This is a genomic window from Daejeonella sp. (assembly GCF_030695525.1).
Lineage (GTDB): Bacteria > Bacteroidota > Bacteroidia > Sphingobacteriales > Sphingobacteriaceae > Daejeonella.
Genome location: NZ_JAUYSS010000071.1, coordinates 1 through 57,671, shown reverse-complemented (window position 1 = coordinate 57,671; position 57,671 = coordinate 1). Strand labels below are relative to the sequence as shown.

At 38.9% G+C, this 57,671-nt stretch carries 52 protein-coding genes and 1 pseudogene (1 of these 53 running past the window's edge); 30 read left to right on the top strand and 23 right to left on the bottom strand.

From position 1 onward, the window contains the following. The 5 genes from Q8S11_RS17015 to Q8S11_RS16995 all read right to left on the bottom strand — a co-directional run. Positions 1–1,413: the 5' portion of a type IA DNA topoisomerase gene (locus tag Q8S11_RS17015; RefSeq protein ID WP_230154261.1), read on the bottom strand. It extends 684 nt beyond the left edge of the window; 1,413 of the gene's 2,097 nt are visible here — the first part of the coding sequence; its start codon is at positions 1,411–1,413; the stop codon falls past the left edge of the window. Between the two features lie 6 nt (positions 1,414–1,419). Then, on the bottom strand, positions 1,420–2,877 hold the full coding sequence (locus Q8S11_RS17010; protein WP_230154259.1) for a DUF3945 domain-containing protein: 1,458 nt from the start codon (positions 2,875–2,877) through the stop codon (positions 1,420–1,422). Between the two features lie 99 nt (positions 2,878–2,976). After that, complete coding sequence (locus Q8S11_RS17005) at positions 2,977–3,270, bottom strand: helix-turn-helix domain-containing protein (protein ID WP_092908341.1); 294 nt, start codon at positions 3,268–3,270, stop codon at positions 2,977–2,979. 26 nt (positions 3,271–3,296) lie between these two features. Further along, entirely contained in the window at positions 3,297–3,650 is a 354-nt protein-coding gene (locus Q8S11_RS17000; RefSeq protein ID WP_092908342.1) for a helix-turn-helix domain-containing protein, read from the bottom strand. A gap of 247 nt (positions 3,651–3,897) precedes the next feature. Beyond that, a complete protein-coding gene (locus Q8S11_RS16995; RefSeq protein WP_092908343.1) occupies positions 3,898–4,743 on the bottom strand; it encodes an RteC domain-containing protein in 846 nt (281 codons plus the stop codon). A gap of 442 nt (positions 4,744–5,185) precedes the next feature. Here Q8S11_RS16995 and Q8S11_RS16990 point away from each other — a divergent pair, with 442 nt between their 5' ends. The 3 genes from Q8S11_RS16990 (at position 5,186) to Q8S11_RS16980 (ending at position 11,990) form a co-directional block, all read left to right on the top strand. Continuing rightward, entirely contained in the window at positions 5,186–8,311 is a 3,126-nt protein-coding gene (locus Q8S11_RS16990; protein ID WP_305663319.1) for a SusC/RagA family TonB-linked outer membrane protein, read from the top strand. 11 nt (positions 8,312–8,322) lie between these two features. Next, positions 8,323–9,768, top strand: a complete 1,446-nt coding sequence (locus tag Q8S11_RS16985) for a SusD/RagB family nutrient-binding outer membrane lipoprotein (RefSeq protein WP_305663318.1) — start codon at positions 8,323–8,325, stop codon at positions 9,766–9,768. A 119-nt stretch (positions 9,769–9,887) separates the two neighbouring features. Further along, on the top strand, positions 9,888–11,990 hold the full coding sequence (locus tag Q8S11_RS16980; protein WP_305663317.1) for a prolyl oligopeptidase family serine peptidase: 2,103 nt from the start codon (positions 9,888–9,890) through the stop codon (positions 11,988–11,990). 48 nt (positions 11,991–12,038) lie between these two features. On the opposite strand, the gene ispE is transcribed toward Q8S11_RS16980, so the two are convergent. Beyond that, positions 12,039–12,869: a 4-(cytidine 5'-diphospho)-2-C-methyl-D-erythritol kinase gene (gene ispE / locus Q8S11_RS16975; RefSeq protein ID WP_305663316.1), complete on the bottom strand. Its 831-nt coding sequence runs from the start codon at positions 12,867–12,869 to the stop codon at positions 12,039–12,041. Between the two features lie 203 nt (positions 12,870–13,072). Between ispE and Q8S11_RS16970 the strand changes: the two genes are divergently transcribed. The 8 genes from Q8S11_RS16970 to Q8S11_RS16935 all read left to right on the top strand — a co-directional run bounded on the left by Q8S11_RS16970 (position 13,073) and on the right by Q8S11_RS16935 (position 21,622). Then, positions 13,073–13,867: a thymidylate synthase gene (locus Q8S11_RS16970; protein ID WP_305663315.1), complete on the top strand. Its 795-nt coding sequence runs from the start codon at positions 13,073–13,075 to the stop codon at positions 13,865–13,867. A gap of 9 nt (positions 13,868–13,876) precedes the next feature. Next, a complete protein-coding gene (locus Q8S11_RS16965) occupies positions 13,877–14,362 on the top strand; it encodes a dihydrofolate reductase (protein ID WP_305663314.1) in 486 nt (161 codons plus the stop codon). A gap of 115 nt (positions 14,363–14,477) precedes the next feature. Further along, complete coding sequence (secDF, locus tag Q8S11_RS16960; RefSeq protein ID WP_305663313.1) at positions 14,478–17,432, top strand: protein translocase subunit SecDF; 2,955 nt, start codon at positions 14,478–14,480, stop codon at positions 17,430–17,432. Between the two features lie 102 nt (positions 17,433–17,534). Next, on the top strand, positions 17,535–17,987 hold the full coding sequence (locus Q8S11_RS16955) for a MarR family winged helix-turn-helix transcriptional regulator (RefSeq protein WP_305663312.1): 453 nt from the start codon (positions 17,535–17,537) through the stop codon (positions 17,985–17,987). Between the two features lie 32 nt (positions 17,988–18,019). Continuing rightward, positions 18,020–19,024, top strand: coding sequence for an NAD(P)/FAD-dependent oxidoreductase (locus Q8S11_RS16950; RefSeq protein ID WP_305663311.1), 1,005 nt, complete (start codon positions 18,020–18,022; stop codon positions 19,022–19,024). Between the two features lies 1 nt (position 19,025). Further along, positions 19,026–19,346 (top strand): 2Fe-2S iron-sulfur cluster-binding protein, encoded by a 321-nt coding sequence (locus Q8S11_RS16945; RefSeq protein ID WP_305663310.1) that lies wholly within the window; start codon positions 19,026–19,028, stop codon positions 19,344–19,346. A gap of 36 nt (positions 19,347–19,382) precedes the next feature. Then, complete coding sequence (locus tag Q8S11_RS16940) at positions 19,383–20,690, top strand: NAD(P)/FAD-dependent oxidoreductase (protein WP_305663309.1); 1,308 nt, start codon at positions 19,383–19,385, stop codon at positions 20,688–20,690. Between the two features lie 83 nt (positions 20,691–20,773). Further along, complete coding sequence (locus Q8S11_RS16935) at positions 20,774–21,622, top strand: hydroxymethylglutaryl-CoA lyase (protein ID WP_305663308.1); 849 nt, start codon at positions 20,774–20,776, stop codon at positions 21,620–21,622. 110 nt (positions 21,623–21,732) lie between these two features. On the opposite strand, the gene Q8S11_RS16930 is transcribed toward Q8S11_RS16935, so the two are convergent. Then, positions 21,733–22,161 carry a GNAT family N-acetyltransferase gene (locus Q8S11_RS16930; RefSeq protein ID WP_371135200.1) on the bottom strand — a complete coding sequence of 143 codons (429 nt, stop codon included), beginning with the start codon at positions 22,159–22,161 and terminating at the stop codon, positions 21,733–21,735. Positions 22,162–22,225: 64 nt separating this feature from the next. Then, positions 22,226–23,305, bottom strand: coding sequence for a class II fructose-bisphosphate aldolase (gene fbaA, locus Q8S11_RS16925; protein ID WP_305663306.1), 1,080 nt, complete (start codon positions 23,303–23,305; stop codon positions 22,226–22,228). A 165-nt stretch (positions 23,306–23,470) separates the two neighbouring features. Here fbaA and accD point away from each other — a divergent pair, with 165 nt between their 5' ends. Beyond that, a complete protein-coding gene (gene accD / locus Q8S11_RS16920; protein WP_305663305.1) occupies positions 23,471–24,313 on the top strand; it encodes an acetyl-CoA carboxylase, carboxyltransferase subunit beta in 843 nt (280 codons plus the stop codon). 411 nt (positions 24,314–24,724) lie between these two features. Here the strand turns inward: accD and Q8S11_RS16915 are convergent, their stop codons facing one another. The 4 genes from Q8S11_RS16915 to glmM form a co-directional block, all read right to left on the bottom strand. After that, positions 24,725–25,621 (bottom strand): MBL fold metallo-hydrolase, encoded by an 897-nt coding sequence (locus tag Q8S11_RS16915; protein ID WP_305663304.1) that lies wholly within the window; start codon positions 25,619–25,621, stop codon positions 24,725–24,727. A 60-nt stretch (positions 25,622–25,681) separates the two neighbouring features. Continuing rightward, positions 25,682–25,864, bottom strand: coding sequence for a hypothetical protein (locus Q8S11_RS16910; RefSeq protein ID WP_305663303.1), 183 nt, complete (start codon positions 25,862–25,864; stop codon positions 25,682–25,684). Between the two features lie 91 nt (positions 25,865–25,955). Next, a complete protein-coding gene (locus Q8S11_RS16905; protein ID WP_305663302.1) occupies positions 25,956–27,092 on the bottom strand; it encodes a cysteine desulfurase family protein in 1,137 nt (378 codons plus the stop codon). Positions 27,093–27,205: 113 nt separating this feature from the next. Then, positions 27,206–28,597 (bottom strand): phosphoglucosamine mutase, encoded by a 1,392-nt coding sequence (glmM, locus tag Q8S11_RS16900; RefSeq protein WP_305663301.1) that lies wholly within the window; start codon positions 28,595–28,597, stop codon positions 27,206–27,208. Positions 28,598–28,657: 60 nt separating this feature from the next. Here glmM and Q8S11_RS16895 point away from each other — a divergent pair, with 60 nt between their 5' ends. Genes Q8S11_RS16895 through Q8S11_RS16885 form a run of 3 tightly spaced genes read left to right on the top strand, consistent with a single transcriptional unit; the run spans position 28,658 to position 30,700 of the window. After that, positions 28,658–29,431: a class I SAM-dependent methyltransferase gene (locus Q8S11_RS16895; RefSeq protein ID WP_371135198.1), complete on the top strand. Its 774-nt coding sequence runs from the start codon at positions 28,658–28,660 to the stop codon at positions 29,429–29,431. Continuing rightward, positions 29,424–30,005, top strand: coding sequence for a phosphatase PAP2 family protein (locus Q8S11_RS16890; RefSeq protein ID WP_305663300.1), 582 nt, complete (start codon positions 29,424–29,426; stop codon positions 30,003–30,005). The genes Q8S11_RS16895 and Q8S11_RS16890 overlap by 8 nt, the downstream gene beginning before the upstream one ends. Further along, complete coding sequence (locus tag Q8S11_RS16885) at positions 29,987–30,700, top strand: ZIP family metal transporter (RefSeq protein ID WP_305663299.1); 714 nt, start codon at positions 29,987–29,989, stop codon at positions 30,698–30,700. The genes Q8S11_RS16890 and Q8S11_RS16885 overlap by 19 nt, the downstream gene beginning before the upstream one ends. A 107-nt stretch (positions 30,701–30,807) precedes the next feature. Here Q8S11_RS16885 and Q8S11_RS16880 read toward each other — a convergent pair whose 3' ends face one another. The 9 genes from Q8S11_RS16880 to Q8S11_RS16840 form a co-directional block, all read right to left on the bottom strand. After that, complete coding sequence (locus Q8S11_RS16880) at positions 30,808–31,257, bottom strand: MarR family winged helix-turn-helix transcriptional regulator (RefSeq protein WP_305663298.1); 450 nt, start codon at positions 31,255–31,257, stop codon at positions 30,808–30,810. A gap of 72 nt (positions 31,258–31,329) precedes the next feature. Continuing rightward, entirely contained in the window at positions 31,330–31,488 is a 159-nt protein-coding gene (locus Q8S11_RS16875) for a DUF5522 domain-containing protein (protein WP_305663297.1), read from the bottom strand. Then, entirely contained in the window at positions 31,478–32,428 is a 951-nt protein-coding gene (locus Q8S11_RS16870; RefSeq protein ID WP_305663296.1) for an MBL fold metallo-hydrolase, read from the bottom strand. The genes Q8S11_RS16875 and Q8S11_RS16870 overlap by 11 nt, the downstream gene beginning before the upstream one ends. A gap of 1 nt (position 32,429) precedes the next feature. Then, the gene (coaE, locus tag Q8S11_RS16865; RefSeq protein WP_371135197.1) at positions 32,430–33,026 is read right to left on the bottom strand and encodes a dephospho-CoA kinase; all 597 of its coding nucleotides are present in this window, start codon (positions 33,024–33,026) and stop codon (positions 32,430–32,432) included. Then, a complete protein-coding gene (locus Q8S11_RS16860; RefSeq protein WP_305663295.1) occupies positions 33,023–33,970 on the bottom strand; it encodes a YbbR-like domain-containing protein in 948 nt (315 codons plus the stop codon). The genes coaE and Q8S11_RS16860 overlap by 4 nt, the downstream gene beginning before the upstream one ends. A gap of 78 nt (positions 33,971–34,048) precedes the next feature. After that, complete coding sequence (yajC, locus tag Q8S11_RS16855) at positions 34,049–34,339, bottom strand: preprotein translocase subunit YajC (protein ID WP_305663294.1); 291 nt, start codon at positions 34,337–34,339, stop codon at positions 34,049–34,051. Between the two features lie 24 nt (positions 34,340–34,363). Next, positions 34,364–34,813 carry a DUF1573 domain-containing protein gene (locus Q8S11_RS16850; protein ID WP_305663293.1) on the bottom strand — a complete coding sequence of 150 codons (450 nt, stop codon included), beginning with the start codon at positions 34,811–34,813 and terminating at the stop codon, positions 34,364–34,366. A 67-nt stretch (positions 34,814–34,880) separates the two neighbouring features. After that, the gene (nusB, locus tag Q8S11_RS16845; RefSeq protein WP_305663292.1) at positions 34,881–35,828 is read right to left on the bottom strand and encodes a transcription antitermination factor NusB; all 948 of its coding nucleotides are present in this window, start codon (positions 35,826–35,828) and stop codon (positions 34,881–34,883) included. Between the two features lie 36 nt (positions 35,829–35,864). Further along, the gene (locus tag Q8S11_RS16840; protein ID WP_305663291.1) at positions 35,865–36,953 is read right to left on the bottom strand and encodes a Glu/Leu/Phe/Val dehydrogenase dimerization domain-containing protein; all 1,089 of its coding nucleotides are present in this window, start codon (positions 36,951–36,953) and stop codon (positions 35,865–35,867) included. A 248-nt stretch (positions 36,954–37,201) separates the two neighbouring features. Between Q8S11_RS16840 and Q8S11_RS16835 the strand changes: the two genes are divergently transcribed. Together Q8S11_RS16835 and Q8S11_RS16830 are read left to right on the top strand one after the other, a co-directional pair. Continuing rightward, positions 37,202–38,992 (top strand): ABC transporter ATP-binding protein, encoded by a 1,791-nt coding sequence (locus tag Q8S11_RS16835; RefSeq protein ID WP_305663336.1) that lies wholly within the window; start codon positions 37,202–37,204, stop codon positions 38,990–38,992. A gap of 123 nt (positions 38,993–39,115) precedes the next feature. Beyond that, on the top strand, positions 39,116–39,445 hold the full coding sequence (locus Q8S11_RS16830) for a DUF3276 family protein (RefSeq protein ID WP_305663290.1): 330 nt from the start codon (positions 39,116–39,118) through the stop codon (positions 39,443–39,445). 96 nt (positions 39,446–39,541) lie between these two features. Here Q8S11_RS16830 and Q8S11_RS16825 read toward each other — a convergent pair whose 3' ends face one another. Beyond that, entirely contained in the window at positions 39,542–40,555 is a 1,014-nt protein-coding gene (locus Q8S11_RS16825; protein WP_305663289.1) for a DUF3500 domain-containing protein, read from the bottom strand. Positions 40,556–40,879: 324 nt separating this feature from the next. Here Q8S11_RS16825 and Q8S11_RS16820 point away from each other — a divergent pair, with 324 nt between their 5' ends. From Q8S11_RS16820 to dinD, 5 genes are all read left to right on the top strand, one after another. After that, positions 40,880–43,882, top strand: coding sequence for a PVC-type heme-binding CxxCH protein (locus tag Q8S11_RS16820; RefSeq protein ID WP_305663288.1), 3,003 nt, complete (start codon positions 40,880–40,882; stop codon positions 43,880–43,882). A gap of 35 nt (positions 43,883–43,917) precedes the next feature. Beyond that, the gene (locus tag Q8S11_RS16815) at positions 43,918–45,681 is read left to right on the top strand and encodes a neutral/alkaline non-lysosomal ceramidase N-terminal domain-containing protein (RefSeq protein ID WP_305663287.1); all 1,764 of its coding nucleotides are present in this window, start codon (positions 43,918–43,920) and stop codon (positions 45,679–45,681) included. 26 nt (positions 45,682–45,707) lie between these two features. Next, positions 45,708–46,562, top strand: a complete 855-nt coding sequence (locus tag Q8S11_RS16810; RefSeq protein WP_305663286.1) for a sugar phosphate isomerase/epimerase — start codon at positions 45,708–45,710, stop codon at positions 46,560–46,562. A gap of 22 nt (positions 46,563–46,584) precedes the next feature. Continuing rightward, positions 46,585–47,430, top strand: a complete 846-nt coding sequence (locus Q8S11_RS16805; protein WP_305663285.1) for a polysaccharide deacetylase family protein — start codon at positions 46,585–46,587, stop codon at positions 47,428–47,430. A gap of 249 nt (positions 47,431–47,679) precedes the next feature. Next, on the top strand, positions 47,680–48,531 hold the full coding sequence (gene dinD, locus Q8S11_RS16800; RefSeq protein WP_305663284.1) for a DNA damage-inducible protein D: 852 nt from the start codon (positions 47,680–47,682) through the stop codon (positions 48,529–48,531). Between the two features lie 123 nt (positions 48,532–48,654). Here dinD and Q8S11_RS16795 read toward each other — a convergent pair whose 3' ends face one another. Beyond that, entirely contained in the window at positions 48,655–49,311 is a 657-nt protein-coding gene (locus Q8S11_RS16795; RefSeq protein ID WP_305663283.1) for a DUF6266 family protein, read from the bottom strand. Positions 49,312–49,773: 462 nt separating this feature from the next. Between Q8S11_RS16795 and Q8S11_RS16790 the strand changes: the two genes are divergently transcribed. The 8 genes and pseudogenes from Q8S11_RS16790 (at position 49,774) to Q8S11_RS16760 (ending at position 57,590) form a co-directional block, all read left to right on the top strand. Continuing rightward, a complete protein-coding gene (locus Q8S11_RS16790; protein WP_305663282.1) occupies positions 49,774–52,119 on the top strand; it encodes an McrB family protein in 2,346 nt (781 codons plus the stop codon). Then, complete coding sequence (locus tag Q8S11_RS16785; protein WP_305663281.1) at positions 52,119–53,438, top strand: McrC family protein; 1,320 nt, start codon at positions 52,119–52,121, stop codon at positions 53,436–53,438. The genes Q8S11_RS16790 and Q8S11_RS16785 overlap by 1 nt, the downstream gene beginning before the upstream one ends. Next, positions 53,428–53,877 carry a hypothetical protein gene (locus Q8S11_RS16780; RefSeq protein WP_305663280.1) on the top strand — a complete coding sequence of 150 codons (450 nt, stop codon included), beginning with the start codon at positions 53,428–53,430 and terminating at the stop codon, positions 53,875–53,877. The genes Q8S11_RS16785 and Q8S11_RS16780 overlap by 11 nt, the downstream gene beginning before the upstream one ends. Further along, positions 53,871–54,128, top strand: a complete 258-nt coding sequence (locus Q8S11_RS16775; protein ID WP_305663279.1) for a hypothetical protein — start codon at positions 53,871–53,873, stop codon at positions 54,126–54,128. The genes Q8S11_RS16780 and Q8S11_RS16775 overlap by 7 nt, the downstream gene beginning before the upstream one ends. A 76-nt stretch (positions 54,129–54,204) precedes the next feature. Next, a complete protein-coding gene (locus Q8S11_RS16770; protein WP_305663278.1) occupies positions 54,205–55,023 on the top strand; it encodes a Bro-N domain-containing protein in 819 nt (272 codons plus the stop codon). A gap of 137 nt (positions 55,024–55,160) precedes the next feature. After that, positions 55,161–55,403, top strand: a pseudogene (locus tag Q8S11_RS17900) (four helix bundle protein); the annotation flags it as partial. After that, the gene (locus Q8S11_RS16765; RefSeq protein ID WP_305663277.1) at positions 55,403–56,986 is read left to right on the top strand and encodes a hypothetical protein; all 1,584 of its coding nucleotides are present in this window, start codon (positions 55,403–55,405) and stop codon (positions 56,984–56,986) included. The pseudogene Q8S11_RS17900 and the gene Q8S11_RS16765, both read left to right, overlap by 1 nt. A 259-nt stretch (positions 56,987–57,245) precedes the next feature. Then, positions 57,246–57,590, top strand: coding sequence for a hypothetical protein (locus Q8S11_RS16760; RefSeq protein WP_305663276.1), 345 nt, complete (start codon positions 57,246–57,248; stop codon positions 57,588–57,590). The last annotated feature ends 81 nt before the right edge of the window (positions 57,591–57,671 follow it).

The window sequence follows — 57,671 nt, the reverse complement described above, 5'->3', positions numbered from 1 at the left end:
TTGTTTTTCCAAAACCGAGGCTTCTTTTATTTTAAGTTCATCGCCCTTTTTCAGTTCGGGTAAATCCTGCAAAGGTTCGGTGTCATCATCTGCGAAACTTCCTTTTATCGAGCGCCAACCTGGTTCGGTTATCTTACAACCTTTTGCAGTAAAATCATAATGTATAGCTCGTAAAGCAACGTCGGTAATCTCTTTCGTACAAGCTTGAGAAATCGCTTCCAACAGTCGAAAAGCAATCATATCGTAAACTGCATTTTCTTTTGCATTTAATGCCGATGGAATTTTTTCGGTAATCAATAATGCGTGATGGTCGGTTACACGCAAATCGTTCACGATGCGTTTATTGAAACGTCCCCATTTTATTTTAGACAAGGCTTGTTTGCAGTTTTCACGGTCCTGTAATGCTCTTACAAGATTGGGGATTTCAGCCCACATATCTTCGGGAATATATTTGCTTCCGGTACGAGGATAAGTGATGAATTTCTTTTCGTAAAGGCTTTGGGCAATGTTCAGCGTTTCTTCGGCAGAAAGGTTTAGCTTTTTATTGGCTTCTTTTTGCAAACCTGTCAAGTCAAAAAGCAAAGGCGGTTGTTCCGTTACGCTTTTGATTTCTATGGACGTGACCGTTACCATATTATTGTTTCTTTCGATGGTTCGCAATGTATCGTCTGCCAGCTTTTTATCTTCCCATTTGGTTGTGGAAACACTTTTAAAACCAATCATTTCTTTGTGATGCAACAATTGTATCTGATAATATTTCTTTATTGAGAATTTCTTGTTGTCGAGATAACGTTTGCAAATCAAGGCAAGTGTTGGTGTTTGCACTCTTCCGAGCGAATAAATCCCATTTCCTGCAACAATGCTCAATGCCTGCGTAGCATTAATTCCTACAAGCCAATCGGCACGGCTTCTGCCTTGTGCAGATTGATACAATCCGTCAAATTCTTTTCCGTTTTTGAGGTTATCAAAACCTTGTTTAATGGCTTTTTCAGTTAATGAACTTATCCATAATCTTTGAAAAGGTTTGTTGCATTTGAGGTATTCGTAAATGTACCGAAAGATGAGTTCGCCTTCACGACCTGCATCAGTAGCTACAATAATACTATCGCACCGATTAAATACTTGCTCAATTATTTTCAATTGCTTTAATGCACCTGTATCAGCTACATAACTTTTGTCCTTTTTTACTTTACGAACGGTTAATAAAAATGGGTTAGGAAGTATCGGAAGCGAAGCTTTCTGAAAACCTGATATTCCGTAATCTTCGGGCATTCCTAATCCAATTAGGTGTCCAAACGCCCACGTAACACAATAGCCGTTGCCTGTCAGATAGCCATCCTTTTTTTCGGAAGCACCCAACAAGCCGGCTATTTCTCTTGCTACGCTTGGTTTTTCTGCAATTATTGCTTTCATAATTTACTACATTTTTCTGCCTTTAGATTTAGCAGGTGCTTGAGGTTTTTCCTGTTGCTCTTGCTGTTTTTTATCTTTTGGCGTTTGTTGTTTCGGTTGCAAAGGCTCTTTGATATTCTTTGTTGCTTCATTGGTTTTACCATCCGAATTAACCGCAGTTTGCGTTTTATGAGCTTCGGTAGGTTTCGCTTGTTCTTTGAGTTTATCGGGATTTTGAAAAGAAAAATTGGTTTTGTTGGTTTCCTTATTCAGCGTGATATAACCTTGATACGGCTTACCTTGCTTATCTGTCAAGCCATTGATGTAAATAGTCTGACCCGCTTTGAACTTATCATATTGCTCATTATCCAATTCCTTACCTCTAAAAGTTCTCGGAACTTCCTGCAAATTATTTTGCTGATTATTTTGTCCGTTGCTTTGCGTTTGCTGATTAATATTGCCTCTATCGAACAGAAATTCAACATAGCGTTTGTCTGCATTGAATTGAACCGTAGCTTCAAACTCAGTTCCCTTCTTAGAAATCATTCCCTCTAAATGAAGTGGTTTGCCGTCCATTAAAGTTTGTTTTTGCTCATCATTCAGTTTTATGCCTTTTATTTCATCGGGTATTTTTATGTATTCTATTTTCAGTGCAATCAATTCATTGGTTAACCTATCCACACTAATAATTGACGGAATGGTTTCGCCTGTTTTGGGGTTTTTCAAATCAACCACACGTCCCATATTTCCTGCATCCAGTAAGTTTTTCTTGTCTTCATCAGTAAACTTGTGTCCAAAGAACTCAAAGTTTAAGTTCGGTTCTTTACGGATACCGTGAATGGCGACCACTACCTTACCTTCGTCATTGTGTTGCAAGGAAAGACGGGCATCCATTCGGGTAACGGCAGTGCCGAGATTTAGGCTTACGGGTACCAATTCATTGGTTTTAAAACCTTTCAATAAAGGTTCAAGTAGGTTCATTTTTTCAAGGCGTTCTTTGCCTAATCCAAGGTTGTTCATTGTTTCCCAATCAATTTGTTCCGGCTTGTAACGGTATTCGTTATTTTCCGGTGCTTTTTGTGTTGTTTCCATATTATTTTGATTTTCTTGTTTATGTTCAGGCTCAACTTTTACTTCGTCTTTTTTCATTTGTTTTTCGCCTTTTGGAGTAGGATGATCTACCTGTTTTTGAAATTCTTTTGCTTTCTCTAAAGCTTTATCGGCTGGTACTTTGAAGAATGTAAATTTGGTAGGATCTTTTAGCTGTCTGTAAAAATTTGAGAAGAAATTAGAAATCAAATCACCCTGTTTGTCCACCCGCATAAATTCGCTTTGGTTCTTTTTTGTGGGATCAACGGTTTCCATTTTCCCGTTTTTGTCGATGCTTTTTACAGCTTGGATTTTCATTTTTTCTTTATCCAGCACCAACAATATGTCCGATAATTGTTCGGGCTCTTCTTGCTTATTTGTAGTTTCTTCGCTCATAATCTGAAAATTTTAAGATTTCAATGCCGAAAATAAAAGAAGCGTTTACTGCATTGCACTAAGTGGCATTCAAAGGCAGTATTTGTCGCTTAATGGCATCTATTTAGGTGTCGGAGGATTAAAACTCTCTCTTATAAATTGATGAACATCAGATAACTTATAATACAATTTTCCGCTTATCGTATAATAAGGTAGTTTCCCGTTGGAGCGGTAACGTTGCAATGAACGATTGCTGATTTTCAGCATTTGAAGTAAATCCTGATTGTCGAGTAATTCCTCACCATCAATATTATTTCGTTTCTTTTGAAAGTCCTCGATATTGTTGCCAAGCATATCAAGTCTGTCCATCAGGCGTTCCATCCACGCCAAAAATTCCATTCTGTCAATATTCATCGGATTATACTTTTAAGGGTTCGTACCTATTTTTTATCGGTCTTTAGTTTCCTGCCTTTTTCGATATAGCTTTTGCCTTTTGCTATAAGTTCCTGTACATACTCATCACTGCTTTGTACAGCATTGGCATTGAGCATATCTTTGATAGCACCAATAGTGTAGAAGTATTGTCCATAGATTTTTGAATAAGCAATCTCACCTTTGGTACGCATACGCCATAAGGTTTTCTCGCTTATGTGTAGGTATTGGCATACCTCGTGGTTGTTGAGCCACAGGTCTTCATAATTGGTCACTTCCAATCTTTTCAGATAGTCAGCGATAGCAGTGATACGATTGTTTAGCTGATCCCACGCTTCTTCTTCAATGGTTATTATTTTCATTGCATAACTTTTAAAGTTTACTATGCAAAGTTGAAAAGAGTGGCAGAATTTGTCTGCCAAGCCTTGCCAATTGGTTTGGCGGTTTTTTGAAAATTTTTATAATTAGGGAAAGCCTTATCAGTAAAGGTTTTTAGGGGATTTTGATAGTTTAATAATAGTGTTTTGCAAATCTTTACCAATTGGCTGATATGGGCAAAAAAAAACAGTACACGATGATGTACTGCTTTGAAATGATAGCTCAATTAAACTAAAGGTCTTTATCCATATATTCTTCAAGAGAAAACTTAAGCTGGTCTAAAAATGAAGTTCTGGAACCACTTCGGGTTTTCATTCTATGGAAAGCGTGGTGCAGGTCGCCGAGAGGAATACGGAAAAGCATTTGAAACATCAGGCTAATTTTTCGGATACCGATTTTTCCGTGAGAAATTACACCCGAAGCATAAAGGGCATATATCAATTCGATTATAGCATTTTTGCTGTCGGTCCAAAATATATCTTTGGAACTTTCCGGCTTTTGCAATATCACATCGGGATTTTCATCGGGATTAATTTTTGTTAGCAGATAGGTGTAGAGCAATTCATTGGAGATAATCCTTGCAGTTTTATAATCGAAGAAAGTCGAGAATTCCGGGTCTATTTCAAATACGATGCTGTTAAGCCCATCGTGGTAGTTAATGTTTCCACGTTTGAAGTAAGTATCATCACGGTCTGTCCGTCCTGAGCGGTAGTATCTGTAAAAATCCGAATTGCAGAGGTGTTCAGTGTATTCTCGCTTTAGATTTGCCAACTGTCCAGAAAAATAACAGTAATACATTTTACCGTTACTGACAGGGCAAGTGGTTTCAATGCGATATATCTTATTATAATAGATCAGCTTACCGAGTATTTGGGGTTTAATAGAACGAAAGAAATGGATTTCTTCCTCATCGTTTTTAAATCCTTCCTCAGCAAGGTATTTCTTAACTGAACCTAAAAGATCTTGAAGATACAGGGTCATTTCGTAAGCCTCATCAATCAACCTTTTGCTTTGTGATAAAATCTTCTCTTCTTTATTGTGTATCTCTAAAAGGATGTTGTCTAAAGAATATTTCATAGCTAATAAATTTTGTGATGCTTGCCAAATTTTAAATTTGGTTTACGCCTAATTAATTCACAAAATTTCAAACATTTAATGATAATAATTCCACAGTTTCACCCCACTGGGGAGAAATTTTTTCTAACGATGAAGACAAAAAAACCATCAAAATTCCTAAAAATTATAATAGTTAGGTCGTGAAAAGGAGTTTTAAATCACATAGATTTATTATATTTGCTACTGATTTACAAGGAAATTGAGTAAAAATGAATGCAATGAGCACCATTACTAAATCGTTACCTGCAACGATTTCCAACAGTGTAAACCCCTCTATTTAAGCTACTTTTTGCTACATTAATCTTTTTGCTAAAAAAAAATTACTTTACAAAAAAAATGTATCAAGAATGTTTCATTTACTGAATTATTTATAATTTCACATTTTATACTAAACCAGTTAATTATGAAAAAAATCTCTACACTATTATTTTTGCCCATTCTATTGTTTCTAACCATAAGTGTCAATGCACAGGTTAGGGAGATAACCGGGAAAGTTACCATCGCCGAAGACGGATCCAGTCTACCGGGAGTAAGCGTAAGGGTAAAAGGTACCAGTATTGGGACCACAACAGGCCCTGAAGGTAACTACCGTATTCAGGTTCCGGGGAACGAATCTACACTAGTATTCACATTCATGGGCTTTTCAGTGCAGGAGGTATCCGTTGGCACAAAGAGCACAATAAATATTGAAATGAATACTGATAGCAAACAACTTCAGGAGGTAATTGTAACCACCGGATTTGGCATTAGCCGGCAGCAAAAATCGCTGGGCTATGCTGCCCAGGGTGTTAATTCTGAAGAATTGAATATTAACCGTCAACCTAACGTTCTAAACGCATTGCAGGGTAAAGTTGCAGGTGCAACCATCAGCAGCGTAGGTGGAGGTCCGGGTCAGGGTGCGAATATCCGTATCAGGGGTATCAACTCAATCGATGCTTCCGCATCAAACGACCCTCTTTATGTTATTGATGGAGTACAGATTGACAACTCTACTTCTACACAAGGTGCCGGAGCAGGAGCAAATGTACGTTCGGTAGGAAACAGAGTATCTGATATTAACCCGGATGATATTGAAACAATCAATATTCTAAAGGGAGGTGCCGCAACGGCTATGTATGGTCTAAGAGGATCAAACGGCGTTGTCTTAATTACCACTAAAAAGGGAAAAGGAAATGAAGTCAGAACCAATTTTACAAGTACGTATGGTTTTGAAAATATTAATAAAACTCCTGCCGTTCAGAAGGAATATACCGCTGGTATTTTGGGTGTCTACACTCCAATCGGACTTGGTCCGGCCTGGGGACCGACCATTGCAGAAGCAAAAGCCATTGACCCAACCCATCCTGATTTTCTTTATGAGAATTACAAAAATGCATTTGATACCGGCAGCCAGCTTAGAAATACAGTATCGGTGACCGGCGGTTCAGATGCTGTAAAATTCTTTTCATCGGTCTCACAGTTTAATCATGATGGTATGCTCCCATTTACAGATTATCAGAATCTGTCGGCCAGATTAAATACTGATATTAAAATTAGTCCTAAGGTAGTTGCCGGAGTGAATATGAGCTATAACAATTCAGGAGGCTATCGTTTTGATGCTGATCGTTTTGGTGAAAGTTTAACCTATTATTCAGGTCGCTGGGATGTAAGAGACTATATAAATGAAAATGGAACCCAAAAATTCAGAGGAACCAACAACCCGATTTTCGGTGCAGCAACAAACAGGCTTAGAGACAATGTAAACCGTTTCATTGCGGGAGCTAATGTTGGTTATGCACCTACCTCCTGGTTGAATTTCAATTATCGTATGGGCGTTGATACCTATACTGATGCCCGAAAACGTACTGCTCCGGGAAGATTAGGCCTTCCGGGGGAAGCTGTTTATGACAATGCTGATGGTTTTGTAGGCGAATACCTTACTCAATATCGTGCAATCAACTCCACTTTCCTTGCAACGGCTACTAAACAACTCACTAAAGACATCAATGGAACACTGAGATTAGGCTATGAGCTTTATGACAGAAGTACAAAAGACCATGGTGTTCTGGGCAGTGTCTTAAGCATTTACAACGACTTCAGATTGATGAATGCAAAAACGCTGGCAGTAAGTCAAGGTTTAAATGAATATCGTTCTAACGGTTTTTTCGGAGAGGCAACTTTTGATTATAAAAATTACCTTTTCTTAACCTTAACAGGTCGGAATGACATCACTTCAACCCTTTCTGCAGATAACAGATCCTTCTTTTATCCTTCAGCCAGTTTGAGTTATGTATTTTCTGATAATGTCAAATTGCCTCAATTTATTGGCCAGAGTAAGTTGCGTTTATCCTATGCCAAAATTGGTAAGGACGCAGCCCCTTATTCTACCTCTTCGGGCTTTTCAAATTATACCGGATTACCAACAGGAAGCACCGGGCTTACCATGTCATCAAATCTGGGTGATATTAATTTAAGACCTGAGTTTACTGATACTTATGAAGCAGGTCTTGAAATGGCATTTCTTAAAAATCGCCTGAGTTTTGACTTTACCTACTATTACTCTTTAAGTAAGGATCAGATCACTCAGGCCCAGATATCCTCAACTACGGGTTATGTAACTGCATCAATTAATGCGGGTTCTATCCGTAATAAAGGTATCGAACTTGTTTTAGGGGGAACACCAATCCAAACAAAGAATTTCACATGGGATGCATCACTTAACTTTTCTGCAAACAGAAATAAAGTAATGAGCCTTAAGGAAGGTTTAACTGAGATTATTTATGGTGCTGCTACAGGTGGTTACATCAACTCACCAGTGCAGTTCAAATTGATTCCTGGAGAGCCTTATGGGAATATTTACGGTTCTTATTACCTTCGTTATTATGGTACTGATGTAGAAGATCCTAATCGTACAGATAAATCAAGACCTTTATTGATTGGCGCTAATGGCTTCCCTATTTCATCATTAACACGAAGAAAATTATTAGGAAATTCTCAGCCTGATTGGATTGGTGGATTATCAAACAACTTCACTTATAAGCGTGTAAGTTTGTCAACATTGATCGATGCGCGCTGGGGCTTTGAAAAATTCAACAGACTGGAAAACTTTAATTCAGCGTTTGGTATTGCTGATTATACTGCTAATCGCAGAAGCTTTTACACTTTCCCCGGAAATCTTGCCAACGGCACTCCCAATACCAAACAAGTTTGGTTAGGTCAGGCTGTGGGTCCTGATGGTGTGAATTATGGTGAAGGATATTACAGACTATACCACAGATCATTGTCTGAACCATTCGTACAGGATGCTTCCTGGATTCGTTTACGTTCGGCAAGTCTTTCGTATTCATTACCATCAAAATGGTTGCCTAAAAAAGCGATACGTAATGCATCTGTATCAGTAACAGGAAACAACCTGCTTTTGCGCACAGATTACTACGGTCTGGATCCTGAATCGATATCTGCGGATAGCGGAAGCAATGTGGATGGTTCTGCCGGAATGACCTACCCTGCTGCAAGAACCTTCCTATTTTCACTTAATGTTGGCTTTTAAAGAATATGAAAATGCATAAATTAAATAAATATACCCTGATCCTCTTAGCCACTTCCGTATTAGCCTTACATGGCTGCGGAAAGGAGTATTTTGATGAGCTTAGTAATAACCCTAATCAGGTGACTAATGCCACACTCCCGGCTCTTCTGGCTACCTCAACGAGCAAGGCCGGAATAAATTCATTTACGGTTGCCAGCAATACATCGGCCTATGTACAATATACCGCCAACCCTACTGCTGCTGCTGCAAGCGATATCTATGAAACCATTGATCATACCAGCATGTGGGATAACCTCTACTTCGCTATGGCTGATGTTAATCAGATGAAGAAACTTGCAGTTAGCCAGAGTTCAAGTGAATACCTTGGTGTTGCCAATGTTTTACTTGCTTACAACCTGATTCTGGTCAATGATCTATGGGGAGCGGCACCGTTCTCCGAAGCTTTTAATCCAAGCAATTTTACACCGAAATATGATACTGACCAGGCAGTTTACGCTGCAAGCATGTCACTTATCGACGAAGCGATTACTGAACTGGCTAAAACTACTGCGACCATTAAGTTAGCTGCTGCAAGTGACCTGATTCATGCCGGTGACCGGGCTAAATGGCTTAAAACAGCTCATGCACTCAAAGCCCGCCTTTTGATCAAAGCCAGCAAAACTACTACCTTCAATGCGGCATCTGTTCTATCGGCCGTTGGAAGTTCATACACTTCGAATGCCGATGATGCTGGTATGGCTACATTTGTTTTGCGAAATAACTGGGCAACTGTTTCCAGGAATAACGCTTTGTTAAGTCTGGGAGGGTGGCTATCAGAACAGTTTGTTGACCACCTGAACGGAAAAACCTATGGTTTGTTCGATCCGAGGATCAAGAAAATTACTGATGTAACGGTTGTTCCGGGAAACCCGACCTATCCTGCCTATATTGGTACAGTGAATGGCGCAGGAAACCGGATCAATCCACCGCATAACAATACGGTAAAAGATGAGAACTATATTTCCAATAGCTCTCCCTGGACCAGTGATACTGCCCCATTATTGATTGTAACTTTTGCCGAATTAAAGTTCATAGAAGCTGAAGCTGCATTTACATCCGACCGGACCAGAGCATATACTGCCTACCTGGCGGGGATCAGAGCTAATATGGATAAATTACAGGTACCTGCAGCAGAGCGTAATGAATATCTTGAAAGCCCAATTGTTGCAGTTGGCCCGGCTAATCTTACAAAAGAGCTGATCTTTAAAGAAAAATATGTCGCTACCTACCTGAATCCTGAGGCATTCAATGATGTACGCAGAAATGATTTTAAATATAAAGATTTCACTATGCCGCAGAATGCAGTGTTGACTACCTTTTTAAGAAGACTTGATTATCCTTTGGGAGAAAGAAGCAAAAATGGTGTTAATGTTCCGGCTGGTGTACCAAGAACTACTAAATTATGGTGGGATTTATAATATATCACAGATAAAATAAGAAAGCCCTAAATCGTTAGGGCTTTTTTTATGCTTTTTAAACTGTTCCCCCCTTAATTTTTGTTTCAAACAGTCCTATTTGTAACTAAAATCAATATTTTATGAAAAATCGTTCCGTTTTGTATATCCTTTTCTTCAGTTTAATTTTTCTTAGCCTTCGGCTTTCAGCCCAATCATTTTCTGTTGAAAGTATATTAAGCTATCCTTTTCCCTCTGAGCTTGTAAGCAGTTCGGGAGGGTCTAAAATTGCCTGGGCAATGAATGAGAAAGGCTTGAGGAATATCTATGTAGCTGATGGGCCGAATTTCAGCCCCAGGAAATTAACAGCATATACTAAGGATGATGGTCAGGAGATCAGCAGTCTGGCGATCTCTCCTGATGGGAAATGGATTGTATTTGTACGTGGTGGTGACCATGGCTCAAGGGAAGCAAGTATACCCGTACAGGCCGCCTTTGATCCTCTTGGTGCGAAGGTACAGGTAATCAGTATTCCCTTTGATGGGGGGCAGCCTATCGTTCTGGCAGAAGCTGATTATCCGGAAATTTCACCGAACAGTGAGCGTGTAAGCTTTATAAAAGGCGGACAAGTTTGGTCTTCATCAATAAATGGTTCTGCACCTGCAAAAGCCCTCTTTTATGCCCGGGGTTCTAATGGCTCGGTAAGATGGTCTCCGGATGGTTCAAAATTAGCATTTGTATCTTCCAGAGGTGATCATTCGTTCATTGGCATCTATACAAACGATGAGACTCCAATCAACTGGATATTCCCATCATTTTCAAGGGATGCATCACCCAGATGGTCACCTGACGGGCAAAAACTGGCATTTATCAGAACGCCGGGCACTGGCGGAGCTCCCGATTCTATTTTCGCAAGAAAGCATCAGCCCTGGGCAATCTGGACAGCAGATATCACTTCTGGTACTGGAGAACAGATATGGAAAGCTCCTGAAACCCTCGAAGGATCATTTCCATCAACAGAAGGCGGCACAAATTTAAATTGGGCCAAATCTGGGCGGATCGCATTCGTTTCATTCCAGGATGGCTGGCCTCATCTGTATTCAATTCCGGCAAAGGGAGGCAAAGAACTGCAGTTAAGTCAGGGGAATTACATGGTAGAACATATTAAACCAAGCCCTGATGGTAACTGGCTCGTATTCGCAGCAAACACAGGAAAAGATAAATTCGATCTGGATCGCAGACATATTGGTAAAGTCCGTATAGACCAGCCGGGAATTGAAATTCTGACTCAGGGAAACGGCATTGAATCAAATCCTGTTTTTACCGGTGATCAGCATACGATTGCCTACTTAAGTTCGACGGCGCAAAGGCCTGTTCTCCCAGCAGTGATGAATACTGATGGCAAATCTCGAAAAGTTCTCTGTGAGGACCTGATACCGGAAGATTTCCCACAAAAACAACTGGTAAGTCCGAAGCATATTACATTTAAGGCACCTGATGGTCAAACTGTTTACGGTCAATTATTTGAACCCAAGAATGCTTCTTCAGATAAGAGAGCAGCCATTGTTTATGTCCACGGCGGACCACAAAGGCAAATGCTTCTTGGTTGGCATTTTATGGATTATTATTCGATAGACTACGCACTGAACCAGTATCTCACGAGCTTAGGATTTACAGTTCTATCGGTCAATTATAGATTGGGTATTGGTTATGGTTTCAAATTCCAGAAAGCTTTAAACGCAGGTGCTTTGGGCGCCTCAGAATATCAGGATGTTAAAGCAGCAGGAGAATGGCTTGCTGCACAGCCAGGTATCGACCCTGAAAGGATTGGAATCTATGGAGGTTCCTATGGAGGCTTCCTGGTTGCATTGGCATTAGGAAAGGATTCAAGGCTATTTGCTGCAGGGGTTGATATCCATGGGGTAAATAATCGTTTTAGCAGTGCAAATTCAAGCTCCAGAGCGCTTGCTCCGGATGCCGGATTAGCAGAACAGGCGATGATTAAATCTTCGCCTGTGAGTTATCTGGATACCTGGACATCCCCTACCCTTATTATCCATGCAGATGATGACCGGAATGTTTCCTTTAGCCAGAGCGTGGATTTAGCCCGACGATTTGAAGACAAAAAATTCGCATTTGAATACCTTGCAATTCCGGATGATACCCATCATTGGATGAAATTTACCAATGCACTAAAGGTTAGTGAGGTTACTGCTGAATTTTTGAGGAGGAAACTGATGAAATAGTTGAGAGTGGAGAATGGAAAGTGGAGAATTATGGGAATAGCTTCATTCTCAACTCTCCACTCTCAATTTTCCATTTTGTAAATAGAAAACCTTGTTTTCCTTCTCAAGTTGCGTCAAATTGAGTGCTTCCTTAAAAATCCCGTAAACTGATGAACCGCTACCGCTCATAGAAGCATAAAGGGCTCCGGCATCATACAATGTAGCCTTTATTGCGGCAATCACGGGATACTTTGAAAAAACTGAAGGTTCAAAGTCGTTTTTGATGTGTAATTTCCAATCCTCAATTGGAAGTTTAATTAACTCAGTTAAGGGAGTATTAACCGGAGCAGCACGAACACCCTGATAAGCTTCTGCGGTTGACACCTGTACATCAGGCATCACCAAAACGATGAAATAACTACTTAGATCCAGATCGAAAGTACTCAGATGATCACCCTTTTCTGTCGCATATACAGGCTTGTTTTGAATAAAAAATGCACAATCAGAACCAATTTGTGTGGCATACTGCTCCATTCGGCAATTTTCCATGCCTAAGCTGAATTTCTGATTCATTAACCTGATGAAAAATGAAGCGTCGGCAGACCCTCCTCCCAATCCGGCACCAATTGGAATATGTTTGTGTAAATGTATATTGACCGGTGGCAGCTCTGGAATATCTTTTTTCAGTAAGTGATAGGCCTTCATGCAAAGATTATCATCAGCATTTCCTGGGATTTCTATTCCTGATGAACTAAACTGTAGCTTATCCCATTCAATTACTTCAATGGCATCCCTGATGGCAAGAGGATAAAATATCGATTCCAGATTATGGTATCCATCAGTACGCTTACTGACAATATTTAAACCTATATTGATCTTGGCATTCGGAAAAAGAATCATATTGTGAACATACTGATATATTTATGAACAATTTTAGGATGCCAAAATTACATTTATTTTATTTGCACTTGAGTTGTAAGTATTAAGTTGTAAGAATTAAGTTATAAGTTGTAAGTATTAAGTTATAAGTACTAAACTTGATAACTCCTGGCAACAGATAACTCGTAACAGGTAACAGATAACAGGCAACAGATATCCCGATTATGAAACAATATCACGAGTTGATGCAGCATGTCCTGCAAAACGGCACCCAAAAACACGACCGCACAGGAACCGGTACGATCAGTGTATTTGGCTATCAGATGCGTTTCAATCTTCAGAAAGGGTTTCCGCTTGTGACCACCAAGAAAGTGCACCTGAGGTCTATTATTCATGAGCTGATCTGGTTTTTGAGAGGTGAAACCAATATCAAATACTTAAAGGAGAATGGGGTTAGTATTTGGGATGAATGGGCCGATGAGAATGGCGAACTCGGACCGGTATACGGTTCCCAATGGCGTTCATGGCCTACTCCGGATGGTGGGCATATTGATCAGATCACACAGGTCATCAAACAGATTCGCAGCAATCCTGATTCAAGACGCCTGATTGTATCAGCATGGAATGTTGCAGAAATTGAGAATATGGCGCTTCCACCCTGTCATAGTTTTTTTCAATTTTATGTTGCAGATGGTAAATTAAGCTGCCAGCTTTATCAGCGAAGTGCCGATATATTCTTGGGTGTGCCATTTAATATTGCTTCATATGCGCTCCTAACCATGATGGTTGCACAGGTTTGCGGTTTGCAGGCAGGGGATTTTGTTCACACCTTTGGAGATGCACATCTTTACAACAACCATCTGGAGCAAACCAGACTACAATTAAGCCGGGAGTGTAAAGCACTTCCAATAATGAAACTAAATCCGGAGATTAAGGATATTTTTGAATTTAAGTTTGAAGACTTCAGTCTGGAGAACTATGACCCGCATCCCCATATAAAGGGAGCTGTAGCTATCTAATCTAAGCATATGAATATTAATCTGATTGTTGCCATTGACGAAAAGAATGGAATTGGCAAAAACAATCTCCTTCCATGGCATCTGCCGGCAGATCTTAAGCATTTTAAGACGATCACTACAGGCCATCCGATAATTATGGGAAGAAAAACCTTTGATTCTATCGGGAAAGCCCTGCCCAACAGAAGAAATATTGTAATAAGCAGGCAATCCGGGCTTAAAATACCTGGAGTTGAAATATGCAGTTCATTGAATAATGCCATTGAATTATGTAAGGACGAAAAAGATGTATTTGTTATTGGCGGGGCACAAATATTTGAACAGGCACTTCCTGTTTCTGATGTAATTTACCTGACAATCATTCATGAGGATTTTGATGCTGATGTATTTTTTCCTGAAATAAATATGGCTGGTTGGAAAGAGAAAGAAAAAATTCATCATGAACCTGATGAAAAGAACTTATATTCTTATAGTTTTATCAAATACAAAAAAGCCTGAATTTCGTCTGTAATTTTCTGTGTTAAAGAATTATTCCAAAAAACAAAAATTTAGTTAGCTTTGGCGTCTTAACCAAAATAGGCTTAAATCAACATTAATAGACAATTAAAATAAAATGCAAGGTAAAGGATTAGTAAAATTCGCAGCAATAGCTTTAACATTAGCGTGCTTGTATTCCCTCTCGTTTACGTGGATAGCGAATAAAGTTGAAAAAGATGCTCAGGAATTTGCAAAAGGTGATGCGTTAAAAGAGAAAGTTTATCTTGATTCGGTAGCCTCATTGCCAGTGTTTAACAGCCTGGGTTATATCACCTATCAGTACGCAAAAGAACGTGAAATTCCTCTTGGGCTTGACCTTAAGGGCGGTATGAACGTAACCATGGAGATCTCTTTGAGTGATATGGTACGTAACCTTGCAAATAATAGTACTGATGCCAATTTCAATGCAGCGATCAGAAATGCTGAGGCGGCTATGGCAACAGGTGAAAGTGATTTTATTGGCGTTTTTGGAAGAGAGTTTGAAAAAATTAGTCCTAATAGTAATCTATCCCCAATATTTGCAACCAAAGAAAATTCAGCAAACCTGAAGATTGATGCCAGCAATCAGGATGTTTTAAACTTCCTGAGAAAATCTGCTGATGGTGCGATCGATTTATCATTCAATATTCTTCGTACCCGTATTGATAAATTTGGCGTAACCTCTCCTAACATTCAAAAACAGCAGGGAACCAATCGCATCCTGATTGAATTGCCAGGAGTAACTGATCCTGATCGTGTGCGTAAATTACTCCAGGGTTCAGCCAAACTTGAGTTTTGGGAGACCTACGAGAATACAGAAATCTTTAGTTTACTTCAAAATGTGAACAGTATTCTTGCATCAACCATTAAATTAACTGACACAACGGATGCAAAAGTTGCTCAGGATACCAGCAAAAGTAAACTTGCAGCACTAGGCAAAAAAGACAGTTCTGCTGTTGACAGTGCGGCTGCCTTGAGTAAAGTACAAGCTGAACAGGCAAAACAGAATCCATTATTTGCCCTATTAATTCCGGCTACATTTCAGGGACAGGACGGTCAGGTTAATTTACGTCCGGGGCCGGTCGTTGGATTTGCGGCATTAAAAGATACAGCAAAAGTAAATTCATATCTTTCTTCAACGGCTGTCAGAGCGATTATTCCACAAAACATCAGATTATACTGGGGCGTTAAGCCAATGTCAGAAGATAGCAAGGTTTTTGAGCTTTATGCTCTTAAAACCAGCAATTTAGGCGGGGGGCCTGCCCTGGAGGGAGACGTGATCTCTGACGCACGTTCGGATTACGATCAGAAAGGCAATCCGGAGGTTGTAATGGTTATGAATGCTGACGGTGCACGTGCTTGGCGTACTATAACTGCTGCAGCATCAGCTGATCCAAACAATAAAAAAAGTGTCGCTATTGTACTTGACAATCTGGTCTACTCTGCTCCTACGGTTCAGGGAGAAATACCGGGCGGAGTTTCATCGATAAGCGGAAATTTTAAAGTTGAAGATACTCAGGATCTTGCAAACGTTTTGAAAGCCGGACGATTACCTGCACCTGCAAAAATTGTAAGTGATTATGTTGTTGGTCCTTCATTAGGAGCAGCTTCAATTTCATCGGGTTTAATTTCTACAATTGCTGGGGTAATCTTTATCCTCCTGTTCATGGCGATGTATTATAGTACTGCCGGATTAGTGGCAAACATTGCCTTATTAGTAAACTTATTCTTCTTAATGGGTGTACTTGCTTCTTTGGGTGCTGTATTAACCTTACCAGGTATCGCAGGTATAGTTCTGTCCCTTGGTATGTCAGTTGATGCCAACGTACTTATCTATGAAAGAATCAGGGAAGAGTTGGCATCCGGAAAATCTTCAAGGTTAGCAATTACAGAAGGATTTAAGAAAGCAATGCCTTCCATCCTTGACTCCAATATTACCACCTTCTTAACAGGGGTAATTTTGTATATTTTCGGACAGGGTCCAATTGTAGGTTTTGCTACTACGCTGATGATTGGTATTATCACTTCCCTTTTTGCAGCAATATTCATTTCAAGATTAGTATTTGAGTGGCTGCTTGATAGAAAAAAGCCGATCAGCTTCTCTATCAAAGCAACACAAAACTTATTTAAAGATTCGAAGTTTGACTTCATCACTGGCAGAAAACGGTTCTATATCCTTTCATCTGCGATAATTGTGGCCGGAATCATCTCTGCCTTTACTCAGGGTTTCAGCCTGGGAGTAGATTTTCAGGGTGGAAGGGCTTATTTTGTCGCATTCGAAAAACCGGTGGAAGTTGAAAATGTACGATCAATTTTAGTTGATGAATTCGGAACAGCAGTTGAAGTAAAAACCTTTGGTTCATCCAATCAGGTTAAAATCACTACAGCTTACCTTATCAATGACAATTCGGATGAAGCAAATGATCAGGTTAGTGCAAAACTGGCATCCGGCTTAACAAAGGTTAATCCGGTATATGAAATAATGGATTCACAGAAAGTTACGCCTACAATAGCCGAAGACATTAAAACTTCAGCTATCTACGCTACTATATTTTCTATTCTGGTTATTTTCCTATATATATTGGCGCGATTCAAAAGAATGGCATTTGGCTTTGCGGCGATTCTGGCACTCGTACACGATGTATTGGTATTGCTTGCGATCTTCACCATATTTAATGGCTGGTTACCTTTCTCATTAGACATCGACCAGGCATTTATAGCGGCGATATTAACTGTGATGGGCTATTCCATTAATGATACAGTAGTTGTATTTGACCGTGTAAGGGAATATATCGCGCAGCATCACTCCAAAAACGAGGACCTTCCATCTGTAATTAACAATGCACTGAACAGCACATTAAGCCGTACCGTGATCACGGGTATTTGTACTATCGCGGTATTATTGATCATCTTCATCTTTGGTGGTGAAATATTGCGAGGATTCTCTTTTGCAATGTTAATTGGTGTGATCTTCGGAACATATTCTTCACTGTTTGTTGCAACACCATTCGTTGTGGAATTCATTAAGGAAAAGGATAAAACAAAAGCCTAATATTCCCCTTTAAAGAAATATTTTTTAAGCATCCGCCCCTGGCGGATGCTTTTTTTGTTTTATAATAAAATTATTCAGATATTTGTCATACGAACAATAAGCATGGCAACAGAATTATTCAGCACCTATTCCTATCTGCTCGATCGAACGGCACGGAAAGTAAAACAATATGCCCAGCGTCGCTTTAATGCTTCGAACTACGACATCACTGTTGATCAATGGTTAATCATAAAAAACCTGAACAGCAATAACGATATGAATCAGAGCCAGTTAGCTGAGATAACAGGAAAAGATCATCCCACCTTAACCCGTATTATCGATCTCTTATGCAAGAAGGGCCTGACAGAAAGAAAGATCCAGCCGAACGACAGGCGATGCTTTACCATACATCTAACCGAACTAGGGAAACAGCGGGTTGCTGAATGGGGGCCGAATATGGCTGAGATAAGAATGAAAGCATGGCAGAATCTGACAGAAGAAGATTATAAGAATCTGAAGAGGATACTGGATACGATCTACACAAATCTGGACGAACAGGAGAAACTTTTACCCTAATTATAGACAAACAATATCACAATACAAATACAATGATTTCAACAGACATTTGCATAATCGGAGCCGGCCCGGTAGGACTATTTGCCGTATTTGAAGCAGGATTACTTAAAATGAGATGCCATTTGATTGACACCCTTCCACAGATCGGCGGTCAGTTATCAGAAATTTATCCGCAAAAGCCAATCTATGATATACCCGGATATCCTGAAATAAAAGCCCAGGAACTGGTTGAGCGCCTCATGGAACAAATTGCCCCCTTTGATCCCGGATTTACGCTTGGAGAGCGTGTGGAGTCTCTTGAAAAGCAGGAAGATGGTTCTTTTATAGTCGGAACCAATGATGGCACAAAAGTACATTGCAAGGTAGTGGTTATTGCCGGAGGTTTAGGTTGTTTCGAGCCACGCAAACCTGAAATTCAGGGCTTACTTGACTTCGAAGGCAAAGGTGTAGAGTACATGGTTAAAAAACCTGAAAACTTCAGGGACAAAAGAGTTGTTTTGGCTGGCGGAGGTGACTCTGCTCTGGACTGGACCATATTTTTGGCTGATATCGCCGAAAGGGTAACCCTGATCCACCGTGGCGACACTTTTAGGGGTGCTCCCGATTCAGCTGAAAAAGTTCATGAACTGGCCAGTAAAGGCAAAATCGATCTGATCCTGCAGTCAAACCTCTTGAGTGTTGGCGGTAATGGCAGCCTGAAAGAAGTATCCTTTGTTGGACGTGATCAGGTTACCAGAACAGTTCAAACAGATTATTTGATCCCTTTATTTGGATTAAGCCCGAAACTGGGTCCAATAGCCGGCTGGGGACTGAATATTGACAAATCTGCAATACTGGTAGATACATTTGACTATTCTACCAATGTAGAACGCATTTATGCTATTGGAGATATAAACATCTATCCCGGAAAACTTAAGCTTATTCTGTGCGGCTTTCATGAAGCAGCATTAATGGTGCAAAGTGCCTTCAAATATGTTTATCCAGACCAGAAATTAAGTTTTAAATACACGACAGTATACGGCGTGAACGCATTCTAAAATGATCAATATTACAATTGAAGACAGAAACGGGGATCGTCAGGATGTAGAGGTACCGGAAGAAATAAGCCTTAGTTTAATGGAAGTTTTGAAGGCATCAGATTATAACATCCTTGCAACCTGTGGCGGAATGGCTTTGTGTGCAACCTGTCATGTGCAGGTTCTCAAAGGCCTGGAAGATCTTCCGAATGCCGGAAATGAAGAAATGGACATGCTGGATACCTTACCTGATGCGGGATTTGACAGCAGACTTGCCTGCCAGATCAGAATTACCGAGAATCTTAATGGCATGATTTTTCGAATCAGAGGAGACGAACTTTAAGGCTATCAAAATAAATAAAACAAAAAAGACACTGCTATGGAAAAACCTATGAATAAATCAACTGCATTTCCCAGAGTAATTATTATAGGCGGTGGATTTGGGGGAATTGAAATAGCTAAACGTTTAAAAGACAAAGAAGTTGAAATTATTATGCTCGACAGGCATAATTATCATACTTTTCAGCCCCTCCTATATCAGGTAGCCACTGGAGGTCTTGAGGCTGATTCGATTGCATTCCCTTTACGAAGAATATTTAAAAATCAGAAAAATTTCACGTTCAGGGTAACCGAGGTTGAGCGCATTGAGCCTGAAAAAAAGATCGTCCATACATCAATTGGCGAAATTGAATATGATTTCCTGATTATTGCCACCGGTTCTGAAACGAATTACTTTGGTCAGAAGGAAATTGAACATTTTTCAATGCCTATGAAATCGATCCCGGAAGCTTTAAACCTAAGAAGTATGATTCTTCAGAATCTTGAAGAAGCATTAATTGAATCTGATCCGGTAAAAAAGAGTGCTCTCTTACAATTTGTAGTCGTAGGGGGTGGTCCTACAGGAGTCGAACTTTCAGGTTCTCTGGCGGAATTAAAGAAGCACGTACTTCCAACCGATTACCCGGAATTGCGGGTTGATGACATCAAAGTCTATCTGATTGAAGGCTCGCCTGAATTATTAGGCTCAATGTCAAGTCAGGCATCCCAAAAAGCAAAAGAGTTTCTGCAGACATTAGGGGTTGAGGTATTTACAGATCTGAGGGTTGAAAGTTATGATGGAAAAGTCATTAAGCTTTCTAACGGACAGGCGATTGACACTAAAAATGTCCTTTGGTCGGCAGGAGTAAAAGGTGCAACTCTTGAAGGCTTGAAATCAGAATCAATAACCCGGGGAAACCGGATCCTGGTAGATGAATTTAACCGTGTAATGGCAGAAGAATATATCTTTGCGATCGGTGATGTTGCCGCCTGCATTAGTCAGGAGAATCCTAATGGCTTACCTGGAGTAGCTCCCGTTGCGATACAACAGGGCACTCAACTGGCAAAAAATATCATCCATTTCATTAATAATGAAGAACCCGAGCCATTTAAATACTTTGACAAGGGTTCTATGGCCACTGTTGGCCGTAACCTTGCGGTAGTTGATATAGGAAAAATCCGCTTTCAGGGAATTTTTGCATGGTTTGTCTGGATGTTTGTACACCTGATGTCGCTGGTTGGATTTCGAAATAAAGTTGTCACCTTTGTGAACTGGGTCTGGAGTTATTTCAGCTACGACCGTGGAACAAGGCTAATAATCAGGAGATTCAACAGAGAATCGATGACGGAGGATACTTATTCCAAGTGAATCCTTCCGGATCGGGGTCCGGAAGGACAGGATTGTGATATTAGAACGTTTTATATTAAATTTTGGAATAAGATAAGGCTTCAATGACAAAACTGATCGAATGTCCGCGTGACGCAATGCAGGGAATCCATGATTTTATTCCCACCGAAATTAAGGCCGAATTTATCAATCTGCTTTTAGAGGTTGGATTCGATACCATCGATTTTGGGAGTTTTGTTTCAGAAAAGGCCATCCCTCAATTGATAGACACCAGCGAAGTATTAAATAAACTGGATCTCAGTAAGGGAAAAACAAAGCTTTTAGCAATTGTCGCCAATCTGAGAGGGGTTGAAGAGGCCATTAAACATCCGCAAATTACATACTTGGGATTTCCTTTTTCAGTTTCCGAAACATTTCAGCAGAGAAATACAAACTCCGGAATTGAAACATCCTTACTAATCGTTGAAAAATTACTTAATCACTGTGAAAAATCTAATAAACAAGCGGTTATCTATCTTTCGATGGGCTTTGGAAATCCCTATGGCGACCCCTGGAGTAATGATATTGTAGCACATTGGGCTCAAGAATTGGCAGAAAGAGGTGCCGGTATTATATCACTTGCTGATACAACAGGGGTTTCGAGCCCTGAAAAGATTAATTACCTATATCCACACCTGGTGTCCAGCTTCCCAAAAATCGAATTTGGGATACACCTTCACAGTACTCCTTCAACCTGGTATGAAAAAGTAGAGGCAGCCTGGGAAAGTGGCTGCAGACGATTTGACAGCTCGCTCGGAGGCTACGGAGGCTGCCCTATGGCATCCGACAATCTCACCGGAAATATTGCAACCGAGAGCCTCATTTCGTTTCTGGAAGCAAAAGGGGAAAATCATGGGCTGAATCTTGAAAAATGGGAAGAAGCAATTACCTATTCTAAGAAGGTATTTTATTAAATGAAAGTGGAGAGTGGAGAATGGAGAACCGATAGCACTCGGGTTGACAGTTGATAACGGTTTCCTATTTCAGCTTTAACCTTTCTGCTTTAAGCTTTAAGCTTTCTGCTTTAAGCTTGAAGGATCATTTTAAAATGCTGAATCCCAGCCTCTTCAAATTGTTCACCGGCCTTTTCAAACCCGAATTTAGCATATAATGGCATTGCGTCAAGTTGTGCGTGCAGATAAACATACTCAGCATCCTTAGGAAGGTCATTTAAAACCTTAGCCACCAGTGCCTGCCCCATTCCTTTTTCCCTGAATTCTTTCAACACGGCAAAACGTTCAAGCTTGTATCCATTTAGGGTTTTACGCCAGCGGGAAGCTCCTGCAGGAACACCATTGAACTTGCCCAGAAAATGAACAGACTCTTCTTCGAACTCCCATTCAAGCTCAGGAGGGCAATTTTGTTCATCAACGAATACTTTTCTCCGGATGGCAAACACCTGCTGAAGGTCTGTCTCGTTACTAACCCGTTCAACTATTATCTGATCTTCCATTTCCATGAAATAATTTATACTAATTTAAAGGGCCTTTCTCAACAGAAAAGCCCTTTAAATTAGTTTATAGTCTATCGTTGACGTTTATACAATTAAGATCATCAAAGGCCTGAGTCAGCCTTTTAACAAAATTTTCCTCCCCTTTTCGAAGCCAGACACGCGGATCATAATATTTTTTATTAGGCGAGTCCTCCCCATCCGGATTGCCTATCTGACTTTGGAGGTAAGCTTCTTTTGATTGGTAATAATCTTTTATACCTTCCCAGAATGCCCATTGCATATCGGTATCAATATTCATTTTAATAGCTCCATAGGATATCGCTTCCCGAATTTCTTCCTGTGAAGATCCTGAGCCGCCATGGAATACAAAATTTACAGGTTTCTCTGTGCTGATATTAAACTCAGAACGAACAAAATCCTGGGAGTTCTTCAGAATAACCGGTTGTAATTTCACATTGCCAGGCTTATAAACACCATGGACATTTCCAAAAGCTGCAGCAACAGTAAATTTCTCACTGACAGTACTTAGTTCTTTATAAGCATAAGCAACTTCAGAAGGCTGAGTATATAATTTAGAACTGTCAACATCACTGTTATCCACACCATCCTCTTCTCCGCCGGTTACCCCGAGTTCAATTTCAAGCGTCATCCCCAGGCCTTTCATACGGCTTAAATACTTTTTACTGATCTCAATATTCTCTTCAATCGGCTCTTCCGACAGGTCGAGCATATGTGAGGAATATAGTGGTTTACCAGTTTGAGCAAAAAAACGTTCCCCATGATCCAATAGTCCATCAATCCAGGGTAATAGTTTCTTAGCAGCGTGGTCTGTGTGTAAAATCACGGCCACTCCGTAATGTTCAGCGAGAAGATGTATATGTTGTGCCGCTGATACTCCCCCAAGTATACATGCATTTAAATTATCATTTTTCAGTGACTTCCCGGCGTAGAACTGTGCCCCACCATTTGAAAGCTGAATTATTACCGGAGAATTGACAGACTTAGCTGTCTCCATTACTGCATTGATCGAATTTGTACCAATTACATTTACTGCTGGCAGGGCAAATTGATGTTTTTTGGCCACTTCAAATAATTCCTGAACCGCATCCCCATGCAAAACACCCTTAAATTCTTTTAAATTCATGATTTTAATTTTATGTACGATGATCGAAATTATGAAAAATAGGCTCAAAATCAAGCAATAAGCTTAATAATTCTATACCATGAATGATAAGTTTAATTCTATTATTATGATGGGCATTGCTTTCTTAAAATTTTTGTTTCTTTGTAGGCTATACACACATCCGAAATGGCCTGGTTTAAGAGAGAAAAAAAGGGGATTATAACTTCCACAGAGGAAAAAAAAGAGACACCCGACGGGTTATGGAATAAATGTCCTTCATGTAAAAAACCTCTGCATTACGCAGAACAGGTAGAAAATAAATACGTTTGCCAATACTGTGCCTACCATTTGCGCATAGGTTCAAAAGAATATTTTGAAATTCTATTCGACAATAATGAATTCACTGAATTATTTCCCAATATACGATCAGCTGATCCCCTGAATTTTACCGATACTAAAAAGTATACCGACAGACTGGAAGAAAGCTATGCTAAAACAGGATTAAACGATGCCATACGCTCTGCCACGGGTAAATTAGCAGGGCAGGGTCTGGTCATTGCCTGTATGGATTTTAATTTTATTGGGGGATCGATGGGTTCTGTTGTTGGTGAAAAAATCGCCCGTTCTATTGATTTCAGCATCAAGCATAAGATTCCATTCATGATGATCTCAAAATCGGGTGGTGCAAGGATGATGGAGGCTGCATTTTCACTGATGCAAATGGCCAAAACTTCCGCGAAATTAGCACTGTTGAGCCAGGCAAAAATTCCCTATATTTCATTGCTTACAGATCCGACAACAGGCGGAGTTACCGCTTCTTATGCGATGCTGGGCGACATTAATATCTCGGAGCCTGGCGCTTTAATAGGCTTTGCAGGTCCCAGAGTAATCAAAGAAACCATAAAAAAAGATCTTCCCAAAGGCTTCCAAACATCAGAATTTGTACTGGAGCATGGTTTTTTGGACTTTATTGTTGACAGAAGGCAAATGAAAGCGAAACTGGGATCATTTTTGAAAATGCTGGCGTAAAGAGGCCTATTGGTATAGCCTTATCGCTGAATAGCCCGGTGCTTTAGCTCCGGATAAAGATCCGGTTTTCATTCCGGGCTTCAGCCCAAAACCTAAACGAACAGAACGGAACAAATACTGGTGCTTTAGCACCGAAATACCGATATATTATCCACATTTACCATTTTCTAACCCGAATTTTTAATATTACAGCACTTCCAAATATTGTAGTCTATGGGCTTAAGCCCGAAAACGAACATACCCGTTGACGAAAGCTGGAGCCTATTGAGCAACCGTACTGGTGTCATCTCATAAATACTTTGATTAATACATTGGATTACTAAGAGGCTAAAATAAAATTAGAGTTTACCCGTGACAATGAAAGGGTGAAATTATTGAAACTTAATCCTTCAATTAATGAGTCAAATAACGCTAAGAACTTAATTCTTCATAAGCCGCAGTCAAACTTCTTTGAATTCCTTGTCCCTGAAAATCTTCTGCACCGGGAATTGTTTGGGCTTTTAATATATCATCTTTAGATTTTCCAGCTTTAATCTCATTTTTCACAAAAAGAAGCAGCTTTTCAAGGTAGTTCTGCATAGCTCTAATTTCCTCTTTGCCACCTGTAACTTTTGCAGGATCTGCAGAATGGCCGAAAACAAATAAGGTATCTTTATCGAATTTAGCAATGGTTTTATCCAGTACATTCACCCAGCTTTGAATGTTTGCACCCCCAGCTCTGTCAACAAAAGGAAATCTTTTATTGAACATCAGATCTCCCATATGAGCAATGTTTGCATGCTCAAAATGCACAATTATATCCCCATTGGTATGTCCTGCACCAAAATAATGCGCCTGAATACGTTCAGAACCAAGTTTAACTTTCCAATTATCCTGAAATACAGTATCAGCAAATAATTGCTTGTCTTCAGATTTCTGAGTTGCGGCCGTTTTCCTATGGTTCGCAAGACAGTTAATATGTCCAACTACCTTCTCAGCCAATCCCTTAAAGGCAAGATTTCCACCCGTATGATCTCCGTGATGATGGGTATTGATCACATAATTCAATGGTTTTGACGAAATTTTCTTTAGTTCTGCTATCAGATGAGTTGCCGGATCAACAAATTGTGTATCGACTACTGCCATTCCCGAATGATTTGATAACCAAGCTATAGTACCTCCCTGCTCAGTAAATATCCCCACATCATTTCTTAAAGGGGTAAATTTATAGGCAGGCTGCCTTAAAAAATTAGCCAGAGTTTTATTATTCGCAATGGCCAACATAGCCAATGAGAGACCAGTACCTTGTAAAAAAATTCTGCGTTGCATCAACAATCAAATTAAATAATCCTAAATATAAAAAAATCCCGCGGCTGCGGGATTTAAAACTTACATCGTTCCGGGTTCATGATTGAATCCGATGGAATGATGATTGACACGCCCATGGGAATGCTGACTGAAACTGTATCCCCGTACCAAGCCTGTAGTGAAATGCTTTTCATGTGATGGCTTTGTCTGCTCATCTTTAGGAATACCTTTAACAGAATGTTTGGGAACATGTTTTTTAGCCATGATTTCCTCCTTTTTCTAAAGTATTTAATCAATTTACGAAAAATCGATAATAAAAGCAAATTGATACGATGTTTAGACTCAGTGTTCAAGATTAAACCTCAACATGGCAAAGCTCTTTTAGCTTCAAGACTACATAATCTATCTCTTCCCTGGTATTGTATTTACTAAAAGAAAAGCGTACCGCAGGTCGGTTTGGATTGGCATGAATTCCGTTCAGAACGTGTGAGCCTATATTGGTGCCCGAACTGCAGGCACTTCCACCCGAAGCGGAAATTCCCGATATATCCAGGCTAAAGAGCAGCATATCAGCCATCTCCATTTCCGGAAAAGAAACATTCAATACTGTATAAAGACTTTTTTCAGGATCTGTTTCCCCATTAAACCCAATTCCGGGTATATTTTTTATTAATTCCTGCATCATATAGGATTTAAGTCCCTGAATATATTCCTGATGCTCATTCATGTCTTTATAGGCAATTTCAAGTGCTTTTGATAAACCTGCTATACCATATACATTCTCTGTTCCACCCCTCATGTTTCTCTCCTGAGAACCTCCAAAAATCATCGGATTGATTTTAATCTTGTGGTTAATATATAAGAAGCCTACTCCTTTTGGTCCATGAAGTTTGTGCGCTGCACAAACTAGAAAATGAACCTTCAGCTTGCTAAGATCATGTGGATAGTGTCCCATGCTCTGTACGGTATCACAATGAAAGATTGCATTATACTTTTCACATAATTCCCCTACCAGTTCAATATCAGTCAATGTTCCCAATTCATTATTAGCATGCATCAGGGAAACAAAACTGCGTTCATTTGAGTTCAGAAGCTCTTCAAGATGCTGGTAATTAATAATTCCCTTTTCATCTGTATCAACATAACTCAACCTGATCAAACCACTATTTTCAAGTGCTTGAAGGGTATGCAAAACAGCATGGTGCTCAATAGTACTGCTAATGGCATGTTTGATACCATGATCGATAATACCGCAACGAATCGCCATGTTATCTGCTTCTGTACCACCTGAAGTAAAGAAAAATTCGGATGGTGAGGCATGCAGAAGGCTTGCAATACTTTTTCTAGCCTTTTCGATCAAAGTACGTACTTCGCGCCCATGAGCGTGAATGGAAGAAGGATTGCCATAGTGACTTTCCATTACCTCATAAATCGTATTCAGTACCTCTTTGTCTAAAGGGGTAGTGGCGGCATTATCCAGATATACACGCATTTTAATAAATTATTCAACAGATTAAATTAATTACAGCAACCTCGGTAAAAGCAGATGTAAAACATTAATGTTTGTAGTATTCAACAGATTAATGACTTTTTTTAATGGACAGACTATTCAGTTAAACGCAAAATTTCTTTTATATCTGATATGATTTTCTGGGCGAGGTATTCAGCACCTGTTTCGGAACTACTCTCTGAATAAATTCTGATTATAGGTTCAGTATTCGATTTTCGTAGATGTACCCATTGTTTATCAAATTCTATTTTTAATCCATCAATAGTGCTGTGGGGCTGCTTCTTGTATCTCTTTTCAACATCTCTTAATAGGGAATCGATATCCATTTCCGGGGTAAGTGTGATTTTATTTTTTGAAATATAATATGCAGGATAAGAAGCTCGCAGCACCGAAACAGGTTGCCTGCTTTTTGCAAGATGAGTCAAAAATAAAGCAATCCCGACCAGGGCATCCCGGCCATAGTGAGATTCAGGATAGATCACCCCTCCATTTCCCTCTCCTCCAATAATTGCCTGGGTTTCTTTCATTTTGTTGACCACATTTACTTCACCTACAGCAGCAGCATGATAAGTTCCGCCTGCAGATTCAGTAACATCCCTTAAAGCACGGGTTGAGGATAAATTGGAAACCGTATTCCCGGGGGTATGTTTGAGAACATAATCTGCAACCGCAACCAGCGTATATTCCTCTCCAAACATTGATCCATCCTCACATACGAAACATAATCTATCAACATCAGGATCCACAGCAATACCAAGGTCGGCCTTTTTGGCCACTACCAGACGTGAAAGATCAATCAGATTTTCAGGTAATGGTTCAGGATTGTGGGGAAACTCACCATCAGGTTCACAGTAAAGTTCAAAAATGGTCTTTACACCCAGCGCTTTTAGAAGTGCGGGTACAAATATCCCACCTGAAGAATTTACACAGTCAATTGCTATTTTAAAATTGGCATTTCGAACAGCTTCTGCATCTACCAGAGACAATTCCAGTACCTTATCTATATGCTTTTGTAAATAGCTGTCGTCATAAGTAACCTTACCCAATGCACCAACATCCGCAAATTCAAAATCACTCTCCTCTGCCATTGATAAAACTAATTGGCCCTCCTGATCAGAAATAAATTCTCCTTTTTCATTCAAAAGCTTCAGGGCATTCCATTGCTTTGGATTATGACTGGCAGTCAGAATGATACCACCTCCCGCATTTTCATCGGGCACCGCTACTTCAACCGTTGGTGTGGTTGACAGGCCCAGATCGACCACGTCAATTCCTATGCTTTGCAGAGTACCAACCACCAGATTACGGACCATTTCGCCCGAGATTCTGGCGTCTCTGCCAATAACTACCTTATTCTTGCCTGTACTGGCTTTGACCCAACGGCCATAAGCTGAAGTAAATTTCACGATGTCAGTTGGTGTCAAACCATTTCCTGCCAATCCACCTATTGTACCCCTGATTCCGGAGATTGATTTTATTAAAGCCACTTTAAAAAATTATTGAGCAAAAATAACAATTACATCCAATTCATAACTGTAAAACAGTAAATGTATATATTTGCCTCCATATCCTGTGATCTGCATATGCCAAAGAAGTGGTTTCAAAACTGGTTTAATTCTCCTTATTATCATATTCTGTACCATCAGCGCAATGATGAAGAGGCTGAATTTTTTATAGATAATCTATGTGCCTACCTTAAACCAACCGCAAACTCCAATTTACTTGATATTGCTTGCGGAAGGGGAAGACACTCAGTATATCTCAACAAAAAAGGATATAATGTGACTGGAATTGACTTGTCGGTATCCAATATAAAGTTTGCCCAGCAGTTTGAAAATGAGAAACTTCAGTTTTATGTGCATGATATGCGGTATCCGTTTTACATCAATTACTTTGATATTGCGTTCAACCTTTTTACCAGTTTCGGATACTTTGAAGCAGAAAAAGATCATATTAATGCCTTAAAAACTTTCAGAAAATCATTAAAAAAAGGGGGTATTCTGGTACTCGACTATTTGAACAGCTATAAGATCTTGCATCATCTTACTAATCAGGAAGTGAAACATGTAGATGGAATTGATTTTTATATCAGCAAAAAAATAGCTGATGGCAAGATAATAAAAAGCATTTCCTTTGAACATAAGAATAAAGATTATTCATTTAAAGAAGAAGTAAAGGCATTTACTCTGGCCAACTTTGTACATATGTTCGAAAAAAGTGGCTTTAAAATATTAAATCATTACGGAGATTATTCTTTAAATCCCTACAACGAATTCAAATCAGACCGTCTGATATTTATTTGCCAGAAAGACAATGCTTGAACAGATTATCCAGTTTGATCAGAATTTATTCTTTGGCATCAATCAGGGGCTGAGTAATTCCTTCTTCGACTGGCTGATGCCGGCTTTGAGAAACCGCTTCTTCTGGACTCCCCTATATTTGTTCATTGTAATTTTTTTAGTCAGAAACTATCGTAAAAAAGGCTGGTATATTCTGTTATTTGCATTCTTATGCTTTGGACTTACAGATTATATTTCATCCTCCGTAATAAAGCCCTCAGTTGGACGCTTAAGGCCCTGTAATGACCCTGAGATTAAAAAAGATGTCAGAAATCTCATTGCCTGTGGAACCGGGTACAGCTTCCCCTCATCTCATGCGGCTAACCACTTTGGACTTGCTGTATTTCTTATCCTCGTTTTCTATTATAAATGGAAGTTAATTCTACCTGTAGGCTTATTCTGGGCCATCTCTGTAAGCTTTGCCCAAATCTATGTCGGTGTCCATTTTCCTCTTGACATCCTGGGAGGAGCAATTCTGGGTTCTATGATCGCATATATAATGTATACCATATTGCTGGTGAATAAATCATTTAAAGAATGGGGACCTGGGAATTAATTTTGCTGTTCAGCAGTTCCATGCTGGGTGGACTGGGGATCTTTCTTCTAAAGACGGATAACACCAACCGTTTGAAACTGGTATTGTCTTTTAGTGGCGCCTATCTGTTTGCAATCACAATTTTACACCTTATGCCGGATGTTTATCATTCCGGAAACCCTGAGATTGGTTTATACATCCTGGGAGGCTTTCTGCTTCAGATTGTGATGGAGCAATTTTCTGAGGGAATAGAACATGGACATATCCATAAACACCATCATCAACAATATGTTTTTCCGATTGGGATTATGGCAAGTTTATGTTTACATGCCTTTCTGGAAGGGATGCCTTTAGCTCAGAAACAGCATAATGAGCTTGTTTTTGGAATTGCGCTTCACCATATACCGGCTGCATTCGCATTGGGTAGTGTACTGATGCAGAATAAGTTAAGTAAAACAAAAATAGTAGGATTACTTATTCTATTTGCTGCGATGAGTCCGATGGGCTATTGGCTTAGCTTTGAGATTGGAAGAGGATCAATAGGCAATATAGATGCATACTTTGATCGCATTATGGGAGTTGTTATTGGTATATTTCTACATATTTCAACTACCATTTTATTTGAATCGAGCGTGGATCATAAATTTAACCTGAAGAAGATGGTTGCCGTGCTGTTTGGAATTGGTATTGCCCTGATTGGGTTTTATTTACACTGATTAAGCTTAAAGCAGTAAGCTTAAAGCCGAAAGCAGGAATTTACATTTTTGTGTAAAATATGTTATATTGAAGGTTCAACTCTCAACTCTCAACTCTCAACTAAACCCTACCCCCTCATCTTATCCAGCAGTCCACTTAAAGTATTGGCCTCCTCATCACTCAGATTTTTGGAAAGCAAATCCTTCAAAGAGACTTCACTATCAAGTTTTTGCAGGATATCCAAACCTTTCTGACTAATCAGGATGTCCACTGCTCTTCGGTCCTTATTGCTGACACATCGTTTAACAAGGTCCTTCTGTACCAGACGCTCAACAATTCTGGAGGCATCAGACATTTTATCGAGCATACGTTCTTTCAGAATGTTAATTGTTGCCGGATTTGGGTACTGGCCTCTTAAAATTCTCAAAATATTGTATTGCTGGAGCGTAATACTGTGTTTATTGAGCTTTAATCTGAGTAAATTGGTTATGCATCCGTAAGTATATATCAGGTTTACAACCACTTTCTGATGATTATCCTCAAATTTCTTGTTGTAAATTTCCTTTTCTATTTCCATTTTGACGCTTATTACATTGGCTGGCTTACAGTGAGTGTTAAGACCAAAAAGGTGTTCAAAATTAATAACAAATTATTTAACCTTACCCTTTATTTTTATATCCTGCCCATATTTCCAGGGGCAATTCAAACACTTATTCTTACAGCAATATCCTCTTTTTAAATGGTACTTTTCTGTAAACACGAGATTACCCTCTTCGTTGATGTAATAGTCTACATTTTCAATCAGCATGATTAAGCAATTTTACAGTTAACTGATCCTTGAAATAAGATTTCAAATATTTCCCATTACCATGAAGTGTCCAAATCTCAGTAGGCTCAACTTGCTGGATCATGCTAAGAATATCATTCCAGTCTACATGATCTGAAATCAAAATTTTTAAATCGTTGTTTACCTGCAAATTCATCCATCCAGATGCGAATGCCCTGACCACATTCTTTGCCCTGATATAGCTATTAAATGTTAGTGGAGGCACAATATAAACTATATTCTGATCTGGTTTCTTCATTGGCTTACGGGTATAAAGCTCATATTTACCCGGGTAAAAGCCAAATTGCTCGTAGATCTTATTCAATCCAAAAATAGAATGGTGTACCAGCACCTGACGCTGCGGACAATGATCAGAAATCAGACTAATAAGCCTTTGTGCTTTACCCAATGAATAGGCTCCAAGTAAAACATTATGATTGAATAAATTCAGTTTTTTGATTTCATCAACTGCCGGAGGATGTTGAACAGCAGGATCCGCAAAAGTAGATTCGGTAATCAAAACATCTGCTTTGAAAAACTCTATTTTCTCACAGGTAGCATCATACTGTAATTTATAATCGCCTGTATATAAATATTTCATGCCTTTATACTCCATAAGTACCTGGGCTGAACCCAGAATATGCCCGGCTGGAATGAAGCTGATTGATACTCCATTTAAATTAAATGATTCAGACCAATTAAAAGTCCGGATATTGTTACCGGCACTCTTTTGATACCTGTGCTGCATAATCGCAGCAGTTGCAGGGGTGCAATATACATAGTCGTTGCCTCTAACAGCATGATCGCCATGTGCATGTGAAATAACAGCATGCTTAGAAGCCTCTTTGGGATCCAGGTAAAAGTCCCCATAGCGACAATACAAACCACGCTCGTTAATGGCCAAAAAATCGGCAATAATCATATCAGGATTCAATCTTCAAAAACTGCTGATGCAATTCAATAATTTGGGGTATCAATAATTGCTTTTCATCATTATTCAGAATATGATCCGCATACTTCATTTTCTGTTCATCACTAAACTGCCGGTCCATTCTCAATTGAATATCTTCAGAACTAATCCCGTCTCTGGCTTTCACCCTGCTTATTCTGGTTTCAATAGGTGAGATTACAAGTATCGACTGATTACACATTTTATAGGCATCACTTTCATATAACAAAGCTGCTTCCTTAATCACATATGGCGCATTCTTATGACCTGATACCCAGGTATCAAAGGCTCTGAAAACCGCCGGATGTACCAGAGCATTCAATTTCTCTAATTCAAGCTTATCATTAAAAACTATGGATGAAATATAAGTTCTGTTCAATTCCCCTTTGCTGGTATAAGAATTCGCTCCAAATGCATCAAGAATACCGGATTTTAATGCCTGGTCGGTGTGCATTATGGACTTGGCGACATCATCAGCGTAAAATACAGGAACATTCAACAGCTCAAATACTTTACAAACTGTTGTTTTACCACTTCCTATTCCCCCTGTTATACCAATTTTCAGCATCATTTTTGAATGATAAAATCCAAGGTTTGAGGTTCAATTTTTACGAGTTGGGAAAACTCCGGAATACGTATAATTCTAACCGGTAACTGGGTATATCCTTTAAGCTTCCAGTTGTTCAGGTCAACTAGCATTTCAAAATCACTTTTGTCTGTTTCCTGATATTTACCCAAAGGACTAAGAATAGTAACACTTACTTTATCGGGTAATAGTTTTACATTCCTAAACTCTTTATTGTTCAAAATCTTAACAGGTATTTCAATTACCTTCTCAGTAAATTCATCAATATTTATACCGAGATCAACAATGCCTGGATGTATCGTAATATTTGCCTTATCTGGCCGCTTCAATTTAATTTTCATATTTAAGCTTTCACTTACTCCCTTCAAACTGAGTTGTTCTGTTTCCCAGCTATTTATGTTCGCAAGTTCTTTTACAGGCCCTGTAATGGTAATAAATTGGGGATTAATCTGAACCGAGTCAGCAATACCAAACTGTGCTTTAAATTGAATATCCTGTTTCAATATCACAGGAATTTTCTTAACGGTGCTGGAAGAAAAATCAAAATAAAGTGTATCAGGATGAATATAAACAACTTTCTGTGTTGAACCTACCTGATTATTGATCATTTGAATCTGATTAGAAAGCTCAATAAAAGCCTGGCTTTGTAGTTCTTTCAATTTAATATCAACAGACTGTGGATTGATCCTTAGTTTAGAAAACAATAATTGCCATCCCGTCCCTTCAACCTGGAGACTGATGGTATCTGACTGAAGTGGATGAAAGGCTCTGTTTTCAGGAAGATCAACAAAACGAACCAGTGTGTCAACCTTGTAAACATACCTGTTAGAAAGTGCAAAAAACAACCATGCTCCAACTGCCATTAAAAGGCAGAGGATAAACAGGGAAATCCTGCGTCTTTCGATTTTCGTAAATTTAATTAAAGGCATATCAGATGATTAATCAAATTTAGTCAAATAAAAACGCCGCTTCAACAATGGAGCGGCGTTCATATTAAATTAACAAAATTATTTAGCAGCGGACTGACTAAGGGCTTTTGAAGATTCCAGAGAAACAGAAGATTTCTCAAAACGAATCTTTGTACCGCTCTCCACTTCGATTAGAAATGTGGTATCGTTCAAGTCAACAATTTTACCATGTATCCCGGAGGTTGTGATCACTTTATCCCCTTTTTTTAATTCTTCCACAAACTTTTTATGATCCTTTGCTTTCTTCATCTGCGGGCGTATCATAAAAAAATAAAACACCACAATTATAAGTAGCATTGGTAAAAACTGGCCGATTTGTTGCATGTCCATATTGATATTGATTAAAATTGATTTCTATTTTTTTTCTGCTGCCTCAACCATTCCAAGTATATTTAGTTCGGTTAGGGATGGAATTGTATTGGCTGTAAGACTTACTATTTTGTTTTGCATACCCGGCTTTCCGGCACTGTCAAAAACCACACGAATAACTCCTTCAGCACCCGGAGCAACAGGCTCTTTTGGGTATTGAGGCACTGTACAACCGCAGGTTGCAGTTGCACTACTTATAATTAAAGGTGTATTACCTATATTCTTAAATTTAAAATCGTAGGTAACAACTTCCCCATCGTTGATTTTACCAAAGTCATAAACCTCTTTTTCGAATTTGAATGCAGGTGCATTGGCAGTATCTATTGCCGCAATTTCACTTGTTTCCTTTGAGTCGGCCGTGCTTTCAACTGATTGTTGATTATTGCATGCTGCTAAAACCACCAGACATGCTATTGATAAAAAAATTTTTCTCATTTTTTTTATAGTTGTTGTTAATATTTATACTGTACAAAATAACATTTATAAGGCGGCTTAAAAAAAATTATTCCATTAATCCGCGTCCTGACTTATGAACCTTTCCTGAAGTTTTCAAGTCCGCCAAAATTTTATCTAAAATACCGTTTATGAATGAATTACTCTTAGGCGTACTGAATTCTTTTGCAATTTCAATGTATTCATTCATGGTGACCTTGACAGGTATTGAAGAAAAATGAATAAGCTCAGTAATGGCCATCCTCATCAACAGGGTATCCATCACTGCAATACGCTCTGAATCCCAGTTTTTTGTCTTTTGTGCAATCATCTCCTGATATTCAGATTCAAAAGCGACCACCTTTTTAAACAGATCCAGAATATAAGGACGGTCCTCATCCCAGTTTGAACAAACCTTGGCAAGTTTATTCTCTAAAGGATCTTCACTCGAAAAGTTCTTAAATGTTTTAGCTACCAGAGCCTGGAGCACTTCCTTATCCACCGGCCAGTTAATGAACTTTTCCTCGAAGACCTGCTCAATACCCGGTGATTTAAGGATGAGTTTTTTAAAGATATACTTGATTATATCCTTGTCTGACTGGATAGTGTGTACCGGAAGATTATTAAATGAGACATATTCAGGCGAATTCTTTAAAGCAATGAATATTGATTTACTCACTTCAGGATCAAAATTCCAGGAAATCTTATACTTTTTGACAGCCGCAATATATTCGGAATTCTGCTTTAATGAATTGATAAAGAGATTATTCTCTAATTTCACACTGGCATTAAGATCAGCTTCAGAGGGTAAATGTTTGTTGGCCCGTTCATCTGCATCAATGATACTGTAATCTGCAACCTCAATTAATAGTGAAAGTAACCAGAAATACATCTCATGTACCTTATCTACACTTTGTAAAAGCGCCTTTTCAAAAGGCAATACTTCCTTTACCTCTGATTGCTGGTAGGAATACAATACCTGCAATGCTTTAACCCTCAGATGCCTTCTATTTAACATGTATAAGAACGATTTTTTATTTTTGTTGATCCTAAATCAATAGGAAGCTTTTATTTTTCTGATATCCTCAATCCGTTTCTCAGCAATTTTATTTGCCGCTTCATTCGCCGGAATATTCTCTTGTTTTGACTTTTGCAATACTTTTCGGGTGGCTTCATAAATATTTTCGGCCATCTGAAATGTCTTCTTTTTATTAAAGCCGGCAATTTCTGAATAACAATTGATCAAACCACCGGCATTGATCAGGTAATCAGGCGCATACATTATACCTTTTTCGAGTAACATTTTGCCATGAACAACCTCATCAGCAAGCTGGTTATTCGCTGATCCTGCAATAATAGAACATTTAAGACGATTTATAGTTTCTGTATTAACCGTTGCACCCAAAGCACATGGTGAATAAATATCGATATCGAGATCAAATACGCTATTATTTGCAACAGCAATAGCCCCATATTTCTGGGCTATTTGTGCCAAACGTTCCTCATTAATATCACTGATATAAACTTTTGCATTTTCATTTCTCAGTAAAGAAACCAGATTCTCACCAACTTGCCCAATTCCCTGTACTGCGATAGCTTTGCCGGCGAGACTATCATTTCCAAAACATTCTTTCAAACAAGCCTTTATTCCCATAAATACACCTCTGGCTGTCACGGGAGAAGGGTCACCGCTTCCTCCGATAGATTCAGGTACACCGGTTACATATTTCGTTTCCATTCGGATATATTCCATATCCCTGGGATTGGTTCCTACCTCCTCAGCTGTGATAAATGACCCGTTCAGGTTTTCAATAAAACGGCCATACCTACGCATCAGAGCCTCTGATTTATGTAATCGGCTATCCCCGATAATTACTCCTTTACCTCCGCCCAGGTTTAAACCTGTTATCGCTGCTTTATAGGTCATGCTGCGTGATAAACGCAAGACATCATGAAGTGCTTCTGATTCTGACTTGTAAGGCCACATGCGTGTCCCTCCTAATGCAGGGCCCAATGTGGTATCATGTATGGCGATAATAGCCTTTAATCCGGTACCCGGATCACTGCAATAAACTAATTTCTGATGACCAAATGTGTCAAGCTGACTAAAAACTGAATGTTCTTCAAATTGAGATAAAATCATGTTGGATGCCTGGCTTTACCTCACAAAAGTAGTAAAAAATGTTGTTTTAATTTTTCATAATGGTTTGGAATAGTTTTTCTTGTTGCTGGATGTCAGATGTCAGATGACAGATATAAGCGGAAAACTCCTTATTCTCTAAGCAATACATTGTCATTACGGGCTTGACTAGCAAAAATTCGTTTACCCTATTGTCCCTTGTTAGCCATCAATTCCCTAAATTCTATCTACTTTTGCACGACAGGAATCAGATGAAAGAACTGGCTTATCTCAATAAATTCTTCTATAAATATCGCTGGCGCTTATTGCCGGGTATCCTTTTCGTTATAGTCTCAAATCTTTTTGCAGTGCTTCCAGCACAGGTGATACGTATATCCTTTGATCTTGTGAATGAAAATATTGCACTTTTCAGGCTTTTCGATGGCTTTGAACGTCAGGAGCTCATCTCCAGGATATTTGGCCAAAGTTTATTATTATTTGGTGCAATTGTACTCATATTAGCCTTGCTCAGAGGAATATTCCTTTTTTTTATGCGACAGACAATCATTCTGATGTCAAGGCATATTGAGTATGATCTGAAAAATGAGATTTATCAGCATTATCAAAAACTGTCGATGGCCTTTTATCGCAGAAATAATACAGGCGACCTGATGAATAGGGTAACTGAGGATGTAAGCAGAGTCAGAATGTACCTTGGGCCGGGAATTATGTACACAATTAACACAAGCGTTCTTTTTATTCTGATTATCATATCCATGTTCAGTGTCAATACAAGACTGACTGTATTTTCGTTGCTGCCACTACCTCTTCTGGCGATTACGATCTATTATGTTCATTCAATGATCAACCATCGAAGTGAAAAAATTCAACAGCAGCTTTCATCATTATCAAGCTTTGTCCAGGAGACCTTTTCAGGTATTCGGGTGATCAAAGCCTATGTCCGGGAAGATGACATCCGGAAAAAATTCAATGCTGAAAGCGAAAACTATAAATCACATTCTATGTCTCTGGTACAGGTCCAGGCACTTTTCTACCCTATGATGCTTTTACTTGTAGGACTTAGTACCATCCTAACAATTTATATTGGAGGTATTGAAGTTATGAATGGTAATATCTCTTCCGGAAATATTGCTGAATTTATTGTTTATGTCAATCAGCTTACATTTCCTGTCATGTCACTCGGTTGGGTTACCTCCCTGATACAAAGGGCTGCTGCCTCACAAAAAAGGATCAATGAATTTTTAAAAACAAAGCCGGAGATTATTTCTGTCTCAGGAGAAAAGACAGAACTAAAAGGAAATATTACTTTCAAAAATGTAAACTTCAGGTATCCCGATACGGGTATACAGGCGCTAAAAAACATTTCATTTGAGGTAAAAACTGGCGAGTTTCTTGCCATTATCGGAAGAACAGGTTCAGGAAAATCAAGCATTGCGAATCTTTTGATGCGCATGTATGATGCCGATGATGGACAAATATTACTCGATGAAAAATCTATAAGACAGCTTGATTTGCAACACTTCAGACAGCAAATAGGCTTTGTTCCGCAGGAAGTTTTCCTGTTCTCTGAAACTATTTACAATAATATTGCTTTCGGAATGGAGAAAGCTCAACCTGGCAATGTTGAAATGGCTGCTAAAAATGCAGCAGTGTTTAACAACATCATGGAATTTGGCAGGGGCTTCGAAACACTGATTGGGGAACGGGGAATTACCTTGTCCGGTGGGCAGAAACAAAGGCTCTCTATTGCAAGAGCTATCATTAAAGAACCACAGATTCTTATTTTTGATGACTGTCTTTCAGCTGTAGATACCCGGACTGAGGAGGAAATTCTTAATAATCTGAGTAAGATTATGAAGAATAAAACCAGTATTTTAATTGCCCACAGAGTATCCACCATTAAAAATGCAGACAGAATACTGGTTATGGATAGTGGAGAAATCATTGAACAGGGTACACATGATGAATTAATGACCCTTAAAGGGAGTTATTTTGATTTGTTTGAAAAACAACTATTGGAGGAGCAGACGGCTGGGGAATAGTATAAGGAATGGAGAATGGAAAATGGAGAGTGAAGAATTGCTAATGGGATTTTGTTCAAAAAAAATCAATTTGTTACTTTACTAATATCTATTATATTTACCCCAATCAAAATAAATATGAAAATGGGAGATTTCGACAACAAAGAAAGAGAAGAGGTTTTTTCGAAGAAGGTACGAGCAGGGAAGCGCACCTACTTTTTCGATGTTAAAGCTACACGTTCAAACGATTACTATGTTACAGTAACTGAAAGTAAGAAGCGTTTAGAAGACGGTGTTTTTATTAAACACAAAATATTCCTTTACAAAGAGGATTTTGAAAAGTTTGCTGAAGGTCTTAAAGAAACAATAGATTATATCAAAGCTCACCAGGAAGTTGTAGAAAAGCGATATGAATATACAGAAAATCATATTGAGCCTGCAAAGGGAAGCGATGATTTTTCTTTTGAAATATAGTTCTGATATGAATTGACAGAACCATACAATAAATTAAAAAAGTCCCAAACAAGAAATTGTATTGGGACTTTTTTTATCTATGCCTGTTGCTCCAAATCAATGGGAATGACCTTTTCTGTAATGATCCAGTAACAAATCCCCACCAAAATCATTTTTTAAATCACGAACAACTGAATGAACATGATTGGCATTGTTTTGGGTATTATCATACTCAATAACCAGTGTCGGACCCTGAACCCGGTAATAGGATCCTTTGCCAATTATAGGTTTGGTATATCCCGCCCAGGCAAACCAAAGATTCTCCAAACCTTCCTTTTGGATGTCCTGCATCATTTTTTCCGCAAAATCAGGTCGGTATCTAAAAACATAAACCCTGATCAATTGCAACATTAAGGATTGTTGTCCTTTTGATAATTCGGAATATCGGATTCCTTCCGGTTTTCCCAGCAGAGCCTCACGCTTATCAAAGGTCAGTATATCTTTAAAGGCTACTGTATCAATGATGGCTCTTTTTAATTGCCCGGCAGTTAAGGAATGGATCAAAGCAAAGCCACTGTCAGATTCCTGTTTCAAGACTTGTTTACCCGACATCGGACCGTTAAGTACAATAGCAGGGTTACTTCCCATGAAACCCGGAGTGCCTGCTACGAGTGTTTTTCTGTTGAAAGAGAAATTGAATGAAATATGATGTCCCTCAAACCTCCAGCCCCAAATGCTTTTAGTTGAAGGATTCCCGAAAATTGTAAAGTGATAATTACCAGGATCACGATAGTTATCTTCTGGTTTCCTTTTTTCCAATTCTTTCAAAACCACTTCCAATTGCATAATCTCTTTGGTTTTTTGAAAAGTTTCTTCTCCAACACAAGAGCGTAATAAATCCAGGGCCAGTTTATGTTGCTGTGGATTCATTTCATTAAAGGTGATCCCCCTCCTTTTCAACGGCACAAAATGAAAATTATAGCGTTCTTCGACATCAAATGGGAAAACGGTTTCAGTCTTCTGGGCATCACTGAGCAATGCTATAAAACTATTCGCTGTGCTTACAGTTTCCTGACCCCAAACGGAGACCCGGATAAAAAGGAATACACAAAACAATAATGCTTTTTTCATTATTTGGTACATATAACAGATTAGTATTGAATTTCTATTAATTTCAATGAAATGGTCGAATAAATAATTTATTCGTATAAAATATTAGATTTCCGGAATTTAATACCACAGCTAAAACTATTTTTTCGGCACATTACAATTTAATGGTAAAAAATAAATTCTACCCGCAATTTATTAATTCTTCTGAACCTTATTCAATATAAGATTGAAAACAATGGAGAGAATAATTAGCTTTATTTAATAAAATACGATATAACATCTTTAATATTAGAATATTCTATGAGCATAAATACCTATTATTTCAATCGAATAACGTACTCCTTTATGTTCATAGTTCTTTTATTAATAAGTAGTTGTAAAAATAAAGCAGGAACTTCAGGTGTTGATTCAGATAAAGCACTGTCTACATTTGAAGTCCCTCCTGGTTTCAAAATTGAATTAATCGCTGCAGAACCCCTGATCTCAGATCCGGTAGACATGGAAATTGATGAATATGGTAACCTGTATGTGGTCGAGATGCATGGATATCCTCTGGATATAAGCGGAAGTGGTAATATAATTCTGTTGAAGGATACAAACGGGGATGGAAAGATGGATAAGCGAATAGTATTCGCCGATAATTTAATCCTCCCGGCCGGGGTTATGCGATGGAAAAAAGGCATTCTGGTTACTGACGCCCCTAATTTGCTCTATCTCGAGGATACTGACAATGATGGAAAAGCCGATTTCCGTGACACTGTACTTAGCGGCTTTGCGCTATCAAATCCTCAGCACAATACCAATAACCCAATGTACGGACTGGATAACTGGATTTACATAGGGCATCAGGGTGCAACTTCAACGCGTGAATACAAGGAAGAATTTGGTGATGAGGGATCAGAAATCATTTTCCCCGGATCATTGAATACCCAAAAGCTACCAAAAAATGCTAAAGGGCTATCAATCAGGTTTCAACCTGATGAAAAAAAGATTGAGACCCTGTCCTATCAAACCCAATTTGGTCATGCTTTTGATCAATGGGGAAATTGGTTCGGATGTAATAATTCCAACCAGGGTTATCATGAAGTAATAGCAAACCGATATTTTCAGCGGAATAAAGATCTGGTTATTTCAAGTTCCATACAGTCTATGTCAGACCACCTGAATGCTCCTGAAGTTTTTCCAACAACGACTCATCCCGACAGGCAGTTACTTACAGATGTGGGAGTAATGACTTCCGGTTGTGGGATAACCGTATACGATGGTGGTGCCTTTCCTGCACCTTACGATAAGAATATAAGCTTTATGGCCGAACCGGTAAGCAACCTTGTGCATGCCGACATCCTTAAAGATAAGGGATCAAGCTTTGAAGCAAGTGCTCTATTTAAGAATAAGGAGTTTCTAACTTCAACGGATGCATGGTCGCGTCCGGTTAATTTTTATGTGGGTCCGGATGGTGCACTTTATATGCTGGATTATTACCGCAAAATGATCGAGTCACCTGAATGGATGTCGGAACAAGCGGTAAAAGCAGGAGGACTTTATGATGGTGCAGACAAGGGTCGTATTTACAGAATAACAGCAATTGGTCAAAAAGCAGCAGAATGGACAAAAGGTCTTAAACTGGGGGATGAAAGTACTGAAAAACTAGTGGAACATCTTGCCGATAACAACCGTTGGTGGAGAACAAACTCGCAGCGGCTTTTGGTTGACAGAAAGGACAGAAAAGCAGTACCTGCCCTTATTAAAATGGCCGGAAATCCAAATTCCACAATGGGCAGACTCCATGCACTCTGGACACTCGAAGGCATTGCCGAATTAAGTCCTGCGCTGATTGAAGGGGCTTTAAAGGATAATGAACCAGGGATCCGAAGCAATGCAATAAAACTTGCTGAACTTCATTTGAATGATTCTCCCCAACTGCTTAAATCACTACTGGCACTTCAAAATGATATTGACCCCAAAGTCAGGCTGCAATTATTATTGACATTAGGTTATGATAATTCGAATGAATCAGCGACTGTCAGAAATAAATTATTATTCCGGGACATCAATGATAAATGGGTTCAGATTGCTGCATTAACAGCTTCTTCTTCACAAACAGAATCTATTTTAAAAGAAGTTCTCAATAAGTACCAGTCTGATGTCCCTGCATATTCCACATTAGTTCAGCGGTTAGCTACAATGATTGCAAATGGTGGTGATCAAATAGTGATAAAGAAACTTCTTCAAAGAGCAGCATCCAATAGTTCCGGGAAGCAAAATCAATGGCAGGGAGCGATGCTTGAAGGACTAGCAACGGGAATGGAATCCCTGAAATCAAAATCTCCGGAATCAATTAATGTATTTAAAGAAGATCAGGACTTGTTGGTGAAAACCTTTTTCGGACACTCTTCAGAACTTGTGCGTAAAGGATCCTTAGACATGCTGAGAGTTATTGGATTGAGCGATGGAAGACAAACAAACACTGCTATTGCCGATGCCGTAAAAATTATTGCTAACCGCAATCTTTCAGATACAAAAAGGACTGAATCGATAAATTTCCTGGCTCTGACTGATCCAAGCCCTTATACGTCCTTACTTAAGAATTTGATTGTTCCCCAGGAAAAAACGGCAGTTCAACTGGCCGCTTTAAAAACCTTGAGCAAAATTCCCGGAACAGTAGTCAGTGATTATGTTTTACAGAAATGGGCGGTTTTAACCCCTGAAATAAGGGATGCAGCAATAGGAACATTTCTGGGGAATAATGACAGGATTATTCTTCTTTTAAATGCAATCGAAAAAAATCAGGTTCAGGCCAGCAGTGTTAGTTTTGGCAGAAGTGTACAACTCATGCAAAATAAAGATGACCAATTGCGTAACAGAGCCAGAACGCTGTTTACCAAGAGCGAAGAGGATGGAAAAAAAGTGAATCAAGCCTATCAGGAAGCTCTTGAGTTAAAGGGTGATGCAACAAATGGTCAGAAGGTATATGTACAAAACTGTGCTATTTGTCATCAGGTGAGAGGGAAAATGGGTATTGAACTTGGGCCTGATCTCGGCACAATCCACAACTGGACAGCAGAAATCATCATGGCCAATATCCTTGATCCAAATATCTCAATTTCAAGTGGTTATGACCTATGGAATGTTGAATTAAACAATGGAGAATCCCATCAGGGAATTATTTCAAGTGAAACGGATGTGGCTATAACGCTGAGAAACAATGGCAAACTTGAGAAAACGATCAGTCGTCAGGATATTAAGGAAATAAAGAGTATGGAAATTTCTGCAATGCCTTCCGGACTGGAAAAAAAGATTAATAAACAGGAAATGGCAGACCTTCTGGCATTTTTACGCAAATTTTAATATTAAATCGCTTGAAAACTAAAAACCATAAAACTATGTCATTGAAAGGATTAACACTTCTTCTCTTATGCCTTACAATAATTACCGTTAAGGCATCTTTCGGACAACAAGCTGAAAAAGTATTTAAGGCATCTGTTGTCAAAGTGGATATAACGCCTGAGGAACCGAAAATGTTACTGGGCTATGCGGCGAGAAAATCTACTGGTATTCACGACCGTATTTACCATCGGATTGTCGCGATGGATGATGGTGTTAAGCAGTTCTTTTTGGTTTCAACAGACATTTGCGTCATGTCACCTTCCGAATATGACCATGTAGCTGCACTCCTTCAGCAGGATCTGGGCATTGATCCTGAGAATTTCTGGTGGACATTAACCCATACTCACTCCGCGCCGGAGGTTGGTGTCCCGGGTTTGCCCGAAGTTTTTATGGGTGATCGTTATAAGCACGATGTCGACACGGCTTATACCTCATTGGTGGAACGTTCCCTGATAAAAGGCATCACAGAAGCCCGTAACAAACTGGTCAAAGCCAAAATGGGTGTTGGCTGGGGGTTTTCACAGGCTAATATTAACCGCCGGGCGATTGATGAAAATGGTAAAGCTTCTTTAGGATTAAATCCGGAAGGTGCTGTCGACCGCAAAATTGGATTAATCCGTCTGGATAAAGAAGATGGTAGTCCGCTGGCACTGATTGCTAATTATGCTATCCATGGAACTGTGCTTGGCCCTGCTCATACGGAAATCAGTGGGGATGCACCCGGAATTGTATCTGAATATGTCGAACAAAAATTAGGTGTCCCACTCCTCTTTATCAATGGGGCAGCGGGCAATCTGGCTCCTATCTACAGTGTCTATCCAAATCCCAGAGCAGGACATCTCAGTCAATTCAAAGTACTGTTAGGTGACAGAATTCTCTCTGCCAACAAAGAAATAGTATCCACCCGCTCTGATATTAAGCTATTTACAGGGTCACTTATTGTTGAAACCCCAAGAAAGCCCAATTTAAACTGGCCCAAGGATTTATCCAGATATACTCAGACCACAGAGAATGGGGACCATATGGTGCTCCTGCCGGCAAGGTTCCTGAAGATCAATGAAGATGTGGCTATATGGAGTCTACCGGTTGAATTATTTTGTGAGATCTCAAACGAGATCCGTGATCGCTCACCCTTTCCCTTTACATTTTTCTTCGGTTATACGAATGGCTGGCTTGGATATCTGCCTACGGAAAAAGAATGGAAGCATGGTGGCTATGAAATCGAAACCGTTTCTCCTTACACACCAGCAGTGGAGAAACATTTAAAAGACGCTGTTCTGGGATACCTGGAAGGAGAAATGAAGAGCAGTCCTCCATCCCAGCCACAATCGGTCAATATACCAACAACTATTCAATCACAGGCTGATGGTACGCTAAGGCTGACTGCCCGCAATGGCAAAGGTATTGGGCCAAAAATTAAATATATGCCCGAGTGGTGGGCTTTTGGATGGTTTACAAATTTAGACAGGGTTGAGTGGGATGTTGATGTGATACTTGAAGGGGAATACAATGCAGAACTGGTATGGTCAGTTTCTGATGAGTCAGCTGGTAATGAATTTCTTCTCGAAGCCGGAAAACAAAAACTGACCGGAACTATTGACCGCAGCGGTTCCTGGGAGATTTTCAAGTCAAAAAATATTGGAACAATCAAACTAAAGCCAGGCCGGCAGAAAATCGTTTTCAGATCAAATAAGCCATCCGTAGATGCCGGGATGTTGGACCTGCGGGAAATTAAACTAAGTCTGGTTAAAAAGAAATAATCATTCATCTTCAAAATCAATATAAAATGATAACATTTAAAAATAGTCTCTGGTATTTATGCCTTCTCGCTGTTTCTTTGATTGGATGTGCTGATAATTCCAAAAAAGCACAGGACCAACATGCTGAATGGAATATGGGAGTAGCCTTGTATTCTTTTAACCGTTTTTCATTTGCTGATGCCCTTGATAAAGCAGACAGTGCCGGGGTGAAGTATGTGGAAGGATTTTCTTTCCATAATATGGGGAAGGAATTCAATGATAAAACCATGGCTGCGATGACAAAAGAAGACATCAGCGAGATTAAGGAAATGCTCAGTGCGAAAAATCTTGAAATGCAATCCATGTATGTCAGTGGGGCTAAAACTGAAGCTGACTGGAAGTACTATTTTGAACTTGCCAAGGACATGAATATGCAGCACCTGGTATGTGAACCTGAAAAGGAATCTTGGGATAAGCTCGACAGTCTTGCAGGAATATATAACATCAAAATAGCTATTCATGAGCATGCGAAAGGAAAAAGTCTTTACTGGCATCCTGATTCTGTAATCGCCGCGATGAAAGACCATCCAAATTTTGGTGTATGTGCCGATCTGGGGCACTGGGAAAGAAGCGGTTTAAATCCTGCAGAATGTCTGAAAAAACTGGAGGGAAAAATACTTGGGGTTCATCTGAAAGATATCCATGAATCCAACAACCCTGATGCAAATGATGTTATTATAGGCAAGGGTGTCATTAATTTCCCTGCTGTAATCGATGAATTAAAAGGTCAGCAATATAAGGGTGTGATTCATGTTGAATGTGAACATAAAATGGAGAATAACCTGGCTGAGGTGATTGCGGGAAAGAAATACTTCGAGGGATTATATACTAAAGTCAATTAACAGAAATTATTCTCAACCAAATATGAAAGCACTTTCAATAATCTCAAAACGAAATATTATTTCTTCAAAAAAGAATTTATTTCTATTTATATTATCTATTTTTCTTTCTGCTGAAATGCTTTTGGCGCAAAAAGCTGAAACAACATTTGCCTGGCCTGAGGGAAAGCAAATAGCTATCAGTTTAAGTTTCGATGATGCCCGTGCAAGTCAGGTAGATGCCGGAACCGCACTGCTTGATCAGTATGGCGTTAAAGGTACTTTTTATGTGGTTCCAAATTCTGTTAAACAAAGATTGGAGGGCTGGAAAAAAGCAGTTGCGAGTGGTCATGAAATTGGGAATCATTCTTTCAACCATCCCTGTACAGGTAATTTCCCATGGTCGAGGCAAAAGGCCATTGAGAATTATACACTGAAAAAAATGCGGAATGAGTTAATTCTGGCTAATAAAGATATCAAGGAACTATTGGGAGTAGAGGCTGAGGTATTTGCTTATCCTTGCGGACAAACCTATATCGGCAGAGGGGAAAACACCAAAAGTTACGTTCCTGTTGTTGCAAAACTATTTCTCAGCGGCAGAGGCTGGCTGGATGAAGGACCCAATGCTCCAGAATTCTGTGATCTTGCCCAGTTAACCGGGATGGAAATGGATGGTAAAGATTTTGAGCAAATTTTACCACTGATCGAAAATGCAAAGAAGTCAGGTGCTTGGCTGGTTCTTGCCGGCCATGAAATGGGTGCATCCGGAAGTCAAACCACCCGATTGAGTATGCTGAAAAAGCTGATCGAATACGCACAAAATCCTGCAAACGGGATATGGATTGCGCCGGTTGGGACTGTGGCTAAATATATTAAGGGGCAGAAGGGGTAAATTGAGATTGTGGAGATTCCAGCATTCGCTGACAAGAGCTGATTGGAGTGAAGCATTATAAAACCAAGGCTTGCCTTTCATTTACATATTTTTGAATGATGCATCAAAAATAAAGCCTGCAGACTGATCGAGCGCAAAGAACATGCGTACCTGATCTAAGCCAACAAGCAAAGGATATTAAAATGACGTAATTCAGTATACGGCAAACAAATTCTTTAATTTTAATTGCCATAAAAAATCATTAGAAAGATGATGAAGAAAGAATTGGTTATGGAGTTGCTACAAAAATTTGAACAAGCAGCTTACGAGTATCAGGGAGTTGAATGCTGGAGTGCGAGGGAACTACAAAAGGTATTTAACTATACTGATTGGCGTAATTTTCTAAAGGCCATTGACAAAGCCAAAAAATCTTGTGAGAATGCAGGAGAGACTGTTTCTAATCATTTTGTTGGCTTCAACAAAATGATAGATTTGGCAAAAGGTGCTAAACGGGAAATAGACGATATTGCTCTTACAAGGTATGCCTGCTATCTAATTGCTCAAAATGGAGATGCTACCAAAAACGAAATTGCTTTTGCCCAAACTTACTTTGCCGTGCAAACACGCAAACAGGAAATTATCGAACAGCGACTTTTAGACGTTGCAAGAGTAACAGCAAGAGAAAAACTAAGCAAATCTGAAAAGAAATTATCGGGTATCATTTACGAACGTGGAGTGGACGATAAAGGTTTTGCTATTATCCGCAGTATGGGCGACAAAGCCTTGTTTGGTGGTTTTTCTACCAACGATATGAAACGTAAGCTGCAAATTCCAGACAATAAGCCTTTAGCCGACTTTCTGCCAACACTTACCATTAAAGCGAAAGACTTTGCTGCCGAACTGACCAGCCACAACGTAGTAGAAAAAGACCTGAAAGGGCAACAACAAATTGGTAAAGAACACGTGGACAACAATACGGCTGTCCGTAAAATGCTCAAACAAAGAGGTGTGCAACCTGAAAACCTACCTGCTTTGGAAGATGTAAAGAAAGTGCAACGCAGATTAGAGAGTGAAGAAAAGAAAATAAGTAAAACGACAAACAAGCTGAACAAGAAAAAGTAGAAAAACCTGGAGAGAATGCCGGAATTGAGACACTCCAATTTGTAAAAATAATCCATCTCAATCAATTTAAAAAGACTGAATCGGGCTATATTGACTATTAACAATCTAACCGGAAAGCAGTTACTACAGTCTAACCATCCCTACATAACTACTATTCGCAATACGCTGCCTGTCGTCAGAAATAAAGGAAATCCAGGCAGGATGATCAACAGGCTTCTTATTTTTGCTGATGCTGATAAGCTGTCTTTCTTCTGAACGTCTGGCACCACTCAAAGTACCGCATAAAGAATTAGATTCGTTATCATAAACCAGAATCATAACCTGATCTTCTTCACGCAAATCCCATTCAGCACGGCTGCCTGCATCCTTAGAATTATCCCTCCATCTAAAGACAAGTTGTTCTTCATTCAGTTCAACAGCCGCATCAACTGCCCCGGGTAAATCACCCATGCTGAACCGGAAAGCAGCGTAATTTATCTCTCCCTCATCATTAAATGCATTGAGCATATTCCATGACTTAGCCGAATTATGCGCGGAATTGCCATTGCGCTTTGCTTCCAAATTGAAGCCGACACGAATGAAGGGTAAAAGCGGCTTAAGCATATTCTGCATCTTCGAAAACTTCGAACGGCATATATTCTGATTAATCGAGCCTTTTTTATTTTTTTTGGAGTATTTGGGCAAACCACGGATTACCCATTTGCCGTATTGCTGATAACCGACAACGCTTCCGGCCTTGCCGCTGAAGCCTCCATTTGGACCACCATTTAAAATAGCCATAAGATAGGATAAGTGTCTATATTAAAGATAGTTAAACATTATTAATAATACAAATTTTAGACTTTGCTTAGTCGTAGGTTGTTCGTATGTTGGTCGGGTACAATTGTCATACGTCCGACTAAAGTCCGTCCAAACTTCGACCAAACTCCGTTTAACATGAAGTTGATTTAAGAACAGCATAATGACTTGATATTTACTTGCTGATCTGAATTTGAAAGAATTGAATGATGCGGGTATCTGACAATTTCAGTCTGGTTCAATATAAAATTGAACGATCCGGGTTAATTGCTTTTATAATTTTCAATTTGGATTAGGTAATTGAGGAGAGAATGGGGATATTTAATAAAGCATGATAAATAGCCTCAAGCCAGCGTATTTGGGTGGCTTAGGAGGGTTTTATAGCTTATATATATAAGGGTGAAAGCCTACTAGACCGATACCGACAGAAAATAAATCGACATTATGACAGAACAAGAAATAAAAAATGGTATTAAAGAGGTTTGTGAAATTTCAACAGAAATAGCAACACTTTATGCCGACAACAATGCATTAGTAGCAAAATTAAATTCAGTCCCGCAAGACGAGCTTCAAAAAGCATCTGACTATTACGCTTCTCGTTTTGGTGTAATTGTTGACTTAAGAAAAGACGTTCTAAAATATCTTAAAGAAGGTAATAAACTCGACTTAACAACTCTCGAAGGCTTCATTGTAAAACATAAAACTGGAAAGGAAAATCAGTATCGTGCTTACAAAAATTACTATTCAATATTTTTTCCGATTATCACTTTCTATGGACACAATCCAATAAGAGAATTTATCGAACAATTTATTTCTGAAATTATTAATCGACTTCAACTAAAGGATAAAGTAAAACAAATATATTTTGACTTTCAAGGTGCAAGACAACAAGGCAGCGATAGACTATGGTTTGCACTGTTTAATAAAAATCAAGCGTCACAATCTACCGGCTTACAAATTTTTGCTGACTTTCATCATGGTACAATCAAATACGGAATTTACAGACATTCAGATGCCTCATATATAAAAGGGCCTATTGAGTTATCCCCTGAAAATTTTGATTTTGAGGCAATGTTGAAATTTTATGAAGAAAACAAAAACTTGATTATTGATGACGAGCCTATTAAAGACAAGCTTTTAACAATTCCATTGAACCAAAATCGACTTTATAAAATATCACATGGTTCTTTTAAGACAAAGGCTAACGAAAGTATAAGAGACGTATTTAAAGAAAATCAATGGATAGTTATTCATGAAAACACAAAAAAAGGACAAGCAGAAGCTTTTAAAAATGATTTAACAGAAGGCGACTTTGTTTACATAACAATCGGTGGAAATGAGTTATTTGCAATTGCAAAAGTTAAGGCAGGTTCATGGGGTTACGTACCAGAAGATATAACGGACGAAAATGGTTGGATATATAGAGAAGTTGAATATGTTAAATCGGCAAATAACCCAGACTCTTCGCCTTTAAAGTCATTTAAGGAGTTCATTTATCCTAGTGGCAACAGCACGTTTACTGAAATTGCAATTGACAAAATTGAAGAAGCCAATAAAAATATATTCAAGCCTCATTTTGGAGTAGAGTTTATCTCTGAAGGAGCAACAAAAATTAAGGAACAAGGAGAAATACAAAAACATCCGAACAATATTATTTTATTCGGTCCTCCAGGAACTGGAAAGACTTATAACAGCATAGACAAAGCCGTTGAAATCGTTACTGGTATTAAAAGTAATCATGAAGACAGTAAACAGATTTTTGACAAGCTAAAAAAAGAAGGTCAAATCGAATTTGTTACATTTCATCAAAACTACTCTTATGAAGACTTTATGGTTGGAATCAGACCCGATATTGAGTTCGAACATTTGCGTTTCAAACCATATAGAGGAATATTTTATGAAATAGCAAAAAAAGCAAAAGAGAATTATTTAGCTTCAAGAGAACAAACTGCTTTGGCAAAATCTTTTGGTGAAGTTTTCAACGAAATTATTAAACCTATAGAAGAAAAAAATGAAAGTGTCGAAATCACAATGGTTTCAGGACTAAAATATAAAATCACAGATGTAAGTGATACTACTATTCATTTTACAAAACCATCTGGTGGTACTCAACATACTTTAAGCATTCAAACACTTCAAGACGTAGTTGAAGGAATTAAAGAGGTAACGTCAGGAATTTCTGTTTACTACAATCCTTTAGCTAAACTAATACAAGCAAAAAGAAAACCATCAGGAAGCGGACAAAAGGAAAAACTTAAAAATTTTGTGTTAATCATAGATGAAATTAATCGAGCAAATATTTCAAAGGTGTTTGGTGAATTAATTACTCTTTTGGAGGAGGACAAAAGAATTGATGCTAAAAACGAATTGCGACTTACATTACCAAACGGAGATAAAGAATTTGGCGTGCCGCCAAATCTTTATTTAGTTGGGACAATGAACACCGCTGACAAATCGATTGCTTTGATTGATATTGCTCTTAGGAGGCGTTTTGAATTTATTGGTTACTTTCCTGATTATAGCAAATTGGAAGAAAGTGATGGAGACTTTCTAAAGCACATCAATAAGGAAATATATTCTCGAAAAAAATCTGCCGACTACTTAATCGGACACGCATATTTTATGACAGGTCTCGATACTTTTAAAGTTATCAAGAATAAAATCATTCCACTATTAATGGAGTATTTTTCAGGTAAAACGGAGGTTGTAGAAGAGATTTTTAAGAACAGTTCGTGGGGAGTAAAATATGATCTTGAAAAGTATGATTGGATTATTCAAGCTACAAGCTAATGTTTACTCTTTTTGAATATGGTCAGCAAATTTCAGTAAAAGACAGAATTGGTCTTGAAGGATACTTGCGTTTTCTATGGCAAGATTATAAAAACTTGTGGATTGATGAAAATCAAGAAACGGACAATGTAAATAGCTCAAATTATCAACCCTTTATTGCTTTTGATGGCAATAAAGCTAAAGCAAATAATTTTGTTGGCTTCATAAATTGCAATGATGATTCATTGGAAATTTATCCAAAAGTCTTTCAAAACATGCAATATCCAAATAAGGATTTAATGCATAGGCATCTGTTCTTTTGGTTTAGCTATTGCAAGAAAATAAAATTCCCCTTTAATCAATCTTTCCTTGACAACTTTGAAATTGACCGTTTCCCTGAACTAATTATTTATTTAATCGGAAAGCAAATCAACGAAACTGTAAGTGCAAAACCATTCTCTGCATATGAGAAAGTGGAAGAAGCATTGTTAACACCAAGAGGGAAAATTAACTTTAATAGATATACAACAAGCTTGTCGTATGGCAGACATCAATTTATTGATTGTGATTATGAGCCTTTCGTATACGACAATAAAGTCAATAGAATTATTAAACATTGCGTTCGACTGTTATTAACACAAACGACAACACCTGAAACGCAAAGAATACTTCATGAAATCATTCATATACTTGATGAAGTTGAAGACCAAGCTTGTACGATAGACCAACTGAATCAAATAAGAGTCCCGACTTTATTTGACGAGTATGAAGATGTGATGCAATGTTGCAGGATGATTCTTGAGAATCAAATTTATTCAAACGCTGAATATGAAATGAAAAATTGGAGCTTACTATTTCCTATGGAATATGTTTTTGAAGATTTCATTTCAGGATTTTTAAAAGACCACTTTAGCAAGGACTTTGAAATTGAATCCCAAAAATCAGAACTATATCTTCATCAAAATCCGAAAACATTTAACTTACAACACGACATTTTATTGACAAATAAAAAGACTAAAGAGAAAGTAATTATTGATACAAAGTATAAGCCTAGATGGGATTTGAAATCATCCGACAATAAAAAAGGCGTTTCACAGGCAGACATGTATCAAATGATCAGTTACGCATATCGAAGAGGAACAGACAAAGTAATTCTTATTTATCCGAACACCTCAGAAAAATTAGCAGAAGATTATGTTTTCAAAATTCAGAAATCAAATGAAAATGAAGAAATTAAAATCAAAATCGTTGACGTTCCATTTTGGTCTTCGGTTGACCATTCTGAGGTAGAAACAAATTTATTAATCAAGCTTGACAATGTATTGCGAAATGACTATTAGCCAAACAAGACAAGGAAGGCCAGCACCCAACAGGCGTTTGGCTCAATGGCGGGTGACGAGGTTAATTCAACATTCTACCTCGCATCAACTTTTGTGGTATATTGACAGTTTTGAAGCCAACATTGAAAACAATGTGGACACCACCAATTTGCTGAATGTAGCTTTAGAAAATGTGCTCTTCATGTCCCGAAAAATTTCGGAAGAGGAAATGGTAATTGCCGACCAGTTAAAAGACATGCTTCGCAAAACCCGTGAAGCATTGGGTGGCAACTTCGACCAAAACGACCCGCAATTTGTGAATTTATACAATGAGCTGAAGCGCTTGTTTGACAAGAAAAATCTGGATGAAATAACGCAGGACGATATGCGAAACAATATCGGTTCGCTGCAAAAGATTTACGATCAGGTAACCGAACTCAACCGTATAACAATTTGCTGAAAGCCAAATATGAGAACGATGCCAAGTATGCCCGAATGCACAAACGCATTTTAGAGAAAGGCAACATCTCCAAACGGGAAAGCGAAATTTGCGAAACACTGATGGACATTAAAAATCAGGTTGATGAAAAAGTATTAATTAATACCCAAATGCTGAATAACGAAAGTTATTTCGACAAGGTGATGATACAAATGGTGATTGGCAGTTTTGGTAAAAACAAAATTGAACTCGACCCCGAATCAGCCAAATAAATCAATACCTGTTTGGTAAAGGAATATATGAACGAGTACTCGGGAGCAATTAGGAGTTATTAATGAGTAATTAGCAATGAAAAATGAAATAAAGGTATTCGATGACAAAAAAGTAAGAACCATTTGGGATGCCGGTAAGGAGAAATGGTATTTGGCAATTGTAGATGTAATTGCTGCTTTAACCAATAGCCCCAATCCACAGGTATATTGGCGTGTGATGAAAAAGAGGTTGAAAGACGAGGGTAATGAAACCGTTACAAATTGTAACGGTTTGAAAATGCCAGCGCCCGATGGCAAAATGAGAATGACTGATGTTGCAGATACCGAACAGCTTTTCCGACTTATACAATCCATTCCTTCACCCAAAGCAGAACCATTTAAACTTTGGTTGGCTAAAGTTGCTGCTGAAAGATTAGACGAAATGCAAGACCCGGAATTGAGTATCGACCGTGCATTGGAACAATACATGAATTTAGGGTATACTGAAAATTGGATAAACCAACGCCTGAAAAGTATTGAAATACGAAAGGAACTTACGGATGAATGGAAAAAACGTGGACTGAAAGAGGGCATTCAGTTTGCAACACTGACTGATATAATTACTAAAGCATGGAGTGATAAAACCACCAAAGAATATAAAATCCTGAAAGGTTTAAAGAAAGAAAACCTACGAGATAATATGACCAATACAGAACTTATTTTAAATATGCTTGCCGAAGCTTCTACTAAGGATATTTCAGCAGCTGTTGAGCCAAAAAATTTCCAGGAAAGCAAAAAAGTGGCAAAACAAGGTGGAAACGTTGCCAAGGTTGCCCTAAAAGAACTAGAAGCTAAAACTGGAAAAAAAGTGGTGAGTGCTTTAAATGCGAAAAAGACACTTCCACCAAAAAATTAGCAGTTGATAATTAGTAATTAGCGATGGAGAAAGAAAATATCATAGCAGATGAAAGCAAGAAATTCGCCATACGAATTGTAAAGCTGTATCAGTTTCTTACAACAGAGAAAAAGGAGTTTGTATAAAGCAAACAACTTTTAAGAAGCGGAACAAGCATAGGTGCAAATGTAAGAGAAGGTATTTACGGCCAAACCCGGCCTGATTTCCATAGCAAGCTAACCATCGCATTAAAAGAAGCTGCCGAAACTGAATATTGGCTTGATTTACTGGCAGAAACCGATTATATCACCAAAGAACAACATAACAATATTGCAATCGATTGTACAGAGATATTAAAGATTTTAACAGCAATCACAAAGAAAACAAAAACGACCAAATAATGAGGCCAATACAAATTCAAGAAAATTATCAGGATTTAAATCCCAAGAAAATTCAAGTCCATATCAGGCTAAGTTCTGCCTTTACTCTCAAACCCTTGCTCAAGCCTGTCATCACTCCCTTTTCGAAGCTTGTGATATCGCTAACCCTATGTTGCTCTTTAAATTCATCTGCATCAGAAATATACATTGGGAAGTCTGAGGCAAATATCAGTCCTACCCTTCCGGTGGCTTTAATGGGTCAGTTTAATCTTCGGATTGCGCATACGACGGCCACGCCTCTGACTGCCAATGTAGTGGCCCTCGAATCAAGAGAAGGCACAAAATCCATTGATGCAGCTGTTTTTGTTTCCTGCGACCTGGTTTATATCCCTACGCCATTACTTTCAATGATTCGGATAGAAGTTTCAAAACAGCTACCCGGTTTCGACGGCAGCAAAATAATTCTGAACGCGACACATACCCATACCGCACCGGTACTGGAAGATAATTTAGATGAATCCTCGTTTTTGTATAAGATACCTGGGGGAGTAAGTCCGGTAAGTGCATACAGAGCGCTATTTGTAAAGAATGTAGCCGATGCGATCGTTAAAGCCTGGAATAGCCGTAGCCCCGGTAGTGTAAGCTGGGGACTTAACAGAGCCGCAATCCCTTATAACCGTCGTGCGTCTTATGCCGACAATACAACAACAATGTATGGCAAAACCAATGTCCCTGAGTTTCGTAACCTGGAAGGGTATGAAGATCATGACATTAATTCTCTTTTCTTTTGGGATAAGGAAGGGAAGCTGATTGCAATGAGTATTGACGTTGCCTGTCCGGCACAGGAAGTTGAAGGACGTTCGGAGGTAAATGCAGATTACTGGCATCCGGTTCGAATGGCGCTAAAGGAAAAATTTGGTGATGATTTAACGGTATTGGGTTGGATTGGTGCGGCGGGAGATCAATCTCCCCATATTATGTATCGCAAGGCTGCCGATGAACGGATGCTTAAACTAAGCAATAAAACCCGCATGGAAGATATAGCCGAACGTGTTGTATCAGCTGTCGAGGAAACCTATAAAACAGTAAAAGATGATCAGTATCGAAATCTGCAATTGGTTCATAAGGTAGAAAAGATCAAATTACCAGTGAGGGTAATCACAAAAAAGGAATACGAAGAATCCAAAATTGTGCGGGATGAAGCTGCAGCCCTTATTGCAAAAGACCCGAAAGCTGCAGATCAGCACTATGCAAAAATGACCCGGTTTGGAGATGTTCTCAAACGGTTTGAAAAGCAAATAACAAACCCTGATTATGAAACTGAAATACATGTTTTACGCATTGGGGATGTTGTAGTATGTACCAATCAATTTGAGCTGTTTACCGATTATGGCATCCGCATTCAGGCACGCAGCAAGGCTTTGCAAACTTTTGTTGTTCAGCTTGCAGGTCCGGGTACTTATCTGGCGACAGAAAAGGCCATCAGAGGGGGTGGTTATAGTGCTGTTTGTCAGAGCAATATCGTTGGTTCTGAGGGCGGACAAATTCTGGTCGATCGGACTGTTAAATTAATTGATGAAATGTGGGCCGAGAAAGCCAATTAGTTTCAGGATTCAATGGATTTAGGTTGTGATAATTAGCTAAATTAACCTGAGTTCAATATTAAACTATTTAAAGATTAATATTTAACCACATAGATTGACTTTAATTATGCTTTAAAGGAAACATAGATTGTAAATCACATAGATTGAAGCGAAGCTTCAAGGCTATCTGTGTCTAAAATTTAGGTTAGAGGCTATATAATGCTATGTTTCTATGCGGTTATTAAAAAATTATGTCGAGTTCACGTTATATTAATTTTTAATGGATATTGTCTTCGTCATATTACCGCTCTTACTATTAATGTATGCCGCATACAAGGGTTTTAGTGTTATCCTTTTTGCACCCTTAACGGCATTGCTGGCAGTACTTTTAATAAATCCGGCCTGGGTTCCTGCTTTTTTCTCAGGCATTTTTATGGAAAAAATGGCAGGCTTTGTTAAGCTATATTTTCCGGTTTTTCTATTGGGTGCTATTTTCGGAAAAGTGATTGAACTATCCGGTTTTGCCAAATCTATTGCCCATTTAGTTATCAAAGTAATTGGTGAATGGATATTCCGGACTATGTTGACCCCACCAAGCGGTATCAATTTGCGGCTACCAAAATAGCTTAGTCACGTTGAAACGCATGCCATTCCGGCGGATGCTGACCCCCTTTCAGAGATAGTTGCTCGTATACCGGAGCAAGTT

Bases quoted from the DNA above. Each gene is read 5' to 3' on its own strand.
- Q8S11_RS16830 (WP_305663290.1), top strand. From the start codon at position 39,116: ATGGGAGATTTCGACAACAAAGAAAGAGAAGAGGTTTTTTCGAAGAAG.
- Q8S11_RS16780 (WP_305663280.1), top strand. From the start codon at position 53,428: ATGACTATTAGCCAAACAAGACAAGGAAGGCCAGCACCCAACAGGCGT.
- Q8S11_RS16835 (WP_305663336.1), top strand. From the start codon at position 37,202: ATGAAAGAACTGGCTTATCTCAATAAATTCTTCTATAAATATCGCTGG.
- nusB (WP_305663292.1), bottom strand. From the start codon at position 35,828: ATGTTAAATAGAAGGCATCTGAGGGTTAAAGCATTGCAGGTATTGTAT.
- ispE (WP_305663316.1), bottom strand. From the start codon at position 12,869: ATGATTCTTTTTCCGAATGCCAAGATCAATATAGGTTTAAATATTGTC.
- Q8S11_RS16915 (WP_305663304.1), bottom strand. From the start codon at position 25,621: ATGCAACGCAGAATTTTTTTACAAGGTACTGGTCTCTCATTGGCTATG.
- Q8S11_RS16980 (WP_305663317.1), top strand. From the start codon at position 9,888: ATGAAAAATCGTTCCGTTTTGTATATCCTTTTCTTCAGTTTAATTTTT.
- Q8S11_RS16945 (WP_305663310.1), top strand. From the start codon at position 19,026: ATGATCAATATTACAATTGAAGACAGAAACGGGGATCGTCAGGATGTA.
- Q8S11_RS16880 (WP_305663298.1), bottom strand. From the start codon at position 31,257: ATGGAAATAGAAAAGGAAATTTACAACAAGAAATTTGAGGATAATCAT.
- Q8S11_RS16815 (WP_305663287.1), top strand. From the start codon at position 43,918: ATGTCATTGAAAGGATTAACACTTCTTCTCTTATGCCTTACAATAATT.
- Q8S11_RS16995 (WP_092908343.1), bottom strand. From the start codon at position 4,743: ATGAAATATTCTTTAGACAACATCCTTTTAGAGATACACAATAAAGAA.
- Q8S11_RS16850 (WP_305663293.1), bottom strand. From the start codon at position 34,813: ATGAGAAAAATTTTTTTATCAATAGCATGTCTGGTGGTTTTAGCAGCA.
- Q8S11_RS17010 (WP_230154259.1), bottom strand. From the start codon at position 2,877: ATGAGCGAAGAAACTACAAATAAGCAAGAAGAGCCCGAACAATTATCG.
- Q8S11_RS17000 (WP_092908342.1), bottom strand. From the start codon at position 3,650: ATGAAAATAATAACCATTGAAGAAGAAGCGTGGGATCAGCTAAACAAT.
- Q8S11_RS16805 (WP_305663285.1), top strand. From the start codon at position 46,585: ATGAAAGCACTTTCAATAATCTCAAAACGAAATATTATTTCTTCAAAA.
- dinD (WP_305663284.1), top strand. From the start codon at position 47,680: ATGATGAAGAAAGAATTGGTTATGGAGTTGCTACAAAAATTTGAACAA.
- Q8S11_RS16890 (WP_305663300.1), top strand. From the start codon at position 29,424: ATGCTTGAACAGATTATCCAGTTTGATCAGAATTTATTCTTTGGCATC.
- Q8S11_RS16875 (WP_305663297.1), bottom strand. From the start codon at position 31,488: ATGCTGATTGAAAATGTAGACTATTACATCAACGAAGAGGGTAATCTC.
- accD (WP_305663305.1), top strand. From the start codon at position 23,471: ATGGCCTGGTTTAAGAGAGAAAAAAAGGGGATTATAACTTCCACAGAG.
- Q8S11_RS17005 (WP_092908341.1), bottom strand. From the start codon at position 3,270: ATGAATATTGACAGAATGGAATTTTTGGCGTGGATGGAACGCCTGATG.
- yajC (WP_305663294.1), bottom strand. From the start codon at position 34,339: ATGGACATGCAACAAATCGGCCAGTTTTTACCAATGCTACTTATAATT.
- Q8S11_RS16990 (WP_305663319.1), top strand. From the start codon at position 5,186: ATGAAAAAAATCTCTACACTATTATTTTTGCCCATTCTATTGTTTCTA.
- Q8S11_RS16955 (WP_305663312.1), top strand. From the start codon at position 17,535: ATGGCAACAGAATTATTCAGCACCTATTCCTATCTGCTCGATCGAACG.
- Q8S11_RS16950 (WP_305663311.1), top strand. From the start codon at position 18,020: ATGATTTCAACAGACATTTGCATAATCGGAGCCGGCCCGGTAGGACTA.
- Q8S11_RS16760 (WP_305663276.1), top strand. From the start codon at position 57,246: ATGGATATTGTCTTCGTCATATTACCGCTCTTACTATTAATGTATGCC.
- fbaA (WP_305663306.1), bottom strand. From the start codon at position 23,305: ATGAATTTAAAAGAATTTAAGGGTGTTTTGCATGGGGATGCGGTTCAG.
- Q8S11_RS16840 (WP_305663291.1), bottom strand. From the start codon at position 36,953: ATGATTTTATCTCAATTTGAAGAACATTCAGTTTTTAGTCAGCTTGAC.
- coaE (WP_371135197.1), bottom strand. From the start codon at position 33,026: ATGATGCTGAAAATTGGTATAACAGGGGGAATAGGAAGTGGTAAAACA.
- Q8S11_RS16825 (WP_305663289.1), bottom strand. From the start codon at position 40,555: ATGAAAAAAGCATTATTGTTTTGTGTATTCCTTTTTATCCGGGTCTCC.
- Q8S11_RS16935 (WP_305663308.1), top strand. From the start codon at position 20,774: ATGACAAAACTGATCGAATGTCCGCGTGACGCAATGCAGGGAATCCAT.
- Q8S11_RS16820 (WP_305663288.1), top strand. From the start codon at position 40,880: ATGTTCATAGTTCTTTTATTAATAAGTAGTTGTAAAAATAAAGCAGGA.
- Q8S11_RS16765 (WP_305663277.1), top strand. From the start codon at position 55,403: ATGAGGCCAATACAAATTCAAGAAAATTATCAGGATTTAAATCCCAAG.
- Q8S11_RS16985 (WP_305663318.1), top strand. From the start codon at position 8,323: ATGCATAAATTAAATAAATATACCCTGATCCTCTTAGCCACTTCCGTA.
- Q8S11_RS16940 (WP_305663309.1), top strand. From the start codon at position 19,383: ATGGAAAAACCTATGAATAAATCAACTGCATTTCCCAGAGTAATTATT.
- Q8S11_RS16790 (WP_305663282.1), top strand. From the start codon at position 49,774: ATGACAGAACAAGAAATAAAAAATGGTATTAAAGAGGTTTGTGAAATT.
- Q8S11_RS16965 (WP_305663314.1), top strand. From the start codon at position 13,877: ATGAATATTAATCTGATTGTTGCCATTGACGAAAAGAATGGAATTGGC.
- Q8S11_RS16860 (WP_305663295.1), bottom strand. From the start codon at position 33,970: ATGCCTTTAATTAAATTTACGAAAATCGAAAGACGCAGGATTTCCCTG.
- Q8S11_RS16930 (WP_371135200.1), bottom strand. From the start codon at position 22,161: ATGGAAGATCAGATAATAGTTGAACGGGTTAGTAACGAGACAGACCTT.
- Q8S11_RS16785 (WP_305663281.1), top strand. From the start codon at position 52,119: ATGTTTACTCTTTTTGAATATGGTCAGCAAATTTCAGTAAAAGACAGA.
- secDF (WP_305663313.1), top strand. From the start codon at position 14,478: ATGCAAGGTAAAGGATTAGTAAAATTCGCAGCAATAGCTTTAACATTA.
- Q8S11_RS16810 (WP_305663286.1), top strand. From the start codon at position 45,708: ATGATAACATTTAAAAATAGTCTCTGGTATTTATGCCTTCTCGCTGTT.
- Q8S11_RS16870 (WP_305663296.1), bottom strand. From the start codon at position 32,428: ATGATTATTGCCGATTTTTTGGCCATTAACGAGCGTGGTTTGTATTGT.
- Q8S11_RS16885 (WP_305663299.1), top strand. From the start codon at position 29,987: ATGGGGACCTGGGAATTAATTTTGCTGTTCAGCAGTTCCATGCTGGGT.
- Q8S11_RS16905 (WP_305663302.1), bottom strand. From the start codon at position 27,092: ATGCGTGTATATCTGGATAATGCCGCCACTACCCCTTTAGACAAAGAG.
- Q8S11_RS16895 (WP_371135198.1), top strand. From the start codon at position 28,658: ATGTATATATTTGCCTCCATATCCTGTGATCTGCATATGCCAAAGAAG.
- Q8S11_RS16795 (WP_305663283.1), bottom strand. From the start codon at position 49,311: ATGGCTATTTTAAATGGTGGTCCAAATGGAGGCTTCAGCGGCAAGGCC.
- Q8S11_RS16770 (WP_305663278.1), top strand. From the start codon at position 54,205: ATGAAAAATGAAATAAAGGTATTCGATGACAAAAAAGTAAGAACCATT.
- Q8S11_RS16970 (WP_305663315.1), top strand. From the start codon at position 13,073: ATGAAACAATATCACGAGTTGATGCAGCATGTCCTGCAAAACGGCACC.
- Q8S11_RS16910 (WP_305663303.1), bottom strand. From the start codon at position 25,864: ATGGCTAAAAAACATGTTCCCAAACATTCTGTTAAAGGTATTCCTAAA.